Annotated in this window: 47 protein-coding genes (2 of these 47 cut by a window edge); 10 read left to right on the forward strand and 37 right to left on the reverse strand. The window is 54.8% G+C overall.

All coding sequences use genetic code 11. The features are described 5' to 3' along the window. A protein-coding gene (fusA, locus tag J1782_RS11625; protein WP_208952007.1) for an elongation factor G crosses the window boundary here: on the reverse strand, window positions 1-745 show its start. Its footprint begins 1,361 nt before the window's first position; the window shows 745 of its 2,106 coding nt (coding positions 1-745); it begins with the start codon at window positions 743-745; its stop codon lies off the left edge, out of view. A gap of 237 nt (window positions 746-982) precedes the next feature. On the opposite strand from fusA, the gene J1782_RS11630 reads away from it, so the two are divergent. Beyond that, window positions 983-1,336 (forward strand): helix-turn-helix transcriptional regulator, encoded by a 354-nt coding sequence (locus J1782_RS11630; protein WP_152327037.1) that lies wholly within the window; start codon window positions 983-985, stop codon window positions 1,334-1,336. Here J1782_RS11630 and J1782_RS11635 read toward each other — a convergent pair. Then, the gene (locus tag J1782_RS11635) at window positions 1,333-2,250 is read right to left on the reverse strand and encodes a LysR family transcriptional regulator (protein WP_195815358.1); all 918 of its coding nucleotides are present in this window, start codon (window positions 2,248-2,250) and stop codon (window positions 1,333-1,335) included. The genes J1782_RS11630 and J1782_RS11635 overlap by 4 nt on opposite strands. A gap of 123 nt (window positions 2,251-2,373) precedes the next feature. Between J1782_RS11635 and J1782_RS11640 the strand changes: the two genes are divergently transcribed. The 4 genes from J1782_RS11640 (at window position 2,374) to J1782_RS11655 (ending at window position 8,086) form a co-directional block, all read left to right on the forward strand. Beyond that, window positions 2,374-2,958: a chromate transporter gene (locus J1782_RS11640; protein WP_217153208.1), complete on the forward strand. Its 585-nt coding sequence runs from the start codon at window positions 2,374-2,376 to the stop codon at window positions 2,956-2,958. After that, a complete protein-coding gene (locus J1782_RS11645) occupies window positions 2,958-3,476 on the forward strand; it encodes a chromate transporter (protein WP_152327036.1) in 519 nt (172 codons plus the stop codon). Before J1782_RS11640 ends, J1782_RS11645 begins: the two co-directional genes overlap by 1 nt. Before the next feature lie 132 nt (window positions 3,477-3,608). Next, the gene (locus J1782_RS11650; protein ID WP_217153193.1) at window positions 3,609-5,570 is read left to right on the forward strand and encodes a glycoside hydrolase family 3 protein; all 1,962 of its coding nucleotides are present in this window, start codon (window positions 3,609-3,611) and stop codon (window positions 5,568-5,570) included. A 398-nt stretch (window positions 5,571-5,968) separates the two neighbouring features. Then, entirely contained in the window at window positions 5,969-8,086 is a 2,118-nt protein-coding gene (locus J1782_RS11655; protein ID WP_165057821.1) for a TonB-dependent siderophore receptor, read from the forward strand. A gap of 153 nt (window positions 8,087-8,239) precedes the next feature. On the opposite strand, the gene J1782_RS11660 is transcribed toward J1782_RS11655, so the two are convergent. Together J1782_RS11660 and J1782_RS11665 are read right to left on the reverse strand one after the other, a co-directional pair. Beyond that, a complete protein-coding gene (locus J1782_RS11660; RefSeq protein ID WP_152327033.1) occupies window positions 8,240-8,830 on the reverse strand; it encodes a TetR/AcrR family transcriptional regulator in 591 nt (196 codons plus the stop codon). 38 nt (window positions 8,831-8,868) lie between these two features. Next, window positions 8,869-9,993 (reverse strand): HlyD family secretion protein, encoded by a 1,125-nt coding sequence (locus J1782_RS11665; RefSeq protein WP_217153194.1) that lies wholly within the window; start codon window positions 9,991-9,993, stop codon window positions 8,869-8,871. A gap of 81 nt (window positions 9,994-10,074) precedes the next feature. On the opposite strand from J1782_RS11665, the gene J1782_RS11670 reads away from it, so the two are divergent. Together J1782_RS11670 and J1782_RS11675 are read left to right on the forward strand one after the other, a co-directional pair. Then, complete coding sequence (locus J1782_RS11670; RefSeq protein ID WP_217153195.1) at window positions 10,075-11,628, forward strand: DHA2 family efflux MFS transporter permease subunit; 1,554 nt, start codon at window positions 10,075-10,077, stop codon at window positions 11,626-11,628. Window positions 11,629-11,893: 265 nt separating this feature from the next. Beyond that, window positions 11,894-12,814, forward strand: a complete 921-nt coding sequence (locus J1782_RS11675) for a L,D-transpeptidase family protein (RefSeq protein ID WP_152327030.1) — start codon at window positions 11,894-11,896, stop codon at window positions 12,812-12,814. Between the two features lie 338 nt (window positions 12,815-13,152). On the opposite strand, the gene J1782_RS11680 is transcribed toward J1782_RS11675, so the two are convergent. From J1782_RS11680 to J1782_RS11730, 11 genes are all read right to left on the reverse strand, one after another. Next, a complete protein-coding gene (locus J1782_RS11680) occupies window positions 13,153-14,049 on the reverse strand; it encodes a LysR family transcriptional regulator (RefSeq protein WP_165057825.1) in 897 nt (298 codons plus the stop codon). Beyond that, window positions 14,050-14,871, reverse strand: a complete 822-nt coding sequence (locus J1782_RS11685; protein WP_152327028.1) for a M55 family metallopeptidase — start codon at window positions 14,869-14,871, stop codon at window positions 14,050-14,052. A gap of 71 nt (window positions 14,872-14,942) precedes the next feature. Beyond that, the gene (locus J1782_RS11690) at window positions 14,943-16,007 is read right to left on the reverse strand and encodes a P1 family peptidase (protein ID WP_217153196.1); all 1,065 of its coding nucleotides are present in this window, start codon (window positions 16,005-16,007) and stop codon (window positions 14,943-14,945) included. Between the two features lie 36 nt (window positions 16,008-16,043). After that, window positions 16,044-16,955, reverse strand: a complete 912-nt coding sequence (locus J1782_RS11695) for an ABC transporter permease subunit (protein WP_165057829.1) — start codon at window positions 16,953-16,955, stop codon at window positions 16,044-16,046. A gap of 9 nt (window positions 16,956-16,964) precedes the next feature. After that, a complete protein-coding gene (locus tag J1782_RS11700) occupies window positions 16,965-17,885 on the reverse strand; it encodes an ABC transporter permease subunit (RefSeq protein WP_152327025.1) in 921 nt (306 codons plus the stop codon). A 67-nt stretch (window positions 17,886-17,952) separates the two neighbouring features. After that, entirely contained in the window at window positions 17,953-19,497 is a 1,545-nt protein-coding gene (locus J1782_RS11705) for a glutathione ABC transporter substrate-binding protein (RefSeq protein WP_165057831.1), read from the reverse strand. Window positions 19,498-19,536: 39 nt separating this feature from the next. Continuing rightward, window positions 19,537-21,414 carry an ABC transporter ATP-binding protein gene (locus J1782_RS11710; protein ID WP_217153197.1) on the reverse strand — a complete coding sequence of 626 codons (1,878 nt, stop codon included), beginning with the start codon at window positions 21,412-21,414 and terminating at the stop codon, window positions 19,537-19,539. A 28-nt stretch (window positions 21,415-21,442) separates the two neighbouring features. Further along, window positions 21,443-22,408, reverse strand: coding sequence for an N-acetyl-D-Glu racemase DgcA (dgcA, locus tag J1782_RS11715; protein WP_152327023.1), 966 nt, complete (start codon window positions 22,406-22,408; stop codon window positions 21,443-21,445). Next, entirely contained in the window at window positions 22,408-23,418 is a 1,011-nt protein-coding gene (gene dgcN / locus J1782_RS11720; RefSeq protein WP_152327022.1) for an N-acetyltransferase DgcN, read from the reverse strand. The genes dgcA and dgcN overlap by 1 nt, the downstream gene beginning before the upstream one ends. A 295-nt stretch (window positions 23,419-23,713) precedes the next feature. Further along, window positions 23,714-24,793: a porin gene (locus J1782_RS11725; protein WP_152327021.1), complete on the reverse strand. Its 1,080-nt coding sequence runs from the start codon at window positions 24,791-24,793 to the stop codon at window positions 23,714-23,716. Window positions 24,794-25,562: 769 nt separating this feature from the next. Next, window positions 25,563-27,275, reverse strand: a complete 1,713-nt coding sequence (locus J1782_RS11730; RefSeq protein ID WP_208952010.1) for an ABC transporter ATP-binding protein — start codon at window positions 27,273-27,275, stop codon at window positions 25,563-25,565. 205 nt (window positions 27,276-27,480) lie between these two features. On the opposite strand from J1782_RS11730, the gene J1782_RS11735 reads away from it, so the two are divergent. Continuing rightward, window positions 27,481-28,185 (forward strand): DUF2461 domain-containing protein, encoded by a 705-nt coding sequence (locus tag J1782_RS11735; RefSeq protein ID WP_152327020.1) that lies wholly within the window; start codon window positions 27,481-27,483, stop codon window positions 28,183-28,185. 443 nt (window positions 28,186-28,628) lie between these two features. Here J1782_RS11735 and J1782_RS11740 read toward each other — a convergent pair whose 3' ends face one another. The 6 genes from J1782_RS11740 to J1782_RS11765 form a co-directional block, all read right to left on the reverse strand. Further along, window positions 28,629-29,501 carry a D-amino-acid transaminase gene (locus tag J1782_RS11740; protein WP_217153198.1) on the reverse strand — a complete coding sequence of 291 codons (873 nt, stop codon included), beginning with the start codon at window positions 29,499-29,501 and terminating at the stop codon, window positions 28,629-28,631. A 169-nt stretch (window positions 29,502-29,670) separates the two neighbouring features. Then, window positions 29,671-29,910 carry a hypothetical protein gene (locus J1782_RS11745; protein WP_152327018.1) on the reverse strand — a complete coding sequence of 80 codons (240 nt, stop codon included), beginning with the start codon at window positions 29,908-29,910 and terminating at the stop codon, window positions 29,671-29,673. Window positions 29,911-30,005: 95 nt separating this feature from the next. Continuing rightward, a complete protein-coding gene (gene narI, locus J1782_RS11750; RefSeq protein WP_217153199.1) occupies window positions 30,006-30,686 on the reverse strand; it encodes a respiratory nitrate reductase subunit gamma in 681 nt (226 codons plus the stop codon). Then, complete coding sequence (narJ, locus tag J1782_RS11755) at window positions 30,683-31,405, reverse strand: nitrate reductase molybdenum cofactor assembly chaperone (protein ID WP_165057839.1); 723 nt, start codon at window positions 31,403-31,405, stop codon at window positions 30,683-30,685. The genes narI and narJ overlap by 4 nt, the downstream gene beginning before the upstream one ends. Then, window positions 31,405-32,940 carry a nitrate reductase subunit beta gene (narH, locus tag J1782_RS11760; protein ID WP_152327015.1) on the reverse strand — a complete coding sequence of 512 codons (1,536 nt, stop codon included), beginning with the start codon at window positions 32,938-32,940 and terminating at the stop codon, window positions 31,405-31,407. The genes narJ and narH overlap by 1 nt, the downstream gene beginning before the upstream one ends. Continuing rightward, on the reverse strand, window positions 32,937-36,701 hold the full coding sequence (locus tag J1782_RS11765) for a nitrate reductase subunit alpha (protein WP_217153200.1): 3,765 nt from the start codon (window positions 36,699-36,701) through the stop codon (window positions 32,937-32,939). The genes narH and J1782_RS11765 overlap by 4 nt, the downstream gene beginning before the upstream one ends. 384 nt (window positions 36,702-37,085) lie before the next feature. Here J1782_RS11765 and J1782_RS11770 point away from each other — a divergent pair, with 384 nt between their 5' ends. Further along, window positions 37,086-38,105, forward strand: coding sequence for a transporter (locus J1782_RS11770; protein WP_208951997.1), 1,020 nt, complete (start codon window positions 37,086-37,088; stop codon window positions 38,103-38,105). 12 nt (window positions 38,106-38,117) lie between these two features. Here J1782_RS11770 and J1782_RS11775 read toward each other — a convergent pair whose 3' ends face one another. The 11 genes from J1782_RS11775 to chaB form a co-directional block, all read right to left on the reverse strand. Beyond that, window positions 38,118-39,821 carry a chloride channel protein gene (locus J1782_RS11775; protein ID WP_217153201.1) on the reverse strand — a complete coding sequence of 568 codons (1,704 nt, stop codon included), beginning with the start codon at window positions 39,819-39,821 and terminating at the stop codon, window positions 38,118-38,120. Window positions 39,822-39,893: 72 nt separating this feature from the next. Continuing rightward, the gene (locus J1782_RS11780) at window positions 39,894-40,541 is read right to left on the reverse strand and encodes a DUF998 domain-containing protein (RefSeq protein ID WP_217153202.1); all 648 of its coding nucleotides are present in this window, start codon (window positions 40,539-40,541) and stop codon (window positions 39,894-39,896) included. Window positions 40,542-40,722: 181 nt separating this feature from the next. Next, window positions 40,723-42,300 carry an ABC transporter substrate-binding protein gene (locus J1782_RS11785; RefSeq protein ID WP_217153203.1) on the reverse strand — a complete coding sequence of 526 codons (1,578 nt, stop codon included), beginning with the start codon at window positions 42,298-42,300 and terminating at the stop codon, window positions 40,723-40,725. Window positions 42,301-42,593: 293 nt separating this feature from the next. After that, window positions 42,594-43,271 (reverse strand): ABC transporter ATP-binding protein, encoded by a 678-nt coding sequence (locus J1782_RS11790; RefSeq protein ID WP_217153204.1) that lies wholly within the window; start codon window positions 43,269-43,271, stop codon window positions 42,594-42,596. Then, window positions 43,264-44,169: an ABC transporter ATP-binding protein gene (locus J1782_RS11795; protein WP_235937314.1), complete on the reverse strand. Its 906-nt coding sequence runs from the start codon at window positions 44,167-44,169 to the stop codon at window positions 43,264-43,266. Before J1782_RS11795 ends, J1782_RS11790 begins: the two co-directional genes overlap by 8 nt. Beyond that, window positions 44,159-45,022, reverse strand: a complete 864-nt coding sequence (locus tag J1782_RS11800; RefSeq protein WP_371819775.1) for an ABC transporter permease — start codon at window positions 45,020-45,022, stop codon at window positions 44,159-44,161. Before J1782_RS11800 ends, J1782_RS11795 begins: the two co-directional genes overlap by 11 nt. A 21-nt stretch (window positions 45,023-45,043) precedes the next feature. Then, window positions 45,044-46,096: an ABC transporter permease gene (locus J1782_RS11805; RefSeq protein ID WP_152327007.1), complete on the reverse strand. Its 1,053-nt coding sequence runs from the start codon at window positions 46,094-46,096 to the stop codon at window positions 45,044-45,046. Continuing rightward, complete coding sequence (locus tag J1782_RS11810; protein WP_217153205.1) at window positions 46,096-47,664, reverse strand: ABC transporter substrate-binding protein; 1,569 nt, start codon at window positions 47,662-47,664, stop codon at window positions 46,096-46,098. The genes J1782_RS11805 and J1782_RS11810 overlap by 1 nt, the downstream gene beginning before the upstream one ends. 222 nt (window positions 47,665-47,886) lie before the next feature. Continuing rightward, window positions 47,887-50,133, reverse strand: a complete 2,247-nt coding sequence (locus J1782_RS11815) for a TonB-dependent siderophore receptor (RefSeq protein ID WP_152327005.1) — start codon at window positions 50,131-50,133, stop codon at window positions 47,887-47,889. A 266-nt stretch (window positions 50,134-50,399) separates the two neighbouring features. Continuing rightward, a complete protein-coding gene (locus J1782_RS11820) occupies window positions 50,400-51,089 on the reverse strand; it encodes a gamma-glutamylcyclotransferase (RefSeq protein WP_152327004.1) in 690 nt (229 codons plus the stop codon). A gap of 351 nt (window positions 51,090-51,440) precedes the next feature. After that, the gene (chaB, locus tag J1782_RS11825; RefSeq protein ID WP_165057850.1) at window positions 51,441-51,674 is read right to left on the reverse strand and encodes a putative cation transport regulator ChaB; all 234 of its coding nucleotides are present in this window, start codon (window positions 51,672-51,674) and stop codon (window positions 51,441-51,443) included. 479 nt (window positions 51,675-52,153) lie between these two features. Between chaB and chaA the strand changes: the two genes are divergently transcribed. Continuing rightward, window positions 52,154-53,254, forward strand: a complete 1,101-nt coding sequence (chaA, locus tag J1782_RS11830) for a sodium-potassium/proton antiporter ChaA (protein ID WP_152327002.1) — start codon at window positions 52,154-52,156, stop codon at window positions 53,252-53,254. A 101-nt stretch (window positions 53,255-53,355) separates the two neighbouring features. On the opposite strand, the gene phoH is transcribed toward chaA, so the two are convergent. The 5 genes from phoH to efeB form a co-directional block, all read right to left on the reverse strand. Beyond that, complete coding sequence (gene phoH / locus J1782_RS11835) at window positions 53,356-54,144, reverse strand: phosphate starvation-inducible protein PhoH (protein ID WP_152327001.1); 789 nt, start codon at window positions 54,142-54,144, stop codon at window positions 53,356-53,358. A 63-nt stretch (window positions 54,145-54,207) separates the two neighbouring features. Further along, a complete protein-coding gene (locus tag J1782_RS11840) occupies window positions 54,208-54,654 on the reverse strand; it encodes a hypothetical protein (RefSeq protein ID WP_152327000.1) in 447 nt (148 codons plus the stop codon). A gap of 192 nt (window positions 54,655-54,846) precedes the next feature. Further along, window positions 54,847-56,109, reverse strand: a complete 1,263-nt coding sequence (locus J1782_RS11845; RefSeq protein ID WP_254303059.1) for a chloride channel protein — start codon at window positions 56,107-56,109, stop codon at window positions 54,847-54,849. A gap of 73 nt (window positions 56,110-56,182) precedes the next feature. Beyond that, window positions 56,183-57,343: an N-acetylmuramoyl-L-alanine amidase gene (locus J1782_RS11850; protein WP_217153206.1), complete on the reverse strand. Its 1,161-nt coding sequence runs from the start codon at window positions 57,341-57,343 to the stop codon at window positions 56,183-56,185. Window positions 57,344-57,515: 172 nt separating this feature from the next. After that, window positions 57,516-57,671: the final stretch of an iron uptake transporter deferrochelatase/peroxidase subunit gene (efeB, locus tag J1782_RS11855; RefSeq protein ID WP_152326998.1), read on the reverse strand. 1,152 nt of this gene lie beyond the right edge of the window; 156 of the gene's 1,308 nt are visible here — the last part of the coding sequence; the start codon falls outside the window, past its right edge; the stop codon is at window positions 57,516-57,518.

Raw genomic sequence — 57,671 nt, forward strand, 5'->3', positions numbered from 1 at the left:
TAATTTCATCCTCCGTCAGCGTGCCTTCTTCAAGATATTTATCCATCAGCGCGTCGTTGGCTTCCGCAGCAGCCGAGACCATTTTCTCGCGCCACTCTTCCGCCAGCGCCTGCAACTCTGCCGGGATCGCTTCATAGGTAAAGGTCATACCTTGTGTCGCGTCGTCCCACAAAATGGCGCGCATTTTGCGCAAATCCACCACGCCGGTGAAATGCTCTTCTTTACCAATCGGAATAACAATCGGTACCGGATTGGCTTTCAGGCGGTCCACCATCATCTGGCGGACACGAAAGAAATCTGCGCCCTGGCGGTCCATTTTGTTGACGAACGCCAGACGCGGCACTTTGTATTTGTTGGCCTGACGCCAGACAGTTTCAGACTGCGGTTGCACGCCGCCCACGGCGTCATACACCATGACCGCACCGTCGAGAACGCGCATGGAACGTTCCACTTCAATAGTGAAATCCACGTGCCCCGGCGTGTCGATAATATTAATGCGATGCTCATCGAACGAGTGATCCATCCCGCGCCAGAAACAGGTGACAGCAGCAGACGTGATGGTAATACCGCGCTCCTGCTCCTGAGCCATCCAGTCTGTGGTCGCACCGCCGTCATGCACTTCTCCCAGCTTATGGTTCATGCCGGTATAGAAAAGAATACGCTCGGTGGTGGTGGTTTTACCTGCGTCGATGTGTGCTGAGATACCGATATTGCGGTAGCGCTCGATTGGCGTTTTGCGAGCCATATAACGTCCTTACTGGTTGATGGCTAAGTTGGCGGAGAGTGGTTTTCACGTCCCGTCACAAAGTAATGAGTACTAAACTTCTTAGTGCGGAGAGTATACTACAATTGTACGTGTATATTCGTACAATTAATTTATTCTATCGATGAAATTGGTCAGAGGCCGTCGCGTTGTACAGCAGCAGAGGGATAGGCTATATTGCGCGGCCGCGTTAACACACGTCTAAGTAAGGAAAGTCCGATGATAGCCAACCACCCTGAACGCGAGCAGATCCGTCTCGAAAATGTGCTGACTGCGCTGGGAAATCCGCTACGTCTGGCGGTGATCCGCACCTTAGCGAAAGGCGGTGAACACCCGTGCGGCACCCTTTTGCAGGGCTTATCGAAATCGACGCTGACTCACCACTGGCGCGTGTTGCGTGACAGCGGCGTGATCTGGCAGCGCCCGGACGGACGCGCTAACTTACTTTCCCTGCGCCGTGAGGATCTGGACGCCCGCTTCCCCGGCCTGCTCGATTGTCTGCTCAGCGCCATCGAATCCGACGGCATTACCGTCGAATCCACGCAAAAACACATCTCCGAGCAACACCTTTAATCTCCGGCCAGCTGCTTTCTGACCAGCTGACAAAACGTACTTATTATAGACGATGCATGGCTGTCTTCCCGCCGTGCGAGATATAACGGCGCGCTGAGCCGCGTACTGGCATCCAGCGGCAAAAACACCACGCCGTCGCCACCGAGCCGCGTCATGGACGCCGGAACAATCGAAATCCCCAGCCCCGCGCCGACCAGACTCAGGCACGACGTCAGCCGTGGCGCTTCCTGCACAATATGCGGGCTGAATCCGGCGCGGACATACGCCGCAAGTATCGCATCGTACAACCCCTGCCCGGCGCGGCGACGGTAAAGCACAAAGGGTTCGTTGCTCAGTTCTTCGAGTTTCAGCGGCTGACCGGAAACCCGCGCAGCCAGCCGGTGTCCGGCGGGAACAGCGACCCACATTGGCTCCTCCAGCACCTTTTCCATCTCCAGCTCCGGCATGTCTTTGACCGGCATGCGCACAAACGCCACGTCAAGTTGCCCGGCCACCACGGCTTCCAGCAACTCGCCGCTGCCGCTTTCCTCAAGCTGCGTGCTGACAGACGGATAAATCTCGCGATACCGGCGTAACAGCGCGGGCACAAACGTATGTAATGCCGCCGAGCTGGTGAACCCAATCCGGATGCGCCCCTGTTCGCCCTGTGCCGCGCGGCGCATCGCTGCATTCAGTTGCTCCGCCCGCGCCAGTACGGCGCGCGCTTCCTGCAACAACACCTCACCGGCTTCGGTCGGGATCACCCCGCGCGGCAAACGCTGCAATAAAGGCACGCCGAAATCCTGCTCCAGCCCCTGCAACAGGCGCGTCAATGGCGGCTGCTGAATAAACAATAGTTCGGCAGCGCGGGTAATACTGCCGGCTTCCACCACGGTGACAAAGGCGTTAAGCCGTTTCAGTTCGATCATTGCCATACTCACAGGGTATCTATCCGCGTTATTAAAGGCATTAGACATCATGTCACGACTGCGCGCATGATCCGTAACGAAATTTACGCCTCTGGCGGCTTTGAATTACATTTGAGGGAGAGTGTCGAGATGGCCGATTACACGCAGGAAAAAATCATGCTCATTACCGAAGACCAGACTGCGCCCGCACCCGATTGCGGACAACTTTTCATGGGCTTTTTCATTTTGGGTCTGACGGGCTTTGGTGGCGTACTGCCGATGGCACGGCACATGCTGGTGGATAAACGCCGCTGGCTGACCGCTGCACAATTCACCGAATTGCTCGGGCTGTGCCAGTTTTTGCCCGGCGGTAATATCATCAATTTGTCGGTCGCATTGGGGATGGAATTTCGCGGGCTGCGCGGTGCGCTTTCCGCCATTCTCGGACTTATTCTCGCGCCGACGATTTGCGTCGTGCTGCTGGGTCTGGTCTATGCGCGTTATCAGAATGAGCCGCTGGTAGAACATCTGTTCGCCGGTATGGCCGCGGCGGCGGCGGGATTACTGTTATCCACGGGACTCAAAATGCTCGCGCCGCTGTGGGGAAAATGGCTGCAACTGGCGCTGGTCGCCGCGGGCGTCATCGCCATCGCCGCGTTCCGTATCCCGATGCTGCCGGTCATGCTGGTGCTGGCACCGGTCAGTATTTTTATCTGCGCAAGGAGTAAATACTGATGGCCGTTTTACTCTCACTCGCCCTGCTGTTTACCGAGCTTTCGCTGCTGGCGTTTGGTGGCGGAAATACCATTCTCCCCGAGATGCAGCGCGCGGTTGTGGATATCCATCACTGGATGAGCGCGCAGGAATTCAGCGCCCTGTTTGCCCTGGCGCAGGCCGCGCCGGGCCCGAATATGATGATCGTGCCCCTGATTGGCTGGCAGGTTGCCGGGTGGTCCGGGCTGCTGGTTTCTTCGCTGGCAAAATTCGGCCCGTCTTCCATCGTGACAATTATCGTCATGGGCGGCTGGAAGCGTTACAAAGATAAACCGTGGCGTCAGCTTATTCAGCGCGGGCTGGTGCCGGTCACCGTCGGGCTGGTAGTCTCCAGCGGATTGTTAATCGCCAAAGCCTCCGCCACCACAATGACCCTCGCCGGTGTGATTGCGCTGTGTACCCTGATGGCGCTTAACAAACGCATTCACCCGCTGTGGGTACTGGCGGTGGGCGCGGTATTGGGGATGGTGCTGGGCTGAATTATTTTACGGGGCGCAATGCCCCTATCACCTGAGGATTTTTATTTGCGAACCCGGTCGCAATATCCAGCCCGCAAATAGGTTATTGATCGATGATTGAGTATCTATATATATCAATCATTAAGGATGATAATGAAGATCAAACCTCTGAGCCTGGCTGTTTCTGCCTTGCTACTTTCCTCCCCGCCCGTTTTCGCCAGTGAGACTCAGCCCGAACTCAGCCAGCGTGAAACCACGTTACTGACCGTTGACGGCCTGAAATTCAAAGACCTCAGTCACACCGGCAAACTTGAACCCTATGAGGACTGGCGGCTGACGCCTGAAGAACGCGCAGCGGATCTGGTAAAACGCATGACGCTTGAAGAAAAAGCCGGTGTGATGATGCACGGTTCCGCGCCAACGGGTGACAGCCCCATCGGCGCCGGTACGCATTATGATATGAAGGCGGCGGAAAAGATGATTTCCGGGGCAAAGGTCAACAGCCTGATCACCCGCCTTTCCGCTGAAGACCCGGCGCTGATGGCCGAAGAAAATAATAAATTGCAGCAGATTGCTGAAAAAACGCGGCTCGGTATTCCGGTGACTATCAGCAGTGACCCGCGTAACTCGTTTGAATATCTGACCGGCGCGAGCACGGCTTCCGGCAAATTTACCCAATGGCCGGAAACGCTCGGGCTGGCGGCCATTAATAATGAAAAAGTCACCCGCCGTTACGCCGATATTGTGCGTCAGGAGTACCTGGCCGTCGGTATTCGCGAAGCGCTTTCGCCGCAGGCGGATCTGGCAACCGAACCCCGCTGGGCGCGCATCAGCGGAACTTTTGGCGAAGACCCGGCGCGCGTGCATAACATGGTGCGCGGTTACATTGAAGGGATGCAAAACGGTGGCGATGGTCTCAATTCCGGCAGCGTCATTTCGGTGGTCAAACACTGGGTCGGTTACGGCGCAGCGGAAAACGGCTACGACAGCCACAATGTCTACGGCAAGAACGCCGTCTTCCCCGGCAATAATCTCAAAGAACATATCTACCCGTTCACCGGCGCGTTTGAAGCCAACGTCGCCAGCGTCATGCCCACCTATTCCATCCTGAAAAATGCCATGTTTGAAGGCAAACCGCTGGAACAGGTCGGTGCCGGATTCAGCCATCAGTTACTGACCGATATTCTGCGCGGGCAATACGGTTTTAAAGGCGTGATCCTCAGCGACTGGCTGATCACCAATGATTGCAGCGATGAATGCCTCAACGGTGCGCCGGAAGGAAAAGAACCGGTGCCGGGCGGCATGTCGTGGGGCGTGGAAAACCTGACGCCGCAAGAACGTTTTGTTAAAGCGGTGAAAGCCGGTGTCGATCAGTTCGGTGGCGTGACCGATTCGCAACTGCTGGTGAACGCGGTTAATGAGAAACAGCTGACAGAGCAACGTCTGGACGAATCCGTCACCCGCATTCTGGTACAGAAATTCCAGACCGGCCTGTTTGAAAATCCGTATGTGGACGCACAGAAAGCGGTGCAAACCGTGGGCCGCGAGAGCTGGCAGAAAGAAGCCGATGCGGCGCAACGTCACTCCCTGGTTTTGCTGCAAAATACCGGTGACCTGTTGCCGCTGAAAAAAGGTAAGAAAGTCTGGCTGTATGGCATTGACCCGAAAGCCGCACAGGCCGCAGGTTTCATCGTGGTGGATGCGCCCGAAAAGGCGGATATCGCGTTGATCCGCGCCCATGCGCCTTATGAGCAAACGCATAAACAGTGGTTCTTCGGCAAACGTCACCACGAAGGTTCGCTGGCCTTTACGGATGACAACGCCGATTATCAGGCCATCGTGAAAGCCAGCAAAGCAGTGCCGACCGTGGTGACGGTGTATCTCGACCGCCCGGCCATTCTCACTAACGTGAATGACAAAGCGAAAGCGGTTATCGGTAACTTCGGCGTCAGCGACGCGGTGCTGTTCAGCCGCCTCACCAGCGGTGAGGCTTACACCGGCAAGCTGCCGTTCGAGCTGCCTTCATCGATGGAAGCCGTTTTGAAACAGAAGTCGGATATGCCGCACGACAGCGAATCACCGTTGTTTGAGATTGGCTTTGGTCTCGCCCGGTAAACTGTCTTTCAACTTCCTGCCGTCCCGGCATCTGCCGGGATGGTGCTTTTGAAAACTGGCCCTGTTCCCTCCGGTTCTCCCGCACATTTGTAACAGACATCAGCCCGCAAAACTTTCCCTCTGCTCGTTAAACAAACAAAAAGGCCATTCATTTCATGCGGATAAAATGTCGCCACTTCACACTTTTTGCAGAAAGTTCACTTGAATTTGTAAAATAACAATGATAACAATTATCATTAAGTTTAACATTCGTCTCGTTTTAGTTAATCCCTGTCATTTTCTGTACAGGCGCTTTAGTACGGAACGTTGTTGGCTTTTGGGTTTACACACACGCATCAATACACTCGCATCAATTAATTACTCGATTATTTATCGGGTTATTTATAGGGACTATGAATATGTTGTTGGCTTTCCCCCTCAAACGCTCGGTGCTTCTGTGCGCTATGGCGCTGTCCGTTCCGGCAGCTTCTCTTGCAGCCGAAGATACCGTCGTTGTCAAAGCCGCGCCTGCTGATACCGCAGATGCTCCGACGCAGGGTTACAGTGCGAAAACCAGTAAAAGCGCGACCAAAACGGATCAGCCGTTAATCACTACCGGTCAGGCGGTTTCTGTGGTCACGCGTCAGCAAATGACTGACCAGAACGCCACGACCGTCAATGCGGCCCTGAACTATACGCCGGGCGTTTTCACCAACTTTGCCGGTGGTGCAACGCGTTATGACACCATCTCCCTGCGCGGTTTCCACGGCGGTGACGTCAACAACACTTTCCTTGATGGCCTGCGTATTCTGAGCGACGGCGCGACCTACAACTCCATTCAGGTTGATCCGTGGTTCCTTGAGCGTATTGATGTGGTCAAAGGCCCGTCTTCTGCGCTTTACGGCCAGAGCATCCCCGGCGGTGTGGTGATGGAAACCACCAAACGTCCGCAATTTGCTGAAGAAGGTCACTTCCAGCTTTCCGGCGGGACACAAAACACCAAAGGCGGCGCGTTCGATTACACCAATGCGCTCAGCGATACGCTGGCATTCCGTCTGACCGGTATGACCCGCAGCAGCGACACGCAGTACGATCATCAGCGCGAAGAACGTTATGCGATCTCCCCGCAACTGCTGTGGACGCCGGATGAAAACACTTCCCTGTTGCTGCGCGCGTATCTGCAAAAAGATCCGTCCGGCGGTTATCACGCCGCCGTTCCGGCCGACGGCAGCCTGTATGGCCAGAAACTGAGCCGTGGCTTCTTTGACGGCGAAAGCACCTACAACCAGTTCAAACGCTGGGAACAAATTTACAGCTACGAATTCCAGCACACATTTAACGATGTCTGGTCATTCCGCCAGAACACCAACTACACCCATTCCAATACCGAACTGGATCAGGTGTATCAGGCAGGCTGGAACGCGGATCGCACGCTGATGAACCGTTACTATTCCGGTGAGAAATCGTCCCTCGATACGTTTGCTATCGATAACCAGCTGGAAGCTGATTTCGCCACCGGCGAAGTCGCGCACAAAGTGGTGCTCGGCTTTGACTATTCTCACTTCATAAACGACGTGAAATCTGACGGCGCTTACGCCGAAACGCTTAACCCGTACACCGGCGTTGGCGGTGATGCACTGGATTATTACAGCCACTCACGCGGCAAAAACCGTTACGAGCAGATGGGCACTTATCTGCAAGATGAGATGAGCTGGAACAAGTGGTATCTGACCCTGTCAGGCCGTTACGACACCCTGAAAACGTCGAGCCGCAGCTACGAAAGTATTTACGCGCAAACCTCCAACAGCGAACGTAAAGACGAACACTTCAGCAGCCGCGCTTCCCTGCTTTATGCGTTCGACAACGGGATTTCTCCGTACGTCAGCTACAGCCAGGCAATGACGCCGTCTGCCCTGCCGGGCGCAGATGGCACGCTGCTGAAACCGATGCAGAGTGAGCAATACGAAGCGGGGATCAAATACCAGCCGGTGGGTACGTCCGATATGTACACCGCCGCGCTGTATGACCTGACGCAAAAAGACGTGGGTAACCGCGTGGTTGTGGGCAGCTACTACGAGCCGGCGGGTAAAATCCGTTCACAGGGTCTGGAACTGGAAGCCAAGAAACAGGTCACCGAGCGTTTCAACGTGATGGCGGGTTATACCTACAATAAAGTCCGTATCCGCGACGCGGCGGAAAACAACGGCAACACGCCGTACGTGACGCCAAAACAGATGGCTTCCATCTGGGGTCAGTACAACACGCCAATCGGTGTGGATCTGGGCGCTGGCGTTCGTTACATCGGCACACAATGGGCGGATAACGAAAACACCCGTCACATGCCTTCCGCAACCCTGGTTGATGCGTCACTGCGTATGAATCTGGTGCAGTTCAATCCGCAGCTGAAAGGCGCGTATGTGCAGCTGAACGCCAACAATCTGTTCGACAAGAAATACGTCGCGGCCTGTTACGGCACCAGCTATTGCTACTGGGGTCAGGAACGTACCGTGGTCGCCACTGTCGGTTATGATTTCTGATAGCTTTTTCAGCTCCTCCCCCTGCGAAGGGGGAGACTGGGAGGGGGTTTTAAGGGCTAACACCTTGTTTAAGAAAACCTTAACTTTTTGATTTAGAAATTAATACCCCACCCCAACCTTCCCCTTCGCAGGGGAGGGAGCGATTCTGAGAGTTTATTCTTCCGGCAAATTTAGCCGCGCCATCAGCGCTTTCTTCGCACTTTCCAGCAACGCATCCGACGCCTCGCGATCGGGTTCGCATCGCGCCAGCGATAAACTGCCCATCAGCTCCGAACTGACTGACACCGCCGTCGTCTGCGGATCTTCCACGCCCATTTCAGTCAGCTGGCGGATAATCATGCCGCGGATTCTTTCAATCCCGCGTGCAAATTCAGCCTGACAAGGTGCCGACATGCGGGGCGTTTCTGACGCCAGCGCGGAAACCGGACAACCCTGCGCGCGGTTGTCGCGATGCCACGGGGAAAGGTAGAAATCGATATAGCCCGCCAGTTGTTGCTGCGCGGTCAGTCCCTGATTATTTTTCTCCCAGCGCAGCATCACCTGATTAAACATCTGCTGAATGGCGGCTTCGATCAGGGCGTCTTTCGAGGCAAAGTGCGCGTAAAACCCGCCATGTGTCAGCCCGGCTTTGCTCATCACGCCCGCCACGCTGACCTGCAACGGCCCTTTGGCGCGGATGGCTTTCGCAGCTTCCTTCACAATCCGCTCGCGGATTTTAGGCTTATGTTCACTTTCGTAGCGCATAGTAAGACCCTGATAATCGAATAAATTGCCGCCTCAGTTTACCTGACCGGTTCCGTTAACGAAACGCGCGCATCGACAGACAGACCCGGCCTCAGTGCGCTGGCTTCCGGCTGACCGGGATCCAGACGAATACGCACCGGCACGCGCTGGACAATTTTGGTAAAATTGCCGGTGCCGGGCTCAAACGGCAGCAGGGCAAACGTTGATCCGGAACCGGGCGCAAGGCTGTCCACTTCCCCGCGGAACGTCACGCCGGGCAACGCATCTACCTGCACATCGGCTTTCTGGCCGGGCTGCATTCTGCCGGTCTGTGTCTCTTTAAAATTGGCGGTGACGTAAATCCCTTCATCGGGCACCAGCGCCATCAGCCGCTGGCCGGGTGTCACATAATCGCCGACCTGCACCTGACGGTTTCCGACCACGCCATCCACCGCCGCAAAAATTGTCGTATGGTTGAGATCCTGCTGCGCCAGATCTTCTGCCGCCTGCGCTTTCACCACCGCCGCATTTGCCAGCGCCAGCGCCGCTTCAATTTCAGCGCGCTGCGCGTGCGTCACCGCCGCCTGATTTTGCGCGACATTCAGCATGGCAGCCGCGTGTGCCGAGGTCTGTTCCGCCGTCACCGCCACGGTTTTATAGCGATCCGCATCATTACGGGACGTCGCGCCACTGACCGCCAGCGACTGATACCTTTGCTGCTCGGCCTCGGCGTGCTGTTGTTCGGCTTTCGAGGAGCGGATGGCGGTTCGCGCCGCATCGATTTGCGTCAGCGCCAGCTGTTCCTGCGCCTGCTGGCTGAGCAGCGCCGCCTGCTGCTGCGCGACCTGCGCACGGGCATCATCCAGATCGCCCCGCGCGGCGGCCAGACGCGCCGTAAATTCTTCGCTGTCGATAAGCACCAGTTTATCGCCGGCATGAACCTGCTGGTTATGCCGCACCAGCACTTGCGACACAAAACCTTTCACTTTTGGCGCAACGGTGGTCGCGTCGGCCGTCAGATACGCATCGTCGGTGGATTCTGAAGAAGGCGCCGCCATCAGCCAGGCCGCCCCGCCGAGCGCCACAGCCAGCGCAACCGCACTGACCACCCAGATACGTTTTGATCGCTTATTCACTTTTGACTGCGGGGGGACAACCTCACCACTCACTATTGCTTCGCTCATTTTTTCTCGCACCTCATTGCATGATGGATATCATATTAATATGATGATCATCATATAAACAAGTCCCGGGATCTCACAAATATGTCAGCCACCCTGAATCACCCCGCCGCGATCTCGCCAGCGGATTACCCGACATCACGCAAGTTTCTGATTTTCAGCATAATGGCGTTCGGCATGTTTCTGGCGTTGATCGACATTCAGATCGTCGCCGCTTCGCTTAATGATGTCCAGGCCGGGCTTTCCGCCGGGCCGGATGAAATCAGCTGGGTGCAAACCTCATACCTGATCGCCGAACTGGTGATGATCCCGTTCTCGGCATTTCTGGCGCAGGCGCTTTCGACCCGCTGGCTGTTCAGCGCGTCCGCCGCCCTGTTTACGCTCAGCAGCATCGGCTGCGGATTGTCTTGGAATATTGAGTCGATGATCTTCTTCCGCGCGTTGCAGGGCTTTACCGGCGGCGCGATGGTGCCGACGGTTTTCGCAACCGGCTTCGCCATGTTTCAGGGCAAACAGCAGGCGATCATTCCGGCGATCCTCGGGATGGTCAGCGTGCTGGCACCGACGCTTGGGCCGACCGTGGGCGGCGTGGTGACGCAGGTTCTCGACTGGCGCTGGATCTTCTTCATCAACATATTACCCGGCGTGCTGGTGGCGACCGGCGCGGTGATGTTCATCCACGTCGATAAAGCCGATTTTTCGATGCTCAAACGTATCGACTGGGTGCATTTATTTTCGATGGCCGTCGCTCTCGGCTGCCTGGAGTACGTGCTCGAAGAAGGCCCGCGTATAAACTGGTTCAGCGATCCGCAGATCCAAATTTCAGCCTGGTTTTCGCTGGTGGCCTTTGTTCTGTTTCTCGAACGTTCCTTCTATTCCAAAAACCCGATTGTACGCCTGACGCCCTTTCGCGATCCGACCTTTACCTTCGCCTGTTTATTCAATCTGGTCGTGGGTTTTGGTTTGTACGCCTCGACCTACCTGACACCGGTTTTCCTCGGCCGTATCCGTGATTTCAACAGCCTGGAAATTGGCACGACGGTCTTTGTCGTTGGCGTCGGGCAGTTTTTCAGTACCCTGATCGCCGCGAGATTAATCAACCGCGTCGATCGCCGGATATTAATCACTGTGGGATTATCCGGTTTCGCGCTGAGCTTATGGCTGACGACCGCCGTCACACCTTATTGGGGCGCGGAACAGTTTTTCTGGCCGCAGGTCGTGCGCGGATTATTCATTATGTTGTGCATCGTGCCGAGCGTGAATATGGCGCTGACTGCCTTTCAGGGGCCGGAACTGCGCTATGCCTCAGGCTTGTTTAACCTGATGCGAAATCTGGGCGGCGCTGTCGGTATTGCGACGGTGAATACCTGGTTGCAGGACTGGACGCGCGTTCACGCGGCGCGTTTCGGTGAAAGTCTTGGGCAATACGGCGACCACGCGCAGGACGTGATTGGATCGCTGTCGCAAAAAATCGGCCACCTGACGCCGGACACCGCACACGCGTTGCTGATGGCTAAAGGTCTGTTCGGCGCAAAAGTGGCGGCGCAATCCCTGACGCTGGCTTTCAACGATATCTTCCAGGTCATGGCGTGGATGTTCATTGCTGCGCTGGTGATGGTGCCGTTTTGCCGTAAATGAGGGTGGAAATGTGAAGCAATTGTGCAGGCAGCCGCAAAAAATGCGGTTGCCGGAGGGAACTTTTCGAACAGGGTGAGAAAGCTTTGGCCTGTTTGAAATAAATCCTTATAATTGGCGGCCCTGAAATGCGATTCGTTACAGTTACTGAGTCCCTTTCAAGAGCTATGTGCAAGTACACTATTCCTCCGGGCGGAAACTTCCGCATCGGGGGGAAATCAACATCCTGACAACAACTGCCAGTGTGGCATTAACGACCAACGAAAATATGAAAATGAGCATTCGCGCAATCCTTACCCTGGTTTTGGCAGTTGCTGCATATAGCCAGGCGTCTTTTGCTGTGGTCTATCCTCTTCCGGCGAACAATGGTCGTCTGGTCGGTGAAAACATTACGGTAACCGTTCCGCAGGGCAGCAGCCTGCCGCTGGAACATTTTGCAGCGCAATACCAGATGGGTTTGAGCAACATGCTCGAAGCCAACCCTGGCGTTGACCCGTTCCTGCCAACGCCGGGCACCGTGCTGACCATTCCTCAGCAACTGATCCTGCCGGAAACGCCACATGAAGGCATCGTCATCAACAGTGCTGAAATGCGTCTGTATTACTACCCGAAAGGCACCAATACCGTTGTCGTTCTGCCAATCGGTATCGGCGAACTGGGCAAAGACACCCCGATGAACTGGGTGACGACTGTACAGCGTAAAAAAGCGGGCCCGACCTGGACCCCGACTGCAAAAATGCATCAGGAATATGCCGCCCGTGGTGAGTTCCTGCCAGCAGTCTTCCCTGCCGGCCCGGACAACCCGATGGGGCTGTACGCGCTGTACGTTGGCCGTCTGTATGCGGTTCACGGTACCAATGCCAACTTCGGTATCGGCCTGCGCGTAAGCCACGGTTGTGTGCGTCTGCGTGACGCAGATATCAAATGGCTGTACGACAATGTGCCGCAAGATACCCGCGTTCAGTTCATCAACGAGCCGGTGAAAGCCACCGTTGAGCCGGACGGCAAACGTTATATTGAGATCCACAACCCGCTGTCTTCCAACCAGGAAGAGTTTGATTCCCAGCAGCCGATTCCGATTACGCTGACCGGCAGCGCAAACACCGTTGCATCGTCTCCGTCTGTTAACCAGACTGTAGTTCAGCGCGCAATCGAGATGCGTGCAGGTATGCCGGTGCAAATCAACTAACATTGATTGGTTGCTGACTTAGAAAGCCCTGAAACTGTTTCGGGGCTTTTTTTTGGGATTTTTTTAGGGGTTACCCTAAGACCCGTTTTCATAAGCTTGATTGAGAAGGTTTTGGTTTTTCACTGGCAGTGAGGCGCTTTAGAAGGATCGAGAAAATTTCGGTTTTTTAGTGGCAGTGATCGCTCAGCGGCGGCGTTTGCGGCACTAGCCGGAGGTGCTGAAACATGGCCAGCGAGCGATAGCGGGCAGTAAAAGAGCCGGAGATTCTTAAGAGGCGCGGCGACAGGCGCCTCTTAAGGCCAGTTTGGGTGGCAACCCAAGGTGTTGAACTCAGGAATTCAAAAGCCCCCTTTTTCCTCCCCAAGCTCCCACAATTTCCGCCGAATCAGCTGTTTCAACCTTAACGCGGCCTGTGAAGCCGGCTGATCTCTCCTGCTCAGCAGGATCACCTCAAACGGCAATGCTTCCACGACGGGCACAATCTTCAGCTGATCGACGTATCGCCGGGCGGTAAACGTATCGACGACGCCAACACCGCCGCCTGCCAGCACCATGTCGGCAATCACGGAATAGGTTTTGATGAACAACGCGGAATGCGGCATCAGGCCGTTCTCGCGCAGGACGCGGTTGAGCACCTGCCCGAGCGGATCCTGCTGCTGGAGCATCAGTAAGTCGTTTTCACACAGCCACGCCAGCGATACCGGGCCTTCGACCTCAGCATCTTTCGGTAATAGCGCCACCATGTTGGCCTGATAAATCGACTCGGCCACCAGTTCCTGCGTGGCCTGCTCGCCGAACGCCAGCGCAAAATCCATTTTGTATTGCAGCAGATCCTGACTCAGCGTGTTGAAATGCCCGGTCACCAGTTCGACGCTACCGCCGGGCGTCTGGCGGCGAAAATCCACCAGCACCGGTGCCATCACGCTGTGCCCCAGCGCGTGCGCAGAGCCGATGCGCACATGCTGGCCCTCGCCCTGACGCAGCTGCTCTGCCAGTTCGCCAATCGCCTGAATATGGCTGAACAACGCCTCGACTTCCGGCATCAGACGGCGGCCTTCGGGCGTGACGATCAGTCCCTGAGGCGTGCGGTCAAAAAGCGTGAAACCCAGCTGCTGCTCGGCGTGGTTCAACACGCGGCTGACGTTGGGCTGCGAAACGTTGAGCAGGCGCGCCGCGCCGCTGACGCTGCCCGCCTGTAAGACCGCCTGAAAGACTTCAATGTGGCGTAAGCGCATTTATTTCTGCGTCGTCGCAAGGTAAGAAAATGCGCTTAACAGGCTGATAATATTGGCAACGTTCGGGCTGTGATAGCCGACGGTGACGGCGTCGATGCGCTCAACGCCTGGGATCAGACTGAACAAGTCGGCCAGAACCGGTTTGGCGGCCATCAGCTCCAGATGGTACGGCCCGCTGAATCTTCCGGCGGTGAGCGGCGCGGGTTTGCTGACGGCAATCGTCGCCTGCTTACGGATTTTGGCGCAGGCAATTGACGGGCTGTCGGATTCGGCGGCATTGGCGGAAATCGCGCGTTTTACGCAGACGTACTGGGATTCCGGGTAATGGCGGCGGATCCAGGTTTCGAGATGATCGTCGCCGGTCACCAGCCATAGCGGAACATTCAGTTCGGCACCGGCGGCGGCATACAAATCACTTTCACCGACCACGTTGCCGTTGAGTTTGACGCGATAGAAGGCGCGGCCATTAATCGTATGCGCCAGTACGCCGTTTTCTCCGGCGGCGGTGTGATAGCCGACAAACATCAGGCCGTCGTATTGCTGCTGTTGCAGGCCTTCAACCATCGATAATCCGCGCGGTTTGCCCTGTACCAGACGGGCGCGCGGATCGATTTTGTCCGCACGCAGGTTCTGCATCATGGCGTGGCTGTCAGCGACCGTGACTTCGGTTGCACCACCGGCAAATGCGCCGTCAATGGCGGCATTCACTTCGCCTTCCATCAGCGCCCGCGCGGCCTCGTAATCCGCATTGCCCGGGCTGCATTGCTCCGGACGCATCACACCCGCAATACCTTCGATGTCAGCAGAGATAAAGATTTTCATAATGGGTTCCCTTTCAGTTTATTTGCTCCTCTCCCTGTAAAGGTGAGGTCGGGAGGGGGTTTTGCAAACGACTACTTTGCCAGATTATCAAGGAGATAACTCAGCCCCAGCCGGTAATGTCCGTCGAATCCGCAGACGGTTTCTGCATTCAGTAAGGCATCAATAATAGCGTGTTCTGTAGCATCTGCCGCGCACGCCAGCAGTGGTTCTAATTTTGCATCCGTCAACGTGACACCGTCACGTTTTGTTGAAAATGCCAGCGCGATATCACCCGAACCGTGGCCCCAGTAGCTGCCCAGACGCCCTAACCCGGCACCGGCGCGTTTAGCGATCCGTCCGAGCTGGCGGCTGTCGAGATAACGGTCGCAAGCCATGATGATAATGATGGAACCGGCGTCTACCTGCGGAGCAAGTTGTGGATGGATATGCGCGATGGCGTCCCCGACGCGCACGCCGTCGAGGGTCAGTTCGGACAACTTGCCAAAATTCGCCAGCACCAGTACGCCGAGCGTTGCGTTAAGCTCTTCACACCAGCGCGACGCCGAGCCAATCCCGCCCTTCAGGCCGAAACTGCTCATGCCACGCCCTGCTCCCACGCTGCCACGGGCGAATGCTTTTGTCGCGCCGTCGAGTGCGGTCAGCGCGTCGTCTTCACTGACCGCCATCGCCTGAATATCGTTAAGATAGAAGTCATTACATTCGAGGATCACCGGATTAATGGTCGCCTCCGGTCGGCCAATTTGCGGAAACTTTTCGCAACTGCGTTTCACCAGCGCGTTGAACAGGGTGCCGGTGGCGAAGGTATTGCTGAGCAGAACCGGTGTTTGCAGTTCGCCCAGTTCCATTATCTGGATCAGCCCCATCGGTTTGGCAAAACCATTCAACACCGCCGCACCGCACGGCAACGGGTATTCATAAAGATTATCGCCCGGTGGCACAATCGCGGTGACGCCGGTCTGGATATCCCCTGCCGCCAGCGTGCTGTGGCCGACGGTCACGCCCGCGACGTCGGTGATGGAATTGGCCGGCCCGCAGGGAAAACGCGGGTGGAAGATCTGACGCGTTTTGCGCCAGCGTTGCAGCAAGGCCGCCAGCGCCTGCTGCGTGAATTCATCTTCATTATCTTGCGGGTGCATCAGTCTTCCGTTTCATGTCATGAGTTCAGTCAGAAATTACTTCTTCAGTTTAGGATCGAGCGTGTCACGCAGCGCGTCGCCGAGCAAATTAAACGCCAGAACCGTGAGGAATATCGCCAGACCGGGGAAAACGCTGACATTCCATTTGCCCGCCATCATCATGTTACGGCTCATCGCAAGAATGTTCCCCCACTCCGGCACGTCCGGCTCAGGTCCCAGACCGATAAAACTCAGGCTGGCGGCGGTGAGAATGCTGGTGCCGATACGCATTGTAAAATAGACAATCACATTCGACAGCGTGCCCGGCAGAATGTGGCGCAAAATCACCACGCGGTCAGGCGCACCGACGCAGCGCACCGCTTCTACGTATGCACTTTGTTTGATGGATAATGTTGCCGCGCGCACGATGCGGGCGAAAACCGGTACGCTGAACACCGCCACGGCGATAATCACGTTATTCAGGCCGGGGCCGAGAATGGCGACAACGGCTATCGCCAGCAACATACCGGGAAACGCAAACAGAACGTCGGATCCGCGCATGATCAGCATGTCGGCCCAGCGGCCATAATAGCCTGCCAGTAACCCGAGCAAAACACCGGCAATCATGCCCAGCGTGACCGAGAAAATGCCGACGTAGAGGGAAATCCGTGCGCCATAAATAATGCGGCTGAGCACATCGCGGCCTAAATCATCGGTGCCAAACCAGTGTTCCGGCGTCGGGCCGACGCCCAGCGCCATCCAGTCAGGCGTCATCGGATCATAAGGCGCGAGCCACGGCGCAAAAATGGCCACCAGGATCAGCAGCAGAATAAATCCGCCGGACACCAGCGCCATCGGATGACGGATAAACGTCTGAAAAAAGTCGTACCATGGCGAGCGGATATCATCACTGTGCGGGGCAACCGCTGCCGGTTGGTTTTCTCCAGGCACTGAGACAGGTTCGGTCATTTACAGCTCCTAGCGCAGACGAATCGCCGGGTTAACCACCGCATAAAGCAGGTCCACCAGCAGATTAATCAGAATAAATTCAAACACAAACAGCATCACCAGCGCCTGAATAACCGGCTGATCCTGCGTTTTGATGGATTCGATCAGTAACCAGCCCAGCCCCGGCCAGCTGAAGACGCTTTCGACAATAATTGAACCGCCCAGCAGGAAGCCAAACTGCAAGCCGAGCATGGTGAGTATCGGGATCAGCGCATTGCGCATGATGTGTTTCCAGGTCACCCGCCGCGCCCGTAAGCCTTTGGCGTTGGCAGTACGTACGTAATCTTCCTGCGCGACATCGAGAAACGCCGAACGGGTGAAACGCGCCATGACCGCTGCGACCGAAGAACCAAGCGTAATCGCCGGTAAAATGATGTCAGTTGGCTGGTTAAAACCACTGACGGCAAACAGCCCAAACGGCATGGCAACAAACTGAATCAGCAGCAATCCGAGCCAGAACGGCGGCATGGAAATCCCGCCGACCGCCATACTCATCAGCGCCCAGTCCTGCCATTTGCCGCGTTTCAGCGCCGAGACCACGCCAATCACCAGCCCCAAAACTACCGACCAGGCGAAACCCGCCAGCGCCAGCAGCAGCGTGGGCATAAATCCGCTTTCAATCACGCTTAACACCGGCTGACGCGTGCGGTATGTCGTGCCCAGATCGCCATGTATCATGCCGTTCAGCCAGTGCCAGTACTGCGCAGGCAACGGATCGTTCAGACCAAGCAGTTGCCGCGCTGACTCAACCGCCTCAATCGGCGCATCCTGACCGGCGTAAATACGCGCAGGATCCCCCGGCAGCAGCTTGATAAAGCCGAAAACCAGTAACGACACCACCAGTAAAACGGGGATCATTTCCAATATCCGGCGGAGAAAATAGGTCAGCATAAAAGGGATCCCCTGAATTCAGTAAACTCCCTCCCGATAAAAAGGAGGGAGTAAAACAGCACCTCTGTTACTTAAACTGTGCCTGATTGAAAATCAGAGAACCGTCGGCCAGCATGTAGACGCCGGACAACGCTTTGCTCTTACCGACCAGATTGTCCGGTACGCCCAGATACGCCATCGGCGCATCGGCCCACAGCAGTTTCTGCGCATCGGCATAGGCCGCTTTACGTTTTTCAACGTCGGCGGTTTGCAGCCCGGCGGTGATCGCCGCATCGACCTGTTTATTGCTGTAGTACGACACGTTGTACGCCGACGGGATCCACGATTCGGTCGCGAACAGCGGACGCAGCGCCCAGTCAGCATCACCCGTCGAGGCCGACCATGCGCCGTAATACATTTCAACTTTCGCATCTGCCGGTTTCGGCGTACTCCACAGACGCTGTGTCAGGGTTCCGGCGTCCATCGGCACCAGTTTCACACGCACGCCAATCAGTGAGAGTTGCTGTTTCAGGAACTGCGCACTGCGGATACGGTCGGTCTTGTTGGAACTCCACATTTCCACGTCGAAGCCCTTTTCATACCCGGCTTCTTTCATCAGCTCTTTTGCTTTGGCGATGTTGTAGCTGTAATCCGGCGTAGTTTGCTTCTGGTAGAACTGAACGTTTTTCGGCAGCGGCGACGTGGACGGCGAACCTAAACCGGCGAAGCCTACTTTCAGCCAGAGATTACGGTCGATGGCGTAGTTAATCGCCTGACGGACGCGCACGTCAGAGAACTCTTTTTTCTGCGTGTTGAAGGCGATGTAATACAGGTAGATGCCCGGATCCTGTGCGATATCGAGTTTAGGATCACTTTTCACGGTTTCCACCAGATCAGACGGCAGCGGATACACCGCATCCACGCCGCCCGATTTCAGTTTTGCTACCTGCGTGGAATCTTCCGGCGTCGGGTAAAGCGTCACGGAATCGACTTTCGGCCAGCCTTTCTGCCAGTAGTTATCGTATTTCACCAGTTTGACGTCTTTGCCCTGCTGCCATTCGACAAATTTAAACGGACCGGTACCGACCGGATGCACGCTCAGATCCTGCTCATTCGGATACTGTTTCAGCGATGCCGGGCTGTGCATCACCGCAGACGGGTGCGCCAGCGTGTTGATCATCGCGCCGAACGGTTTATTCAGCGTGATTTTGACCTGATACGGACTGACCACATCTACCGATTTAATCATGCTGAACAGAGAGTTACGCTTAAGATGATTGGCCGGATTCGCCAGGCGATCGAGGTTTGCTTTCACCGCATCGGCGTTAAACGGCGTGCCATCCTGGAAGGTCACGTCGTGACGCAGGTTAATAGTAAATTCTGTGGCGTCGCTGTTACTGGTGTAATCGGTCGCCAGCACCGGCACGACGGCCATTTTGTTATCGAACTGGAACAGACGTTCAAAAATGCCGCTCTGAATGGAATAACTCAGCGTATCCGTGGTGTCGTGCGGGTCAAAACCGGTCACGTCGGCATACATGGAAATGCGCAGATCTTTCGCCTGAGCAGAGGCGGCAAAACACAGCGCCAGCCCTGCGGCCAGCAGGCTTTTACGTAGGAACGTTGAGTGCATGAACTTCTCCTGTGTATTCCAAAAAAGAAAAAATTAACGTTATGCCTGTTGTTCAGCCACCCAGTGGTGCGGCGAAACCTGGCTGTACCTGAGTTTTTCTATCTGTACACCGGCCGGATGCACCGGCGATTTCACTTCCACATCATCAAAATTGCGCAATGCACGCAGCGTCGGATCCGCCACCGGCACCGAACTGAGCAGGCGACGGGTGTATGAATGTTGAGGATTGCTAAACACAGCATCTCGCGGACCAATCTCCACAATCTGCCCGCTGTACATCACCGCAACCCGGTTGGCGATGCGTTCCACCACTGCCATATCGTGCGAGATAAACAGCCACGCCACGCCGGTGTCGCGCTGTAAATCCATCATCAGATTCACCACCTGCGCCTGAATAGAAACATCCAGCGCCGACACCGCTTCGTCAGCAATAATTACCTGCGGCTGCAACGCCATCGCGCGCGCGATGGCAATACGCTGCCGCTGGCCGCCGGAGAATTCATGGGGATAGCGGCGCGCAAAAGAGGGATCCAGCCCGACGCTTTTCAGCAGCTGATTTACCACCGGCGTGGCATCTGCCAGTGATTTTTTCAGGCCGTGCAGTAATAAAGGCTCCGCAATAGAAAAACCGACGGTCAGACGCGGGTTCAGCGAGGCATAGGGATCCTGAAACACCATCTGGATCTGACGGCGGACGGCCTGAAACGGCGTGTCGCGCATCAGCGTGATTTCTTTGCCTTCCAGATGAATGCTTTCAGATTCGCTGCCGACCAGACGCAAAATCGCTCGCCCGGTGGTGGATTTTCCACAGCCACTTTCGCCGACCAGCGCCAGCGTTTCGCCCGGCCAGATTGAAAAATCAATTTGCTCAACGGCGTGAACTTCTTTGGTCACACGCGACAGCACGCCGGAACGGATCGGATAGCAGACCCGCAGCCCGCGCACATCCAGCAGCGGCGGCGCGTCGTAATTCGCGGTTTTCTGATCGCCGTCGGCGACTGAAACGTGAGCTCCATCACCTGCAATCGATTGCTTATTTGCCTCATTTTTAGGCGCGCTGAGCAGCGGAAAACGGCGAGGCCATTTGAGCCCGCGCATGTCGCCCAGTTTCGGCACGGCAGCCAGCAGCGCGCGGGTATAAGGGTGCTGCGCATGGGCAAAAATTTCGATCACGCTGCCCTGTTCCACCACGTTGCCCTGATACATCACTACCACGCGGTCGGCAATTTCGGCGACAACGCCCATATCATGCGTAATAAAGAGGACAGACATGTCGGTGCCCTGTTGCAGGTCACGCAGAATTTGCAGAATGCGCGCCTGCACGGTGACATCCAGCGCAGTGGTGGGTTCGTCGGCAATCAGCAATGCCGGATCGCAGGCCAGCGCCTGCGCAATCATGACGCGCTGACGCATACCGCCGGAAAGTTCGTGGGGATAACATTTGAGAATGCGTTCAACGTCGGGGATACGCACCTGTTTAAGCAGTTCGCGGGCTTTGGTCAGTGCATTGGCTTTGGTCGCCATCCCGTGGTCAATCAGCCCTTCCGTGAGCTGATCGCCGACCCGTAATACCGGGTTGAGCGACGTCATCGGTTCCTGAAAGATCATCGACATTTCGCGGCCACGCAGTTTGCGCCGCGATTCTGCCGAAAGGGAATTGAGCGCGTGGCGTGTGCCGTCGCGCCCGAAAAAATTCACGCTGCCGCCGTTGATATGGGCGGAATCCGGCAACAGGCCCATCACGCTGAGCGACGTGACAGATTTACCGGAGCCGCTTTCGCCGACCACGGCGACGACTTCACCTTTATTAATAGAAAAGGAAACGCCCTTCAGCGCCGGAGTTTTGCCCTGACGGCCGGAAAACGTGACCGACAAATCGTTAATCTGCAAGATTGGCGATGGCTGTTCATTAATCAAAAAACGTCTCCTTTAAATAAGGGCAAAATTACAACCAGACTTCGCCGTTCTCGTAGCGCAATGCCGGTTCAGCGTCCTGCGCCAGCCAGATCGGGCCATCCAGATCGACACGTTCGGCCTGAACCGCCACCGGCAGCGCGGCTTCCATGGCAATAGAAGAACCGAGCATGCAGCCGACCATAATCCGCAATCCCAGACGGCGGGCTTCTTCGGTCATCGCCAGCGCTTCGGTCAGCCCGCCGCACTTATCGAGTTTGATGTTGATCATCTCGTAACGGTCGTGCAGACCGGCGATATCCGAACGTTCGTGACAGCTTTCGTCGGCGCAGACAGGAATGGGATGCAAACAACGCACCAGATCTTTGTCATTGCCTGCCGGAAGCGGTTGTTCAATCATCGCCACGTTAAATTCGTGCAGTGCCTGAAACAGGCTGCCGAGATCTAAACCCTGCCAGGCTTCGTTGGCATCCACGACCAGCGTCGCCAGCGGTGCTGCGGCGCGGATAGCCGCCACTTTCTCGATAATCTGCTCACGATCGAGTTTGATTTTCAGCAACTGCGCGCCACCGGCCACGGCAATCCCGGCCGCTTTCGCCATGTTTTCCAGAGAATCCAGGCTCAGCGTTTCTGCCGTAATCACCGAAACAGGCTTCGGCATATCAAGCAGTTGCCACAAGGTTTTGCCCTGTTTTGCCGCATCCAGACGCCACATTGCACAGTCGAGGGCATTGCGCGCCGAGCCGATCGGCATCACTTCCTGCAACGCTTCACGGGTCAGCCCCTCTTCAACCCGCGGACGGATCAAATCCAGCTGTTCGCAAACGCTTTGCGGGGATTCCTGATAATGCGCGGTGGGCGTGCATTCGCCGGTTGCGGTAAATTCACCGTCCGTCAGGGTCACACGTACTACCGTCACCGCGGTGCGGGTGCCGCGTGAAATCGCAAAAGGCTTAGCCAGCGGCAGTTCGGCTGACAGGAAAGTCATCTGAGTCATCAGCCGTTATCCCTGATCCATTGTGCGATGTTTTTGATGCCGAAACGCACCGGATCGGTCGCCGGAACGCCGAATTCTTCACTGATTTCGGCCAGCGCGATTTTGGCTTCTTCTTCACTCACGGCAGACGTGTTCAGCGAGAAACCGGCAATTCTGACGTCCGGGCTGGTGAGGCTGGCCGCCGCCAGATTGGTGTCCAGGCACTGGCGCAGCGTCGGCATAAACTGATGCGGCAGATGGCGCATGTGCGGGCGGCCAAGTTCATGACACATCACCAGCAAATGCGCCTGCGCGCCGTGGATCAGGCCCATGCTGACGCCTGCAAATGACGGATGATAAAGCGAACCCTGCCCTTCAATGATGTCCCAGTGATCGTCGTCATTGGCGGGTGCCAGCGCTTCAACCGCACCGGAAATAAAGTCAGCAATCACAGCATCAATCGCAATACCCGCACCGGCCACCAGCACGCCGGTCTGGCCGGTTGCGCGGAAATCGGCTTTCAAATCCAGTTCACGCATGGCAGATTCGAGCGCCAGCGAGGTATACATTTTGCCGACGGAACAGTCCGTGCCGACGGTCAGAATACGTTTACCGCTGCGCTTCTTACCGGTACCGGTATCCAGCTCAGGCTGCATATGGCGAACATCGAACAGCTGCACGTTATGCTCAGCGGCCAGTTCCACCAGCTCAGGAATATCGTTCAGTCCCTGATGCAAACCGTTCGCCACGTTCAGCCCGGCGCGGATCGCCGTTTTAATGGAATCAATCCAGTGCGCCGGTAATTTTCCGCCCGAATTCGCCGTACCCAGCACCATGGTTTTTGCGCCCTGCGCCACCGCTGTGTCGATATCCAGATCCGGCAGCCCGAGGGAGACAGAGTCAGTCGCCAGACGAATTTGCCCGACGCACGCTTCAGGGCGCCAGACGTGTATCCCGCGCGCCGTTTTCGCCGCCAGCGGATCCATCACATCGCCCAGGAATAACAGATAAGGCTTGGGTATTTGCTGCATGTCAGTTTCTCCGGAAATGAATTTTAGAATGTTTTTAAGTCAGGCCGGAGGTCACTATTCCACGGGCGACACAACCCGGCGAATACTTGTTTAGCGCTGGGGTATAACCTCAGGCTATAGGGCTCAGTTTATTGAATTTATGGGGTTATTTATGACGTAAAGGGAGAGAGGAAAAATAAACTGAGTACGGGGAATTCACGGAAAAACAGCAATAAAAAAAGGCAGAGCCAATGAACTCTGCCTTTGCGATTACCTTTTTCAGACACAGAATGGGGTAATAATTTTGTTCACTAACTTAGAAGCGGTAAGTCAGTGCAACAGCAACGATGTCGTCAGAGCTTACGCCCAGTTTGTTGTTGTCATCGATCTGGTTGATCATGTAGTCAACATAGGTGTACATGTTTTTGTTGAAGTAGTAAGTCGCACCGATTTCGAAGTATTTGACCAGGTCAGCATCGCCCACGCCTTCAACATCTTTCGCTTTAGACTGAACGTAACCGATTGACGGACGCAGACCGTTTTCGAACTGGTACTGTGCAACTAACTCATAACCCTGAGTTTTGTTTGCATAGCCGGCAGTGCCGTTAACAGTGATCGGCGCCTGGTTGCGGGTTTCGTTATACATTGCTGCCAGGTAAACCTGGTTTGCATCGTATTTCAGGCCAGTCGCCCATGCAGAAGCTTTATCGCCGCCACCGATTTGAGAGTTAGTCTGGCCATTGGTACGGTCAGAAGAAGAACCTGCGATAACAGCACCGATACCGGAACCTGCGATATCTTCATAATCGATAGATGCGCCGTAACCGTCGCCGTTGCCTTTGTTGTTAGCACGGCCATCGTTTTCGTTCTTCGCCTGATATTGCAGGGCCACGTTCAGGCCAGTCACCAGACCGAAGAAGTCCTGGTTACGGTAAGTTGCGAGGCTGTTAGCACGGCCAACCATGAAGTTGTCGGAGTTAGCAGTATCACCACCAAACTCTGGCAGCATATCGGTGAAGCCCAGTGCGTCATAAACCACACCGTAGTTACGGCCGAAGTCGATAGAACCGAAATCTTTAACTTTCAGACCTGCAAAGCCCAGACGGGTTTTAGTACCGGTCGTGCCCTGGCTTTCAGCGTGGTTAGCCTGAACGTTATATTCCCACTGGCCATAACCGGTCAGTGTGTCATTAATTTGTGTTTCGCCTTTAAAGCCCAGACGAACATAAGTCATGTCGCCATCAGAACCAGCGTCATCAGAGAAATAATGCTTAGCGGTTACGCGACCGTAAAGGTCCAGTTTATTACCATCTTTGTTATAGATTTCGGTTGCGTTTGCGGTAGTTCCCACTGCAATTAAAGAGACCGCTAAGGCCAACACACTGCGCTTCATCATTATTTAAGATTCCTTGATTTTTTATAAAGGATTTCTCATACCCGCTTTATTTAAATATCTGAATATCGGGCTCTGAGTATTTGTACATGTTTTTAAATGCGTCTGTCTGTAAAACGATTTGAACCTTAACACTGAGCACAAAAAGTTAAAATGGAAAAGTTCGCCACACTAAGTCTTTTTTGAGTAAAGATATGTAACTAAATATTTCTATTATAAGTCTCTAACCCCCTGATTATATGCGGTTTTCGCATAACATTTTGCACCGTTATAGTGCGACGCCTTATTTTGGTGCATTTAAGGTTTACTTTTGTAAAGCAGTTGCAAGCGGGATCACCTTTCTCAAAAGGTTTTTTACTGTTAACAATCGTTAATGAATTCACAATAGGAAAATGAGTAGTGCATTTAAATAGTGCATAGCATGGTAATTATTTTATTGATAAGTTCATTAGCAAATAAATAGAAAATGCGACCATAAAATTTTTGTACTACGCAATTTCATCTGCATTCGAACTTTTAATAAATGACCTGAGAGAAATAAAGCCAAATTGAATCTAAAAATAATTTCGCGGGTGATTGAATTGAACAAAAATGTGTATTCCTTCGTGACCGTATTGTGCTTTTTTTATTCAAAACGGGCTTTGTAAATTGTGATTACTGTTTTGCTGCGAAGGGAAGTCGTCTCAAGGGAGGAGGAATTTGCAGGTTTGTACAACAAAGGATGAGTAATACCTCTTTGCCCCCTCCTCTCTATAAAGGAGGGGGCCGCTAATTAACGAAACTGCGCGGCGTGAAGTTGTGCATAGCGCCCCCGGAGGGACAGCAGAGATTCGTGTGTGCCCTGCTCGACGATGCCTTCTTTGTCAACCACGATAATGCGGTCGGCATTCTGGATCGTCGCCAGGCGGTGCGCGATGACCAGCGTGGTTCGCCCTTCGGAAAGCTCGGCCAGCGATTGCTGAATGGCCTGTTCAGTTGCGGTATCCAGCGCGGAGGTCGCTTCATCCAGGATCAGGATCGGCGGATTCTTGAGGAAGATGCGGGCAATGGAAAGCCGCTGTTTCTGGCCGCCTGACAGTTTAACACCCCGCTCACCGATCACCGTGTCCATCCCCAGCGGCAGCGCGTCAATCACATCATCAAGGCGCGCACGGCTGGCGGCCAGACGGATTTCTTCTTCGCTGGCATCCAGCTTGCCATAAGCAATATTCTCACGGATTGTGCCGCCAAACAGGAAGACGTCCTGCTGCACAATGCCGATGTTGTGGCGCAGCGAGGTTTGCGTCATATCACGGATGTCGATGCCATCGATCGTGATGCTGCCGCTGTCAATTTCATAGAAACGAGGGAGCAGCGAGCACAGCGTGGTTTTCCCTGCACCGGACGGCCCGACAAACGCCAGCGTTTCACCGGCATTAATCGACAGAGTGATCCCGTTCAGAATTTTGCTGGCAGGCGTATAACCGAACACCACATTGTCATAATGAATGTCGCCGCGCAGATGGCTGACGACCTGCGCGTCCGGACGATCAACGATATCCGGCGCCGTATCGATCAACTGCGTGAAGCGTTTAAAACCGGCAATGCCTTTCGGATAGCTTTCCAGAACTGAGCTGATTTTCGCCACCGGGCGGAAGAACACTTCCACCAGCAGCAGGAAACCCACGAAACCGCCGTAAGTCAGTTGGTCATTGATCACGTACCAGGTGCCCGCGACCATCACGATCAGCTGGACCAGACGCGTACTCAGATAACTCAGCGTCAGGCTGGCAGTCATGATCTGATAGGCTTTCAGCTTCGTCGTCCGGTATTTATCGTTGTCATGCGCGAACAGTTTTTGCTCATGTTCTTCGTTGGCGAAGGCTTTCACCACGCGGATACCGCCGATGCTTTCTTCTATACGGGCGTTGAAATTCCCCACCTGCCCGAACAGCCGCCGCCAGGTTTCTGTCATTTGCGCCCCGTAACGGCTGACCATCCAGGTCATCGCGGGCACAATAATGATGGTCATCAGCGCCAGTTGCATATGCACGGTAGCCATCAGAATAAAGGCACCAATGAAAGTCATCACCGCAATAAACACGTCTTCCGGCCCGTGGTGCGCGACTTCCCCGACCTCTTCCAGATCTTTGGTCACATGCGTAATGATATGGCCGGTTTTGGTATTGTCGTAATAACGGAAAGAGAGTTTCTGTAAATGGCTGAAAGCCTGACGGCGCATGTCAGTTTCAATCCCGACGCCCAGCGCGTGGCCCCAGTAGTTCACAATCGCCATCAGCGCGGTGTTAAACAGGTAGATCAGCAACAAGCCGACTGTCGCGCCGATGATCAGCACCCAATCATGAGCAGGCAGAAGCTTATCAATGAAAGTTTTGATCGCCATCGGAAAACCCAGTTCCAGCAATCCGGCGAGGATTGCGCATCCGAAGTCGAGGAAGAACAGTTTTTTATAAGGCGCGTAATAAGAGAAAAAACGGCGGAGCATCATGCATCCTCTAATTAAGATTACCAGCCTGTAAAGGCGAAGCGACCAGTCTAGATGAAAATTGTTATCAATCAGAGAATTTTATGTGCCTGCGTGTGAGACGCGTTCCAGGCAAACCGGCATTCTCTTTTGATCTGGTTAAAAAAATCGGGGATACTGTTTAAATACACAGTAAACAATCATTGCGAAAGAATAAGGGCACGTCATGGGAGAATTTACCGGTTTTACGCAGTCTGGCCTGAACTTCCTGCAGGCGCTTCGCCAGAACAACAATAAAGAGTGGTTTGACGAAAATCGTGATATTTATCAGGAACATCTTCTCGAACCGATGCGCAAGCTGGTCGAAGATTTGAGTCAGGATATGGTCATCATTGATGATTTGTTTGAAACGCGTCCGGCGATTGGCAAAACCATTTCCAGAATGCACCGCGATACGCGTTTTTCTCACGATAAGTCAGTCTACCGCTGCAATTTGTGGCTGACCTTCAAGCGTTCCCGCAAAAACTGGACCGATGCGCCGGTGTACTTCTTTGAATTCGGTCAGGACTGGTGGCGTTACGGGTTGGGTTATTACAGCGCGTCAAAAACCACGATGGACCTTTTCCGCCAGCAGCTTCTGAAAAAGCCCGCAGAGTTTCTGGAAATGGCGAAATGCATCGAGCCGAATTTCACCATCGAAGGCGACAGTTATAAACGCCCGCTGATTAAAGATCAGGATCCGGCGCTGGCGGCCTGGTACAACAAAAAATCCTTTGCGCTGATGAGTTCCCATAGGGATATGGAGCCGGTGTTGAGCAGTGAACTGGTGGGGATTTTAAGGGCTGATTTTCTGCGCATAGCGCCGTTGTATCAGATGCTGATCGGGATCGAGGGAATGAAGAGGAATCAACTGCCCTTGGGGGAAGAGTGATGTTCATGGGCCCGCCGCCCAAACGGGCCCAACGGAGTGAGAACGTTTCAGTTTTTCACTTGCGGTGAAGGCTTAATCGGGATCGAGAAAATTTCGGTTTCTCACGGGCGGTGATCACATGGCTTTTCGCGCCGGAACCGACCAGAGGCTTATTTAAATTCAAAATCAGGCTGGCCTTAATCTTTTAGAAAAGGCAATCTGGCGCGCTCAGAAATTTTGCTGACCGAGGGTTCGAGTCCGCAAGGCTCGAAGCCCGCAGGGAAGGCACCGCGCAGCGGCAAGATTTCGCGCCACACGCCGGAATAACAGAACACGTCCGTCGACCTGGCGATAGCACACAGTTAAAAAAGCGCAGAGTCCAGAGACCCGCGCGTTAACGGGTCTTTGGTCGGTGTGGGCCGACGCCGACGCCCACGACCTTGAAGTTGAAGTTGAAGTTGAAGTTAACGCCCAACTCCCCCGGTTACCTCAACCGCCATCCGAACATATATCTCCCGCAATTTCGCGGTAATATCCCCCGGTTTCCCATCTCCGATCGCCTTCCCGTTCAGGCTCACCACCGGCCAGATAAAGGTGGTGGCCGAACTGATGAAAATCTCCCGCGCAGACTGCGCCTCTTCCAGCGTGAACGGACGTTCTTCGAATCGCAGATCGTTTTGTTTGGCCAGTTCGAGCAGCGCCCGACGCGTGATCCCGTGCAGGATATGGGTGCTCAGCGGACGGGTGATGAGCGTGCCCCCGGCATCAACGATCCAGGCATTGCTGGAACTGGCTTCGGTGATCAGACCGTTTTCGACCAGCAGCGCGTCGTCCGCATCGTGTTTATGCGCGTACTCTTTGGCGAGGCACGGAGCTAACAAACCGACGGTTTTAATGTCGCGACGCTGCCAGCGGATGTCATCCACGGAAACCATACGGATGCCGGTTTGGGATTTCGGGTGATGAATCAGCGGACGGGCCTGCGTGAACATCAGGAAAGTCGGGCTGACAGTTTCGCCGGGAAAATCAAAGTCACGGTCGCCGCTGTTGCCACGGCTTATTTGCAGATAAACCGCCCCTTCGCGCAAATTATTTTCGGCGATAAGCCGGTTTTGCAGGATTTCGATTTCTCCTGGTGCGCAAGGTAGCCGCAGATCTAGCGCCTGACACGAACGCGCCAGCCGGGCGAGATGCGCGGCGTTATCCAGCAACCGGCCATTCAGGACGGCGCTCACTTCATACACCGCATCCGCAAATAAGAAACCGCGATCAAAGACAGACACCTTCGCATCCTGCTCGGCAACAAACTCCCCGTTGAGGTATACCGTTCTGGTCATGTTATTTTTCCTGGCCAAATTGAAATAGGATTTTTATTAGCTTACCTGAGTCACAGGAATAAACTGCGTGAAAACTGAGCAGGCGATGTTGACGTAACGCAGGTTTCTGGTGTCCGGCGCATAAAAAAAGCGCTCCGTTGAGCGCTTTTCAGAAAGTCACCCGAAGGTGTCACATTTCGCCTTTCTTCTTTTTATTGCGGATCACAAGCCAGCTGATCAGCGCCATCACCACACCAATAAAGATGAACCAGATGCCGAGCATCAGCTGCGGTGCCATTTCACCCGGCGGGGTTTCAGGGCTGCCCACAATCAGGCCGTGAAGCGTGGCGACAACGCCGATTACCAGTAAAATCAGGCTGTTGCGTAATAAACGACGGGCGACAGTCATAGGTTGTCTTGGAGTGGCCATCAGTGCGTCCTTGAGCAAAAAAATAATGATAAGGGCGCATAATAGCGCCCCTGATTTTTATGTCAAAACAGACTGCTCACAACTTCAGCCGGTTTTCAGCGGCGGTTGCGAACCAGCTGGTAGCGACGGGTAAGATATTCCACCGGCGCGCTCCAGATATGCACCAGACGGCAGAACGGAAACAGCAGGAATAAGGTCATCCCAAGCACCAGATGCACGCGGAAGATTAACGCCACGCCATCCAGATGGGCTGCCGCACCGCCGTGGAAAGTCACCACAGACTGCGCCCAGCCGACCAGTTTCATCATTTCGCTGCCGTCCATATGCTGCGCAGAGAACGGAATAGTACTCAATCCCAGGGCACACTGGATAACCAGCAGCGCGATAATCATGATGTCACCAAAGCTGGACGAGGCACGCACGCGCTCGTTGCTCAGACGACGCCACAGCAACATACCGCCACCGACCAGCGTCATCACCCCGCAGGCACCCCCGGCAATCATCGCCATTTGCTGTTTTACCGGCACCGGCAGGAAGGATTCGTACATCCAGTGCGGTGTCAGCATCCCGAAGGCATGACCGGCGATAATGCCGAGAATACCGACGTGGAACAGCGGCGAAGCGATGCGCAGGATCTTTTTCTCAAGGATCTGACTGGAACCGGCGCGCCAGCTGTACTGGCCGTAGTCGTAACGCAGCCAGCTGCCGACCAGAAATACCGTGCCGCACAGGTACGGGTAAATATTGAAAAAGAAGTTGTTGAGGAAGTCGGTCATTTGCGTGGTTCCCCCGCAGGCATTTCATCAAGGTTCAGATACTGTGGTGCAACCGCACCGGCAAAGCGTTTCTGATGCGCGGCTTCTTCACCCGACGCACAACTTTGCTCACCGAGGAATTTGATTTGTTCCTCTTCCCAGACCGCGTCCAGCGCAGCCGGTGTGTCATCACGGGCTTCCTGTTTGATCCCTTCGCGCACGGTTTCGGTGGCGATATCACTGCCGGACAGCGCCAGCAGTAAATCAAACAGTTCGGCGTAATGGCTGTCGCGTTCCTGCAAACGGGCACTGAGCAAGGCCAGAATAGGCGCGATATCCCGCAACCCTTCGCGCGCCTGAGCTTCATCACGCGTGGTGAGGTATTCCAGATACAGCGGCAGGTAATCCGGCAGCTCGCGGCTGTCAATTTCCAGCCCGGCTTCACGGTATTGCTCCATCAGATCGACCATGGCCTGCCCGCGGTCACGGGATTCGCCGTGAACGTGTTCAAACAACAGCAGCGATGTCGCGCGGCCACGGTCAAACAAACCGGTGTACGCCGACTGCGCGTCGAGTAAATCTTTCTGGCAGAAATCCGTGATGTACAGCGCCAGATCCAGACGCTGCTCTGAGTTCAGTTCTGCTGACTGTGTGACCGCCTCGAGAAGCTCCATCTTATGGTTCCAGAGATCTTCAGAAGGATAATCGAGCAGCAGGCCGATGATGCGTAAACTGTTCATTAGCCTTTCCTTTCTGTTTTCGCGCCGATGTCGATGGCATCAATGCGTTTGCTGTTGAAAAGGTTGAATTTGGTATCGCTGCCGTGACAACCGTCTCCGAAGCTGAAACCACAGCCTTTGGCTTCCGGAAACGCTTCCCGGGCCTGTTCACGGTGGCTGGAAGGCACCACGAAACGGTCTTCGTAGTTGGCAATCGCCAGATAGCGGTACATTTCTTCGGCCTGCGCCGCAGACAACCCGACCTGTTCCAGCGCGCTGGTGTCCGTAACGCCTTCCACCGTTTCAGCACGTTTGAAGTGACGCATCGCCAGCATACGTTTCAGCGCACGCAGCACCGGCGCGGTGTCGCCCGCGGTCAGCAGGTTCGCCAGATATTGCACCGGAATGCGCAGGCTCTCGACATCCGGCAACACGCCGCTGTGCGGCAAAGCACCGGCGTCGGCTGCGGACTGAATCGGAGACAGCGGCGGCACGTACCAGACCATTGGCAGCGTGCGGTATTCAGGATGCAGCGGCAGCGCCAGCTTCCATTCAATCGCCATTTTGTAAACCGGCGACTGACGCGCAGCGTCCATCACAGAAAGCGGAATGCCGTCCTTTTCAGCCTGCGCGATCACTTCCGGGTCGTTCGGATCGAGGAAGATGCTCATCTGGCTTTCGTACAAGTCTTTATCGTTTTCGACTGATGCCGCTTCGGCGATACGGTCGGCGTCATACAACACCACGCCGAGATAGCGGATACGACCCACGCAGGTTTCGGAACAGACCGTTGGCTGGCCGGCTTCGATGCGCGGATAGCAGAAAATACATTTTTCTGACTTGCCGCTTTTCCAGTTGAAGTAGATTTTCTTGTACGGACAACCGGTCAGGCACATACGCCAGCCGCGGCATTTGTCCTGGTCGATCAGTACGATGCCGTCTTCGCCGCGTTTATAAATCGCACCGCTCGGACAGGTCGCCACACACGCCGGATTCAGGCAGTGTTCGCACAGACGCGGCAGGTATGCCATGAAAGTGTTTTCAAACTCGCCGTACATCTCTTTTTGCATATTGGCGAAGTTCTGATCGGCAGAACGTTTGCTGAACTCCGTGCCCAGATCGTCTTCCCAGTTCGGGCCACCGGTAATTTTCTTCATGCGCTTGCCGGTCAGCAGCGAGCGCGGACGGGCTACCGGCTGATGTTTGCCGTCTTTCGCGGTGTGCAGATGCTGATAATCAAAATCAAACGGTTCGTAGTAATCATCGATTTCCGGCATGTGCGGGTTAGCGAAGATTTTATGCAGCAGATTGGCTTTGTTACCCATGCGCGGCTGCAGTTTGCCGTTGATTTTGCGGATCCAGCCGCCCTTCCATTTTTCCTGATTTTCCCAGTCGTGCGGATAACCCAGACCCGGTTTGGTTTCCACGTTATTGAACCACGCGTATTCCATCCCTTCGCGGCTGGTCCAGACGTTTTTACAGGTCACGGAACAGGTGTGGCAGCCAATGCATTTGTCGAGATTCAGCACCATGCCGACTTGTGAACGAATTTTCATTTGGCTTTCTCCTGTGACGCCACGCCCTGCACGTAGTCGTTACCTTCATCATCTAACCAGTCGATGCGGTTCATTTTGCGGACAATCACGAACTCATCACGGTTAGAACCGACGGTGCCGTAATAGTTGAAACCGTAAGACAGCTGCGCGTAACCGCCGATCATGTGGGTCGGTTTCGGGCAAACGCGGGTCACCGAGTTGTGAATACCGCCGCGCTGCTGGCTGATTTCTGAGCCCGGAATATTCACGATGCGTTCCTGCGCGTGATACATCATGGTCATCCCCGCCGGTACGCGCTGGCTGACCACCGCACGGGCGCTCAGCGAGCCGTTGGCGTTGAAAGCTTCGATCCAGTCGTTATCTTCGATGCCCAGTTTTGTGGCATCGTCTTCACTGAGCCAGACAATCGGGCCGCCGCGGCCTAAGGTCAGCATCAGCAGGTTGTCGCTGTAGGTGGAGTGAATGCCCCATTTCTGGTGTGGCGTCAGGAAGTTCAGCGCCATCTCCGGGTTGCCGTTTGGCTTCGCATTCAGCAACGGCTGCGCCGCGCGGGTGTCGATTGGCGGACGGTACACCAGCAGGCTTTCACCGAAAGCACGCATCCACGCGTGATCCTGATAAAGCTGCTGACGGCCAGACAGCGTGCGCCACGGGATCAGCTCATGCACGTTGGTGTAACAGGCGTTGTAAGAAACGTGTTCGTCTTCCAGACCTGACCAGGTCGGGCTGGAGATGATTTTGCGCGGCTGAGCCTGAATATCGCGGAAACGGATTTTCTCGTCTTCTTTATTGAGCGCCAGATGCGTATGGTCGCGGCCGGTATTTTCACTCAGCGCCGCCCAGGCTTTCACCGCCACCTGACCGTTGGTTTCCGGTGCCAGCGTCAGGATGACTTCCGCCGCATCAATCGCGGAGTTGATCATCGGCTGGCCTTTAGCGGTGCCATCCGGCTTGGTGTAGTTCAGCTTTTTCAGTAAATCGACTTCGCTGTCAGTGTTCCAGCTGATGCCTTTACCGCCGTTACCGAGTTTTTCCAGCAATGGCCCGACTGAGGTGAAACGTTCATAGGTATTCGGATAATCACGTTCAACGGTCATCAGATGCGGCGCGGTGCGTCCCGGGATCAGGTCGCATTCGCCCTTTTTCCAGTCTTCCACGCCCAGCGGCTGCGCCAGTTCGGCGGCAGAATCGTGCTGGATTGGCAACGTCACCACATCGGTTTCCACGCCAAGATGCCCGACGCAAACCCGTGAGAATTCTCTGGCAATGCCTTTGTAGATTTCCCAGTCGCTTTTCGAATCCCACGCCGGATCCACAGCGGCAGACAGCGGATGAATAAACGGATGCATATCCGAGGTATTCATGTCGTCTTTTTCATACCAGGTCGCGGTCGGCAGAACGATGTCGGAATACAGACAGGTGCTGGACATACGGAAATCAAGCGTCACCACCAGATCCAGTTTGCCTTCACCGCCCTGCGCCTGCCATTCGACTTCTTCCGGCATCACGCCGCCCTGAATGCCCAAATCTTCTCCCTGAATACCGTGTTCGGTGCCCAGCAGATATTTCAGCATGTACTCGTGGCCTTTACCGGAAGAACCCAGCAGGTTGGAGCGCCAGACGAACAGGTTACGCGGGAAGTTCTGCGGGTTGTCCGGTTGTTCCGCGGCGAAACGCACGCTGCCGTCTTTCAGGGCTGCGACGGTGAAATCTGCCGGAGACTGACCGGCGGCTTTCGCCTGTTCCGCGATGTGCAGCGGGTTAATGTTGAGCTGCGGCGCAGACGGCAACCAGCCCATACGTTCGGCGCGCACGTTGAAATCAATCATGCTGCCGGTGAATTTGGATTTATCCGCCAGCGGGGATAACAGTTCCTGCGGCGCGACGGTTTCATAACGCCACTGGCTGGAATGGTTATAGAAGAACGAGGTGCTGTTCATGTGGCGTGGCGGACGCTGCCAGTCAAGGCCAAACGCCAGCGGCTGCCAGCCGGTTTGCGGACGCAGTTTTTCCTGTCCGACGTAGTGAGCCCAGCCACCACCGCTCTGCCCCACACAGCCGCAGAAGATCAGCATGTTGATCAGGCCGCGGTAGTTCATGTCGAGGTGATACCAGTGGTTCATCCCGGCGCCGACGATGATCATCGAACGGCCATGCGTTTTGTTGGCGTTATCAGCAAATTCATGCGCGATACGCACGATGTTTTGCTGCGAAACGCCGGTGATTTTCTCGGCCCAGGCTGGCGTATAGGCTTTAATTTCGTCAAAGCTTTGCGCGCAGTTTTCATCATTCAGGCCGCGTTCAATGCCGTAGTTCGCCAGCGTAAGGTCGTAAACACTGGCGACCAGACCGGTGCTGCCGTCGGCCAGTTGCAGGCGTTTCACCGGCAGTTTGTGCATCAGGATTTCATCCAGCGCCACGCTGTTGAAATGCTCGCTGACCGCGCCGCCGAAGTACGGATAACCGACATTGACCACTTCATCGTGATTATCAAGCAGGCTCAGCTTCAGGCTGACGTCTTTGTGTTCTTTCCCTTCGCGGGACTCCAGATTCCACTGGCCCTTTTCGCCCCAGCGGTAACCGATGGAACCTAACGGAGACACCAGCTCGCCAGTGTTTTCGTCAAAGGCGATGGTTTTCCACTGCGGGTTATTTTCCTGACCGAGGTTGTCCACCAGATCAGACGCACGCAGCATTCGGCCTGCGGCATACGAACCGTCTTCACGCGGTTCAAGCATCACCAGCATCGGCATATCGGTGTAACGACGCACGTAGTCGGTGAAGTACTGGCTCGGATTATCGATATGGAAGGATTTGAGGATCACATGGCCCATTGCCAGCGCCAGCGCGCTGTCGGTGCCTTGTTTCGGTGCCAGCCACTGGTCGCAAATCTTGGCGATTTCGGCGTAATCCGGCGTTATGGCGACCGTTTTGGTGCCTTTGTAGCGCACTTCGGTAAAGAAATGGGCGTCCGGCGTACGGGTCTGCGGAACGTTCGAACCCCAGGCGATAATATAAGAAGAGTTGTACCAGTCGGCCGATTCCGGCACGTCGGTCTGCTCACCCCAGGTTTGCGGAGAAGCCGGTGGCAAATCGCAATACCAGTCGTAAAAGCTCAGACACACGCCGCCGATCAGCGACAGATAACGTGCGCCGGACGCGTAGGACACCATCGACATCGCCGGAATGGGCGAGAAACCGATAATACGGTCTGGCCCGAAAGTCTTGGCGGTATAAACGTTAGAGGCCGCAATCAGTTCATTCACTTCCTGCCAGCTCGAACGGACAAAACCGCCGCGACCACGTGCGGCTTTATATTCTTTGGCTTTCTCCGGCTGATTAATAATCGAACCCCAGGCATCGACCGGATCGCTGTGTTTCAGTTTGGCTTCACGCCATAACTGGATCAGCTTTTTGCGCATCAGCGGATATTTCAGGCGGTTTGCGCTGTAGAGATACCAGGAATAACTGGCACCACGCGGGCAACCACGCGGCTCGTGGTTCGGCAAGTCCGGACGGGTGCGCGGATAGTCGGTCTGCTGGGTTTCCCAGGTAACCAGACCGTTTTTGACGTAAATCTTCCAGCTGCATGAACCGGTGCAGTTAACACCGTGCGTGGAACGGACCACTTTGTCGTGCTGCCAGCGGCTGCGGTAGCCGTCTTCCCAGTCACGATTGGTATTCAGCGTCTGGCCATGGCCGTCAGCGAAAGGTTCAGCTAGCTGTTTGAAATAGCGAAACCGGTCAAGAAACTTGCTCATCCGGGACTCTCCTGTGCAAAGGCCTGTGGCGCTTTGTCATTATGTGAATGGCGGGGAATACAACTTCATTGCTCACGTTGGCCTCAGGGTATGCACCCCACACGCGCGCCTACTTGATTGCGATCAACGCCTTCGCGTCATGTATTTATTTACATAACGCCAGATACTCCCAAAGAGGTATAAAATTAATTGCATATAACCTTATGATTAATAAACAATAATTTCATAAGGAGAACAAAAATGAGAGGAAGAAGCCCTCAGGAGGAAAATTGGGGGTAAGGGAGTCTGAATGTGACAGTATTGTGAAATCACGCAGGAGGATATTGTATTTACGCCGATGTCTGGCGTAATGGAGCGACCCGTTTTGGCTACCAGAAACCCTTAATGCAGACAGAAAAACCCGCCGTTCTTAATTTCAACGATGAAGTCACCGGAATGATTTACGGCTTCGTTTTTCGCCCACACCGCCCCGCTGAACGCGTTTCCTCGCAGCAGGTTCAGGAAGCTTATCAGCAGATCTGCCACGATCAGGGATTCGTCTGGATCCACGTTAATCTTAATCACGCCATGTCCGAAAAATGGCTGAAGAAGCATTTCGGCGTCGGTGAGGTTTTCTTTGAAGAAATCCGTGAAGGTTCGCGCAGTACGCGCATCGAAAGGCTCGATGACACGTTACTGGCGGTGCTCAACGACGTCATTTTTCGCCCGGATGAAGCCAGTGATGAAGTCTCGACGCTGTGGCTGAGTTGTCATCAGCAACTGGTGGTTACCGCGCGCCACAAACCGGTGCGGCTGATCGAGCAGTTATTCAAACGCCTGGAGCATCTGAACATCACCACGCCGACGGCGCTGCTGGTGCATCTGCTGCAAGAACAGGAGGATTTGCTTGAGCAGATTGTCCGTCGCGCCAATCAGTACGTGGACACCATCGAAGAGCGCCTGCTGAGCCATCACGTCAAAAAGAACCGCGCCAATCTGGGGCGTTTACGGCGTATGCTTTTGCGTTTCCAGCGTTTACTCGCCCCGGAACCGACGGCGCTTTTCCGCCTGCTCAATCGCCCTCCGGCCTGGATTGCGCCAGGCGTGGTGCAGGATTTACGCCAGTTTGCCGAAGAGTTTTCCGTTGTGCTCAATGACCTGATTGCGCTGACCGAACGTATCCGCCTGCTTCAGGAAGAGATCACTTCGCGCCAGATGGAGCAAAGCAACCGCACGCTGTACGTGCTGACCGTCATTACCGTGCTGGCGTTGCCCATCAACATTGTGGCGGGCTTTTTCGGCATGAACGTGGGAGGAATTCCGCTCGCCGGCAATCACCACGGTTTTATCCTGCTGGTGGTGATTGTCGGGTTATTCACCCTTCTGGCGGGCTGGTACGCGTTTAAACGCCGCGACGACGGCTAGTGGATTGCGCGGTTACAGAAAGTCTTTGGCTTTACTGAGCAAAGCCGCTTTGGTGATCACGCCCAGCAAACGGCGTGATTCGGCGTTTTCCAGCACCGGCAGGCGTTCGAGCGGTGAATTGCTGAACATTGCCCAGGCCTGTTCGTAGCTGGCGTGCTGAAAGAGTGTGGTAAATTCCTGTTCGATAAACGGGTCAATCGCGCTGCCGGCTTTCAGGCTGCCGTCAATAATCCCGCTGGCGACCACGTTGGTCGGCACCACCCCGAGAAAGCGTTCCTCCCTGTCCACCACGTACACATACCGCGTGCGCTGTTTCAGCCCTTCACTCACCACTTCCGAAAGCGTGGCGTCAACGTACATTTTTGAGCACGGCGTAATCAGCGAGGCCACCGTGCTGTATTCAAACGCATTTTTTGCGGCAAAGCGCGCGTTGTGCCGCGCCAGCACTGGATAGGTTCCACCCACTTTCAGCCGCGAGGCGACCACATACGAAATCGCCGTCGCCAGCATCAGCGGGAATAACAGCGAACTGTTGAGCGTCATTTCGAACGCCATCATGATCGACATCAGCGGCGCATGGCTGGTCGCCGCCAGCAGCGCGCTCATGCCGATGGCGGCATACAGCCCGACCGGACCGGGATCAAACCCCAGCCATTGCAGAAAAGTACACACCAGCGCCCCGCCCGCCGCGCCGATCAGCAGCGAGGGCGTAAACAAACCGCCGACCGCACCGGAACCGATGGTGATCGCCGTGGCAACAATTTTCAGGATCAGCAGCACCAGCAGTGGCGTCTGTAAATCGCCGTTATTGAGTATTAAATCAATCACTTCAAAACCGTTGCCGAGCACCAGCGGCGAGATCATCGCCACCAGCCCGACGCCCAGGCCACCCAGCCCGAGGCGCAGCGCCGGATGCGAAATGGGTTTCATCCACTGACGGACTTTATCGATAGACGAGATGAATAATGGCCCGAGAATGCCCGTCGCCACACCGATAAACAGCACGGTGAAAATCGCCCCCAAAGACGGACTGAAAGAAACAGAGGAATAGAGATAGAGCGGCGCGTAATCCGTCAGTGATCTGACCGTGAGCACCGCAACTGACGCCGAAATAAACAGCGGGATCAGCCGCTGAACGGCAGTCACGCCAAAGGCGATTTCCGCCACAAACAGCGCACCGGCAAACGGCGCGTGATAGACCGCCGCCAGCCCGCCCGCCGCGGCCATCGCGATAATATCTGACTGATGAACGCCCTGAAAACGCGAGAGCCGCCCGAGCAGGCTGCCGCTCAGGGCAGAAAGCTGCACCATCGCGCCTTCCCGCCCGATAGAACCGCCGCTGGCGATACTGGCCAGCGACGACAGCCCGCGCAGCACGGTACTCACCACCGGAATACCCGGTAAACGCTGATCGATAACGTCCAGATAATCCGGCATCTTGCCGTGCCTGCTTTCGTGGCGCAGCGCCCACAGCAAAATGAATCCGGCAAGCACCCCGCCCGCCGTGGTGATCACCGGCCAGACTATTCGCGGGTATTCGCTGAACGCTTTGGTGATATCGCTGCCGTCGGTGAACATCAGACCGTTGATGCCGGAAATCGCCCCACGAAACGCAATAGTCACCAGCGCGGCGACGATCCCGGCGGGTATGGCAATCAGCAAATTAATCAGGTCGCTCTTTTGCAGGGATTCAGGATTGAGGGCTTTCAGGCTCATAGGGTCTCAGTGGTCTGAACATTGGCGGGGTAAGAGTATCAATTTACAACGAAACGGTGAAATTTTTGGTTTTCACGCACTTTGCTTTCTGGACGTCATGATCCAGAACCCGGTGAGTATCTGCCAAAACGTGATGGGATAAACGGACATCCGCTCGATAAGACCGGTAGGCAGAATGCCGGACGAGATTGTCACCATACTGACCAGCCCGGTACAGCCCAGCGCCAGGCTGAAAAGTGAAAATGCCCGCCATCCTGTGCGGCGACGTTTCATCCAGCCCGCCGACAGCAAACACACATTGCCGCCCGCAATCGCCAGCACCGCGCCGGCCTGATGAACCGTCACACCGCCCGTACTGCCACCGCTGTGGAACAGCGCAATCAGCACACCGCCGATAGCATGCAGCAAACCGGATAAGAGAAATACGTTGCGACCCGGACCGCTGAATAACGGGCGTAGCAGCCAGCAGGCTATAAAGAACAGAATGCCTTCGGCCGCGAAACCCGCGTTCATCACGTTATGCAGCGGTGAGCGAATGTCGCGGCCGTCCGGCGTCATGCCACACGAGGTAATACCCAAATCGCTGATGTAATTATGCAGATATGAATAGGAAGGATCCCGCCAGCCCGTGGAACTGATTTTTTCCGCCAGTAAATACAGAACACCGCCGAGGGCGAAGCACACCGCACCGGTTTTTTGCCGAGTAGATTGAGTCTGCATGGAGGTCTTAGTGATGGGATGTGAGGTAATAGTAGGACAAAAAAAGTCGGGCGTGGAGGGATCCAAAGGAGGAAAAGCACTTTCCTCCTTTGGGCAGTTTCGGCCATTGTTGCGGAGTAATCACCGTTCGTGCGAAACCTAAATTTTCACAATACTCAGGAATACGGGTTCATAAAGCCCCTTATTCCTTCGTCACCGTATCCAGATACAACTGGCTGCCCGCCACGTTCTGGCTTGCACCTTTCACGTTATCGCGTATTGCCACCAGCAATTTGCTTTGCAGCGCCACCACAAACGGCGAGTTTTTTTGCAGTTCGCGTTGTAAATCGGCGTACAGCGCTTTACGTTTGGTCGGATCAGATTCCGCCGCGGCTGCGCGCGTTTGTTTACTGATTTCCGGGATCACCCACTGAATGCGTTGCGCCAGCGTTTTCGGGCCGTTTGGCACGTTATAGGCGAAGGTGCTGGCGTTAGTGTTCGGGTCGAGGTAATCCGCGCCCCAGTAAGTGAAGATCGACTGGAATTTGTGCGCGCGCATGCGGGTAAGCACGTCGCTTTCCACCAGCGGATGTACCACTAAATTGATATCCGCTTTGGCGAAACTGGCCTGCAATGCCTGCGCAATATCAGAATACGGTGGCTGGTTGATCACGATTAAATCGATTTTGGTGCCCGGCGCAATCCCGCCTTTGCTCAGAATCGCTTTGGCTTTGGCGACATCGTATTTATAGGGCTGATCGTCAATCGCGCCCGCCAGACCGTCCGGCAGGAAGGTCTGATGAATACCGTACTGGCCTTTCAGCAGGTCGGTAGAAATCCCCTGATAATCGACCAGCCAGCGCGCTGCTTCCCACAGCGCAGGGTTTGCCAGCGCCGGTTGCGTGGTATCGCCAACGTTAAACGCCAGATAGAACACTTTGGCCGCCGGGAATTGCGCAACGTGAACCCCCTTCTCTTTTTGCAGCGAGCTGAACTGGTCAGCACCCAAATCGTAAGCCACGTCCGCATCGCCGTTCAGCACCAGCAGACGGCGCGTTGACGGGTCGCCCACGTTTTTAAACAGCACATTCTCAATCTTCGCCAGCGGTTTAGCGTTCGGGTTACGTTTGAAAATCAGCGCTTCGTGCGGCACATAGTTACGCACTTCAAACGCGCCGCTGCCCGCAGAGCGTGAACGCAGCCAGCTGTTGCCGAAATCATTCTGATCGACATGCTCTTTCAGCAATTTGCTGTCCACAATCCCGGCGACCGGCGCGGACAGAATGCTCAGCACCAGCCCGCTGCCGATATCGGCCGGCCAGCTAAGCTGCACTTTGTCGTCAGCAATTTTTTTCAGATTGCCGTCCACGTTATCCGGCGTCCAGCCCAGTTCACCGAGAATAAACGACGGGCTTTTATTGAGTTTCACCACGCGGGTAAACGAATAAATCACATCGTCGGCCGTCACCGGATTGCCGCTGGAAAATTTCTGGCCAGGCTTGAGGGTGAAGATCAGACTGTGCGCGTCCGGCCCCGGCTGCCAGCTGGCAGCGGCGTCCGGGTCGAGCTTATCGGGATGCTGCCGGTCGGATTGCACCAGTTGCTGATAAAGGTTTACCAGATTGCCGGAACTGACGGTTTCAAAACTTTCCGCCGGATCCAGACTGATAATGCCTTCGAGCGAACCTGCGACGACCAGTGTATCTTTTGGCGTCGCCGCATCCACGCGGGTCACGGCCATCAGCAGCAGGAATAACAGGGAAGGAACACGTACTTTCATTGAGGTCGATCTCCACAGGTGAAAAGACAGTTTTTCCGAGTGTAGAGGTGCAGCGGCAAGGCCAGAACAATGAAATAAAGCTATGTATTTTAATAAAATAGATTAAGGAATGAAAAAGACTCGCTTTTTATAAAGCCACTATGGCGCGATCAAAATCTTGCTGAACGGAGCGTACCGGGGACCTGCGGGACGGCGGCGATATGCCGCCCCCAAGTCGCTGAGGGCCGACGCCCACGGTTTTGAATTTGACCGTGAATATGGCCTTGAATTTGAACTTAAAACCCTCAACAGCTTCAGCTCAGCACATACCCCTTGGCCATATGCACCGCCCGATCACACATATGATCAATCACATCCGCATCGTGGCTCACCAGAATCATGGTCAGATCGCTGGTCGCTTTCAGGTCATTCAGAAGATTGAGGATTTCCGCCTGTACCGACATATCCAGCGCGGAGGTCGGTTCATCGAGCAGCAGCAGTTTGGGTTTAAGCAACAGTGCACGCACAATCGCCACGCGCTGACGCTGGCCGCCGGAAAGCTGGTGCGGATAGCGGTTCATCAGCACCGGATCCAGCCCGACCTGACGGAAACCTTCGGCAATTTTCTGTTCGATATCCTGCTCTTTGAGGATTTTCAGCGGCTCCGCCAGCGTGCGCAGCAGCTTGTGTTTCGGGTGCAGCGAGGCATACGGATCCTGAAATACCATCTGCACATCGCGGCGCAGGCTGCCGGTAAACGGTTTGCCCGGTTTCACTTTATGATCCAGCAGCGTCAGGCTGCCGTCCCAGTTGCCGTTCAGCCCGGCGAGTACCCACAGCAAAGAGGATTTACCGCAGCCGGACGGCCCGACCAGACCGAAACATTCGCCTTTGTTAATCGTCAGGCTGACGTTATGCACCACGGTACGCACTTCGTAACCCTGACGGTGCGAAACGCTCAGCTTATCCAGTTCCGCAACGATTTCAGTCATGGCGAGATTCCTTTTTCAGTGACGCCAGCAGTGCGCGATCCAGCACCGGCAGGCGTTCTCCGTGCGTAAATTTGCTCGGACGGCATGACCACAGCGTATGCGTATACGGATGCGTGGCCTGCGCCAGCTGGTCTGCCGGCAGTTCATCCAGCAATTCGCCCTTGTACATCACCAGCACGCGCTCGCAGTGGTGCGCAACCTGTTGCAGGTCGTGGCTGATCAGAATCAGCCCCATGTTGCGCTGTTCCACCAGCCGTTCAATCAGTCCGAGAACCTGTTCGCGCATGTCGAAATCCAGCGCAGACGTCGGTTCATCAGCAATCAGCCATTGCGGATCGTTGATCAGCGCAATCGCCAGCATCACGCGCTGGCCCATCCCGCCGGAAAGCTGATGCGGATATTGTTGTTGCAGGAAGGCCGGATTCGGCAGGCCGACGGCGTTAAGCATATCGGCGACTTTTTCCTGCCGCTCTTTGCGGCCAAGACGCGTATGCAGGCGCAGCGGTTCTTCCACCTGTTTGCCGATTTTCTGCGTCGGATTCAGCGCATGTTTCGGATCCTGCATCACCATCGACACACGGTTCCCGCGAAGACGGCTCCACTCGCGTTCTTTCAGCGTGGTCAGATCATTGTCACCGAGCGTCAGCTCGGAAGCGCGCAGCTTGCACGGGTGCGGCAGTAATCCCATCAGGGCGCGCGCGGTCAGGGATTTACCGGAACCCGATTCCCCCACCAGCGCCACACGTTCCTGCCCGACGCTGAAAGAGAGCGATTTCACCAGTTCCAGCGGGCGTTCGCCCGGCAGATAAATGGTGAGATCTTTCGCCGTCAGCCGGTCGGTGTGCTGCGTCTTCTGGTGATTGTGTTGCTGATGAAGCGTTTGAGCATCAGTTGCCATGTCGTGGATCCATTTTGTCACGCAGGCCGTCGCCCAGCAGGTTGAAAGCCAGACTGGCAAACAGAATTGCACCACCCGGCGCAGCCGCTACCCACCACTGGTCGAAAATCACTTTACTGCCTTCGGCAACCATCGAGCCCCATTCGGCGGTCGGTGGCTGAATGCCCATACCCAGGAACCCCAGACCGGCAGACGCCAGAATAATGCCGCCCAGACTGAGTGCCGCACGCACGACCGCGCTGGGCAGACACAACGGCAGAATATGGCCGAACATCAGACGCAAACCGCCGATGCCCTGCATTCTCGCCGCCGCCAGATAATCACTGCGCCGCAGCGCCAGCGTTTCCGCCCGCGCCTGACGCGCAAACGGCGGCCAACTGGTGAAGGCCAGCGCCAGTGCGCCATTCATCAGCCCCGGCCCCATAATAGCGACAAGTGCCAGTGCCATGACCAGACTCGGCAATGACATCACGATGTCGGTCAGGCGCATCAGAATGCGCTCAAACCAGCCACCGATATACCCGGCGCTGATGCCGATTAACAGCCCCACCGGGATGGTCAGGATCAGGATAAGCGACACCAGCAGCAGTGTCGGACGTGCGCCGTAAATCACGCGGGAAAGCAGATCGCGGCCAAAGCCGTCAGTGCCCAGCCAGTGCGCGCCGGACGGCGGCAGCAGGCGTAATTCGATGTGCTGAATATTGGGGTCAAAAGGCGCAAGCAGCGGTGCGAGCAGCGCGGTCAGCACCAGAATTGCCACCAGTACCAGGCCGACCGAGAGCGCAGTGATACGGCGCGCGGGCTTCCAGACGTTAGCCCCGGCGTCAGCCTGCGCCGGTTGTTCAGGGATCATTTGTTGAGTCATAAGCGAAAACTACCGGGTCCGCGGATCGAGCAAATAAGTAAGGGCGTCAGCCAGCGCATTGAGCAGCACGAAACAGGTGCCGATCAGCAATGTTGCGCCGAGAATGGCCGGGGTATCCGCTGCAAACAGCGCAGTGGTCAGGTAACGTCCGACGCCAGGCCAGGCAAACACGGTTTCCGTCAGTACCGCCCCTTCCAGCAGGCTGGCATAAGAAAGGGTGAGCACGGTAATCAGCGTGCCCAGCACGTTCGGGAAGACGTGGCACAGCAACACGCGCACCCTGCCCGCGCCTTTTGAGCGCGCCAGGATCACGTATTCTTTGTTCATTTCGCCCAGCATGGACGCACGCAAAAGGCGCGTAATCCCTGCCATCGACAGCATCGCCAGCACCGTCACCGGTAACCATAAATGGCTGATCGCGTTGTAGAACATGTCACGGTCGCCGGAAAGCCAGGTATCAATCAGCACAAAACCGGTGCGCGGCGTCATGGTGTACATGTACAAATCGTCGAGCCGTCCGGGGCCGCCCGCCCAGTGCAGTACGGCGTAAAACAGCAGCAGGCCGAGCAGACTTAACCAGAAAATCGGCACGGAATAACCGAGCAGCGAAACAAACCGGGCGATGTTATCCAGCCAGCTTCCGGGTTTCCACACGGCCAGCAGCGCCAGCAAAATCCCCAGCGTTCCGCCCAGCAAAATGGAACAGGTTGCCAGTTCTACCGTCGCCGGAAAGGTGCGCATCAGATCGCTGGCGACCGGCTGCGCGGTGATGCGGGAAATCCCCATATCGCCATGCGCGAGGTGATCCAGATATTTGGCGAACTGCACGGGAACCGACTGGTCCAGCCCCAGATCGCGACGTACCTGCGCGTAGGTGGCCTCACTGGCGTGATCGCCCGCGACCTGCAACGTCGGGTCAATCGGGGCAAGATGGGAAAGCGTAAAGGTGAACGCCAGCAAGCCGAGCAATGTCAGCGCCAGCGAAATCACGCCGGTCAGCAAACGGCCTGACCAGCGCCAGCCCTGCCGGACGAATCCGGCGGGCGTTGAACTGTCTGTCATTACTTAGTGACCTTGCTGTAGAAGACCATGTCCGGGTTGATGCCCTGAACATATCCTTTAATGTTGTCACGCACGGCAATCAGGCTTTTGGCCTGCAAACCAACGACAAACGGTGAGTTTTTCTGCACTTCAAGTTGCAGCTGACGATAATCCGCCACGCGTTTTGCCTGATCGGGCTCTGCAATAGCGGCCAGCGTCAGTTTGTTCAGGGCAGGAATTGACCAGTTAGCACGCCATGCCAGCGTTTTGCTGCCATCTTCCGGGTTGAACGCAAACGCAGAGGCATTGGTATTCGGGTCAAAGTAATCCGGGCCCCACGAAGACATGTACGCGTCGTAATCGTGTGATTTCACTTTGGTGGAGATCTGCTGGCTTAAGCCCGGATCCAGTTTCACGGTCACGCCGCCCTGCGCGAAGCTGGCCTGCAAGGCCTGCGCGATGTCCAGATACGGTGGCTGGTTTGACGTGGAGAGCGTGAAGCTCACATTCGTGAGACCTGCTTTGGCCAGAATCGCTTTGGCTTTGGCCGGATCATAGGTGTACGGCGTGTCATTTACCGCGCCGAGATAGCCTTCCGGCAGGAATGCCTGATGCACCTGGAACTGATTTTTCATCAGATCATGCGCGATGTGGTTGTAGTCAAACAGGTAACGTGCCGCTTCCCAGAAAGCCGGATTGCCCAGCGCCGGAGAAGCTTTGGCATTAAATTGCAGGAAATACAGGGAAGCATAAGGGATCGCCAGCGGCTTCACGCCCTTCTTGCCTTCCAGCGCAGCCATCTGGTCGGAGCCGAGGTTACGCGCCATATCGGCATCACCCTGTTCAATCAGCAGGCGGCGTGCAGCCGGATCCGGCACGTTTTTAATCAGAATGGTTTTCAGCTTCGGCGCGCCTTCGGGTGAGGTCGGGTTCGCGGAAAGAATGACCACTTCATGCGGAATATAGTTACGGATCTGGTACGGGCCGGAACCGGCGGAGTGGTTGCTCAGCCACTGGTGACCGAGATCGTCAGCGGCAACATTGGTTTTCACCAGTTTGCTGTCAACGATGGAAGACACCGGCGCAGACAGAAGGCTCAGCACGAATGACGGGCTGACGTCGGCGATCCAGCTGATTTTGACGTGATGGTCATCGAGTTTAGTCAGGAAGGTATCGACGTTTTTGTCGGTCCAGCCCAGTTGCGTCAGGATGAATGAGGGCTCAAGATTCAGCTTCACCACGCGCGACAGCGAGAAAATAACGTCATCGGCGGTCAGCGGATTACCACTGGCGAACACCGCTTTTGGCGACAGTGTAAACGTCAGGCTGCGGTTGTCTTTCGCGGCTTCCCATGAAGTCGCCAGCGTCGGTTTTAAATCGATTGGATTTTTCGGGTCTGACTGCACCAGACGCTGGTAAATGTTGTTGAAAGCCTGAACCGTCGTCAGCTCAAAACCCTGAGCCGGGTCAAAACTGGAGGTGTCATCAATGGATTGGGCGATAACCAGTGTGTCCGGCGGCGTGGCAGCCTGAACAGAGAAGCTGGCCGCAATAGCCGTAAACAGGACGGACGGTAATAAAGCTTTCATCAAGAAACACTCTCCAATGTAGCGAAATTGCTAACGTCTTATTAGTGTAAAGTTTCTTCAACCTACCAGAAAGTCTGATAAATACTATCGTTATGCATATTTTGCATAACGTTATCTGATTGGTTATTAATGAGTCAGGACGGGCGTTTGCCGGGGATTGTTACTGTACAAAATACGTGAAAAAACTCCCTTCCCCGGCGCAGGAAAGGGAGTGCCTTAAAATCAGAAGTCGTAGGTCGCGGAGAGCTTAAATTCACGCGGGTCACCTTGCGTCAGATAACCGCCCGTCGCTGATGCCCAGTATTTTTCGTTGGTGACGTTTTCCAGACTGGCACGCCATGTCAGCGTGTTTTGGCCGACCGGCATCACGTAACGCAAACCAAGATCCAGACGCGTCCAGCCGTCCACTTTCAGGCTGTTTTCTTCATCAGCATATTGCGAACCGGAGCGGATCACTTTGCCGAGCGCCGTCACACCGCTGCCGCCGGGAATATCCCATTCGCCACCAAGCACCCACTGGTAACGCGGAATACCCACCGCATCTTTGCCATTGTAAGCACCGTCCTGCGTTTGGGTCATTTCCGGGTTCATCCAGGTCACGCTGCCGTTCAGACGCACACCCAGCACCGGTTCGCCAAACACGTTCAGCTCTACGCCACGGTTACGGACTTCACCGTATGTGCCATATTCATAGGTGTCGCCGGTGGCGCGATACATACCGACCGGTTTCTTAATCTGATAAAGAGACAATGTGCCCGCAATACGGCCAAAGTCAGTTTTCACGCCGACCTCATCCTGTTTGGAGGTTTCAATGCCGGAAGCCTGACCACCGTTGGTGACGACTTTTCCGTTGTACGTGGTGCCTGACACTTCACCGGCCTGCAAGGCTTCGATGTGATTCGCGTAGAAGGAAACGTGTTCCCACGGTTTCACGACGAGGCCGAAGGCTGGCGTGACTTTCATCTGCTCAAAGGAGTCAGTTTCGGTTCCGGTGTAGCTGTAATCCTTCACGATGACGTTCTGGCGGCGCAGACCGGCAATCAGTTGCAGACGGTCGTCGAGCATCGATAAGGTATCGGAAACCGACACGCCGACGTTCTGGACACGGTTACGCAGCGCCGGATCGCCCATGCTACCGCCCGCATACAAAGTGGCCGGAGAGCTGGCGTCAACCGGATCATAAATATTGGTATTGATCGACGATGCCGACATGGTGTACGCAGTTTTGTATTTGCGGTACACGCTCGACATGCCCAGATTCACGCTGTGGCTGATAAAGCCGGTGTCGAATTTACCGCGGACACCCGCCTGCGTGGCAACGCTGTCAGAGACGTAAGGCACGGTGAGACGGCCCATGGTGGCGTTGCCGTTGTCATCTTTCAGCGTCGGAGAGCTGTAGTTACCGTATTCACGGTCATGGTTCATACCCACCGCGCCGTAAACGGTCCAGTCGTCTGCCACGTCGTATTCGGCTTTCAGCATACCGAATTCATTTTCCAGATTACTGGAAGCAAAATCCTGCCCGTAGTTTTTGGTCGCTGAAGGCGCATCCGGCACTTTGGTCGCATTGCCCAGATAGACAACCGGACGACCACCGTGAACAGTCTGTTTGGTCACGCCAAAATCAAAGGAAGAGCGGAAACGATCGCCGCGATAATCGAGGCCAACGGAGCCCATGGTCAGGCGGCGGTGTTCGTCATTAACAGCCGTTTCGCCTTCACGGTTCACGGCGTTGACGCGCACGCCCCACTGGTTGTTATCACCAAAACGACGACCGACATCCACCGCGCCGCCCACCTGAGAAGATGAGGTGTAATCAACAGTCACGCGGTTGACTGGCGTATCCGTGGCGCGTTTGGGTTCAATGTTGACGTTACCGCCCACGCCCGTGCCGCCCGGCGGTACGCCGTTAAGAAAGGCGCTGGAGCCTTTAAGCAGCTCCACGCGCTCTGCCAGTTCCATCGGCACCAGCTGCCGCGGCAATACGCCGTACAGGCCGCCGTAGGAAATGTCTTCGCCGTCTAACGCAAACCCGCGAATGTTGAAAGTTTCCGCGTAATTTCCGTAGCCGTAACCGGTCTGAACGCTGGCGTCGTTATTAAGCACATCACCAAGCGTGCGGCTTTGCTGATCCTGAATCAGTTTGTTGGTGAAACTGATGACGTTGAACGGCACATTCATGGCGTCCTGCTGACCCAGAACGCCGAGACGCCCGCCGTTGGCCACGTCGCCGTCAAGATATGCCGGCACCGGTGTCTCGCCGCCCGCTTTAAAATCGGTCTGTGCGGCAGTGACAGTAATGGTGTCGCCGGTTTTAGACGACGCCGTATCAACAGCGTCAGTCGCGGGTGTTGTGGTGGTGGCCGCATGTGCAGGCAGCGTAACCGCGGCCAGTGCGGCAGAGATCACCACTGGCAGCAATTTACGGGCGAAAACAGGCGTGTGAAAAATTTCACGTTGAGCGCGCATTGAGGATTCCCTGAAAAGTTCAATCGATAATGAGAATAATTATTAAAACCATTCGGATTATGCTCAGGCGTTTTGCAATTGCAACTGACTTTTCGTTAAAAAATCATAGTAAACAGGATGTTAATGGGGGTTTTAAGTATCAAACGGAAATCATAACGGCAGGAAACTAAGGCTAATCGCTTGAATTCAGAAAGATAAAAACGACTGCGGAGAAAGGAAACGCTGCGCAGGGAGCCCGCGCAGCGGAAAAACGTGTTTCAGGAAAATCAGCTCAGGCCGGGAACATCAAAACCGGGTGAAACAGACAGAAGCATTCTCACCTGTTTCACCAGCTCGCTCATGCAGTCATCCCGCATGCCGTAATTATTCAGCTCTTTTTCCAGCGCAAACAGATATTGCGCGTTGGTGCCCAGCGGTCCGCTGGCCTGCGCAATCAGCGGTGCGATAACCTGATAGTCAGTGTCAGCTTCATACTGCGGATGCGACGGATCCATGATAAAAACCAGCGCAGTGACTTTGCGCCCGTCGTCGAGCTCAAGCTCACACCACGTCGGACGGTAGCAGCCGGTCACCATTTCGCGTTTCCACAGCAGTTCAAGCTCTTCATGCAGTTTGTCTTCCGGCAGACGGAACGCCAGACCGGTGGTTTTTCCGCCGTCGCGCAGCGCCAGCATACGGCCCGGCTGGGCATGGGTTCCTCGCCCGGAAGTCAGACGTAAACAGAATGCACGGTGATAACCATGCAGGGTGGCAGGACGCGCCTCTTCGGAATCAAAGACCGGGTTCCACATCAGTGAACCGTAGCCAAAAATCCACACCGGGCTGTTGTCGGGGCGACGCGCCAGAGCACAACCTAATGAGGCGGCGCGTTGTTCAGGGGTCAGTAGCATCGATTCGTCGATATTGCCGAATGCTGTTTTACAATCTGCGTTACGCAGGAAATCTCGAGTTAACATTCATTCCCCCCTTCTGTACCACTTACTTTTGAACATGCCATGCTGTTAACGCTGTGTTCTCCGCTGTCGTGGGTGCGAGTGATATCTGTTATTGGACAAGCCCGGCATTTAACTGAGGCCGCCGTTTAAATTTTAGGAAGTTTAGTATTCCCGTGTTTGTTGAAACCTTATTCGTTTCTGTCGTTGCAATCAAGGTTGCGGGGGATCACAAAACGAAAATAAAGTGATTATTTTGTGAACATTGTAAGAATATTGACTTTTAAGCAGGGGATCAGAAAAAACGGGCGTGAGAAATAGTGTTTGGGAGGAGGAGTCCGGCAGGCCCGGCGTCCGGGTGCCTGCCGGGGGATATCAGGATTTCCTGGGGTGCCACTTGTCGTCATCCCCTTTTTCATAGCCATGTTTTACCGCAGCCCAGGCCACTTTATGCGCAGTTTCCTCACGCGAATCATCACCCTGCCGGTCTTTGGCTTTTGCATATTCGTCCCAGGCGCTGTTGAAGGCCTCTTTATAGATGTCCTGCGCGTGAGCAGGAAGGACATTTCGCACGGAATCGGGTAGCGCTGAGCGATTCTGATAAGGCATGATTATTCTCCTTTTTCATTACGTTCATCTTCATCACATTCATTGTGTGCTCAGTCTGTGCACAATAATAAGTCTAGCTGCTACCCTCAATGGATCCTGCCAGATTAGTCTGCGTTTCTGTTCTTTCGGGAAAAAAAAGCTGTTTTTTGCGCAGTAACCTTATGGGTATAGTAATCATTTACATAAATTGACGCATCACCAGCATTAAACACATAACAAAAACTAACTAACTGTTATTTATAACTTTAATTTATTAACAATAAAATTTAAGTAAAGAAAAAAGCACAGTTAATGCAAATTATCCACCAACAAATACTGACTAACTGATATTTCAATGACTAACATCAACTTTTTTCTGTTAACAGATTAATTTATCTACTATACTTAATGAGTTACATCTTTATGCTGCTATGCATTTTACTGACAACCGGGGACAGGCGGTTGTTACTTCGTGAGTGTTTATAAGGAGAATAATCATCATGGTGTCGTCACAGGAACATCCAAAAATCAAAACCCGCCATCAGGAATACTCCCTGATTTTCCCTATTGCCGCCCTGATTGTTCTCGTCCTATGGGGCAACAGCAGTAACTTCGCCTCCGTCGTGGGCATCAATTTAATTGCGCTGGTCGGTATTCTCGCCAGCGCATTCAGCGTTGTCCGTCACGCCGACGTCCTGGCTCACCGCTTAGGTGAACCCTACGGCTCGCTCATCCTCAGCCTTTCAGTGGTCATCCTCGAAGTCAGTCTGATTTCGGCCCTGATGGCAACCGGTGACGCCGCGCCCGCGCTGATGCGTGACACATTATTTTCCATCATCATGATCGTGACCGCCGGGCTGGTGGGTGTCGCCCTGCTGCTGGGTGGCCGTAAATTTGCGACGCAATACGTCAATCTCGGCGGCATTAAACAGTATCTGATGGCGATTTTCCCGCTGGCGGTGATCGTACTTGTTCTGCCCGCAGCCTTACCGGGCGGTAATTTCAGCACGCCGCAGGCGCTGTTTGTTGCGGTGATTTCCGCCGCCATGTACGGCGTATTCCTGCTGATTCAGACCAAAACGCACCAGAGCCTGTTTATCTATGAACATGAAGATGAAGGCGAAGAAGACGGCCACGGAAAGCCTTCTTCAAAAAGCAATCTGACGCACACACTGTGGCTGCTGGTGCATCTGGTGCTGGTCATTGCCGTCACCAAATTCAACGCCAATCCGCTGGAAAGCCTGCTGACTGAACTGAACGCGCCTGCGCAGTTCACCGGTTTCCTGGTGGCGCTGCTGATTCTTTCCCCGGAAGGTTTGGGTGCGTTAAAAGCGGTGCTGAAAAATCAGGTACAGCGCGCCATGAATCTGTTCTTCGGTTCGGTGCTGGCGACCATCTCTCTGACCGTTCCGGCGGTGACCGTTATCGCCACCCTGACCGGCCAGAACTTAATTTTCGGGCTGGACCCGGCGAACATCGTGGTCATGCTGTCGGTGCTGATTTTGTGCCAGATTTCCTTCTCGACAGGCCGTACCAATGTCCTGAACGGCACGGCGCATCTGGCATTATTCTGCGCCTATATGATGATTATTATGCTTTAACATTGGCTTATCCCTGCGAAGGGGTGAAGCATTATAAGAAAGGCCGCTCACAGGAGCGGCCTTTTTCATTATGTGATGCATTGTGGTGAGAATAAGGTTAATTACGAATAAGCATTCAGCGTTCTCTGGCACAATTCAGAGCGGACGCAGTCCTGTTTATCAAACTTAATGATGCCGACCATCTCGTCTTCTTCGAAGCGGGAAAGTGCATCGCTGAGCCCCGATACAACTCCACGTGGTAAATCACACTGGGTAATATCACCGTTAACTATAACCGTCACGTTTTCACCGAGACGCGTCAGGAACATTTTCATCTGACTGGCCGTGACATTCTGGGCTTCATCCAGAATAACCACCGCATTTTCGAAAGTACGCCCGCGCATATAAGCGAATGGCGCAATTTCAACCTTCCCTATTTCCGGCCGCAAACAATATTGCAGGAAGGAAGACCCCAGACGACGTAACAGAATGTCGTAGACCGGACGGAAATAAGGTGCAAATTTCTCTGATATATCGCCGGGCAGGAAACCGAGATCTTCATCGGCCTGGAGAACCGGACGGGTAACAATAATCCTGTCGATTTCTTTGTGAATTAATGCCTCTGCCGCTTTCGCAGCGCTGATAAATGTTTTGCCGCAGCCTGCTTCGCCGGTAGCAAAAATTAACTGCTTATTCTCTATGGCTGATAAGTAATGACCCTGAGCTTCAGTACGCGCTTCGATGACGGACGTATCGCGAGTGTCGCGAGCCATGCCAATCGATTCCAAACCGCCCATCTGTACCAATGACGTCACAGATTCTTCCTCGCGCTGGCGGTGACTGCGTGAATCATTACGAATTACACGTTTTGCTTCACGACGAGCTTTGATCACTGCTTTCTGTCTTCCCATAGTGGCACCTTACAGTTTGATTCACTTAACGCTAAGGCATAATGCCCGCACGGTTATGTTTCACTAACAAATGAGGTTTTGGTCTCCTTTTAGACCAAGTACAGCCATTGAATATCGTGAAGAGGAAAATAGACCAAAGCGATTATGAGATAATCTTTTGGCTGCTTTCTGTTCACAAGGAGGCATTGTCATATCCACCGAAAATAAAACTCTCAATGAAAGTAAAATCCTCGATAATGACAAACCGCTGACCCGCACAGTGAAATTGCCAGAATAAAAGCCAATGCGTTTCGCAGTTGTTTTAAAAGGGATGAAAGAGTCAGTTAAAGAACAGGGTTGATGGTGCGTGGATGATAACTTCTCTAAAAAGCGGTAGGAATATACTGAAAGTGTTTTGGTTAATATTGGAGAGTCGGAGGCCTTACCCTCGTTTGCTTTTACGCGACAACAACGAGTCAGTGGGTGAAGCATGTTATTTTCAATCAACAGCCCAAACATGGACTTTACCATTCGCGCTCCCCGCAGTGTTATTAACGGCAGTTGCCGGACACCTCGTGAAAACTTATCCCGTATATCCTGAAAACTACCGCGATATAATTTCAGTATAATGACAGCTGAAACATTTGCGTTACCAAAATGTAAAAAAATTTGTGACTGTCGTCAATAGGATCATGAGGATCTTTTTTACGATCCTCGCCCTGGTTATTTTTTATCCGTGATTTTACTGCATAAAGTAAAGCAGGCGACCGACCCGCTGACGGCAAAAAGGATCGGAATTAAGAAGTCATGATCCACCCGCGTGAACTCCATTATCAGCACAATAGCGGTGACGGGCATTTTCATTGAGGACGCCAGAAATGCCGCCGCGCCAATAATGGCAAATGCGCCCAGCGATGTTCCCGGCCAGAAAATATTCCACAGCGCGCCCAAAATACAGGCCAGCAATGCGCCATTGGATAATCCCGGCGTCAGTAATCCGCCCTGCGCCCCGGCGCGTAATGTGCTCCAGGTAATCACCAGTTTCCCCACCAGCACGGTTGCCGCTAACGCTACGGTAATCTGGTTATCAAAACTCAGCTGCGCCGGGCCTTTGCCGTTGCCCAGTAATTGCGGGAGCCAGCCCGCCAGAATGCCGATAAACGCAAAATTGAGCAGGTTATAGATAATCAGACGCGCATCGCGCGGGGCCTGCGCTTTCGCCCGGTTGGTCATCCGCGTAAACCCGTAAGCCGCAAGGCCAAATACCGGCCCCATGACCGCCGACCAGACCAGCAAGGCGGGTGTGGTGTTCAGCTGCATCAGGTGATATTGCGATTCGTTACCCAGCCCTGTCCACGCCACCAGCGCGGCAATAGAAGATGTTGCTATTGCAGGCAGCAACAGCGGCCAGCGGAACGCACCGAGCAGCACTTCCAGCACAAACACTGCGCCGCCAAGCGGAACGTTATACACCGCCGCCAGCCCCGCACCTGCACCGCAGGCAATCATGATTTGCGTTTCGCGCGCCGTCAGCCTGAAGCGCAGCGACAGCCAGTTTGCGCTGACCGCACCGATTTCGCGCGGCGCGACCTCACGTCCGAGCGGCGAACCGAGCGCGACGGTGATAATTTGCAGCAACGCATGAATCGTCGTGCTGACAAACGGCATACGCGGATTTTCTGATTTCACCGCCGCGGCAATGCTCACCAGCGGTTTTCCCCAGCGGTACAGCGCCCACCAGCCTGCGCCGGCAACCGCACCACAGATAATCAGCACGATCAGCCGCCGGCTGCGCGTGGCTTCGCTGACGCCCTGCAAAAAGCTTTCACTGCTGATGATAAAATCCGGACTGTAACCGAAGGCCAGATGCTGGATGTAGTGCAGGATCAGCGCCAGCATCATGCCACCGAGACCGGCCAGCACGCCGGTACACAATGTCGCGGCCGTCAGCCGCCATAACGGGCTGGAAATTTCGGAATTATTCAACGCAGGCACTCCGCATTTATATCTGATGTTTGGGTTCTCTAAACAGCTTACAAAACATCAGTTAAACCGCACGTCAGCTCAGCAAGTTATTTTTCTTTTCGTTGAGAAAATAACTGTTAATGCCCTCCGCCAGCGCCCTCGCCATCTTTTCCTGAAAGACCGGTTCGCCGAGCAGTTTTTCTTCCTGCTTGTTGGTGATGAAGGACGTCTCCACCAGCACCGACGGAATGCGCGGGGATTTCAGCACCGCGAAGCCCGCCTGTTCCGGATGCGGGCTGTGCATGTGATGCACTTTGACAATGTTCGCCGCCAGATGGCTGCCGAAATCCATGCTGCGGTGAATGGTTTCGTGCTGATCGAGGTCGAAAAGCGTCTCCTTCAGATACTCATCGTCGGTCTTAAAATCATTGTCATACAGCACGTCGACGCTGTTCTCGCTCTGCGAAAGATACCGCGCCATCGCGCTGCCCGCGCCGTGTTCTGACAGCGCAAAAACCGATGCGCCGGATACCTGATCGTTAGTAAATCCGTCGGCGTGAATAGAAATAAACAGGTCGGCTTCGTGCTGATGCGCCAGGCTGACGCGGTGATAAAGCGGAATAAAAACGTCATCCTGCCGCGTCAGCACCGCGTGAATACCGTGCTGCTGATCCAGCAAGGTTTGCAGCCGTTTGGCGATGTGCAGAACCACGTGTTTTTCATAGGTCCCTTCATTGCCAATCGCGCCGGGGTCCTTCCCGCCGTGGCCGGGATCAATCATCACCAGCAGGGGTTTTTCCGCCAGTGGCGCTTTGGTGGCTAAAGGCAAAGCCTGCGCTGCCGTTTGTGCAGCGAGGCCTTCCTCCGTGATGACAACCTTCATCACGCCGTTTTCTGTGGTGCGCGTGATCACCGGTTTACCCTTCACCGTCAGAACAATACGCGCCACGTCCGGGCTGAAATGGGCAATGCGCCCTTCCTCAATCCACGGGAATTTTTGGCGGACCACGGTCAGCGCATGTTCCAGTTCAGGCGGAAATGACGCCACCGGCATGTCGATCACCACCCGTTCCGGTGCGCCGAGCCTGAATACGCGGCTGCGTTTATCGGCGGCGGGCAGGGATACGGTAATCTGGCGCGCATCGGACATCATTGAAACGCGTACGGCCTTTTGTGCGGCGTACAGGCGCGGTGTCGCCAGCGACAGGCCAATGCCGAAAATCAGCAGTTTTCTGCGGGAATGGTTGATGGTCATAGCAGTCTCAGGGCAGGCATCGTGATAAAGCCGTTAACGATTTATCATCATGACATTACTGACGTTTTCAGGAGTGCGCGGGTGTATTAACAGGGCGTGAATTCGGTAACGAACGGTAAAAAAGATGACCGGTAATATTCCTCCCCCGCGGGGAACGGAGGAGGAAAACAAATCAGGCTTCGATCAGGGTTTGCCCCAGATAGTGATTTTCATCCGGGATGCCCGGCAGCGTAAAGAAGAAACCGCCGCCGACCGGCCGGATATATTCCTCAAGCGGTTCACCGTTCAGGCGTTTTTGTACCGTCAGGAAACCTTTCTCAAGATCGTG

Origin of the sequence: Rahnella sp. BCC 1045 (assembly GCF_019049615.1) — a bacterium.
GTDB lineage: Bacteria > Pseudomonadota > Gammaproteobacteria > Enterobacterales > Enterobacteriaceae > Rahnella > Rahnella contaminans.

Bases quoted from the DNA above. Each gene is read 5' to 3' on its own strand.
- J1782_RS11630 (WP_152327037.1), top strand. From the start codon at position 983: ATGATAGCCAACCACCCTGAACGCGAGCAGATCCGTCTCGAAAATGTG.
- J1782_RS11740 (WP_217153198.1), bottom strand. From the start codon at position 29,501: ATGACCAGAACGGTATACCTCAACGGGGAGTTTGTTGCCGAGCAGGAT.
- J1782_RS11635 (WP_195815358.1), bottom strand. From the start codon at position 2,250: ATGGCAATGATCGAACTGAAACGGCTTAACGCCTTTGTCACCGTGGTG.
- J1782_RS11640 (WP_217153208.1), top strand. From the start codon at position 2,374: ATGGCCGATTACACGCAGGAAAAAATCATGCTCATTACCGAAGACCAG.
- J1782_RS11815 (WP_152327005.1), bottom strand. From the start codon at position 50,133: ATGCGCGCTCAACGTGAAATTTTTCACACGCCTGTTTTCGCCCGTAAA.
- J1782_RS11660 (WP_152327033.1), bottom strand. From the start codon at position 8,830: ATGCGCTACGAAAGTGAACATAAGCCTAAAATCCGCGAGCGGATTGTG.
- J1782_RS11655 (WP_165057821.1), top strand. From the start codon at position 5,969: ATGTTGTTGGCTTTCCCCCTCAAACGCTCGGTGCTTCTGTGCGCTATG.
- J1782_RS11765 (WP_217153200.1), bottom strand. From the start codon at position 36,701: ATGAGCAAGTTTCTTGACCGGTTTCGCTATTTCAAACAGCTAGCTGAA.
- J1782_RS11670 (WP_217153195.1), top strand. From the start codon at position 10,075: ATGTCAGCCACCCTGAATCACCCCGCCGCGATCTCGCCAGCGGATTAC.
- J1782_RS11690 (WP_217153196.1), bottom strand. From the start codon at position 16,007: ATGCACCCGCAAGATAATGAAGATGAATTCACGCAGCAGGCGCTGGCG.
- J1782_RS11735 (WP_152327020.1), top strand. From the start codon at position 27,481: ATGGGAGAATTTACCGGTTTTACGCAGTCTGGCCTGAACTTCCTGCAG.
- narJ (WP_165057839.1), bottom strand. From the start codon at position 31,405: ATGAACAGTTTACGCATCATCGGCCTGCTGCTCGATTATCCTTCTGAA.
- J1782_RS11730 (WP_208952010.1), bottom strand. From the start codon at position 27,275: ATGCTCCGCCGTTTTTTCTCTTATTACGCGCCTTATAAAAAACTGTTC.
- J1782_RS11790 (WP_217153204.1), bottom strand. From the start codon at position 43,271: ATGACTGAAATCGTTGCGGAACTGGATAAGCTGAGCGTTTCGCACCGT.
- phoH (WP_152327001.1), bottom strand. From the start codon at position 54,144: ATGGGAAGACAGAAAGCAGTGATCAAAGCTCGTCGTGAAGCAAAACGT.
- narI (WP_217153199.1), bottom strand. From the start codon at position 30,686: ATGACCGACTTCCTCAACAACTTCTTTTTCAATATTTACCCGTACCTG.
- J1782_RS11650 (WP_217153193.1), top strand. From the start codon at position 3,609: ATGAAGATCAAACCTCTGAGCCTGGCTGTTTCTGCCTTGCTACTTTCC.
- narH (WP_152327015.1), bottom strand. From the start codon at position 32,940: ATGAAAATTCGTTCACAAGTCGGCATGGTGCTGAATCTCGACAAATGC.
- J1782_RS11780 (WP_217153202.1), bottom strand. From the start codon at position 40,541: ATGCAGACTCAATCTACTCGGCAAAAAACCGGTGCGGTGTGCTTCGCC.
- J1782_RS11850 (WP_217153206.1), bottom strand. From the start codon at position 57,343: ATGACCATCAACCATTCCCGCAGAAAACTGCTGATTTTCGGCATTGGC.
- J1782_RS11805 (WP_152327007.1), bottom strand. From the start codon at position 46,096: ATGACAGACAGTTCAACGCCCGCCGGATTCGTCCGGCAGGGCTGGCGC.
- J1782_RS11800 (WP_371819775.1), bottom strand. From the start codon at position 45,022: ATGATCCCTGAACAACCGGCGCAGGCTGACGCCGGGGCTAACGTCTGG.
- J1782_RS11785 (WP_217153203.1), bottom strand. From the start codon at position 42,300: ATGAAAGTACGTGTTCCTTCCCTGTTATTCCTGCTGCTGATGGCCGTG.
- J1782_RS11675 (WP_152327030.1), top strand. From the start codon at position 11,894: ATGAAAATGAGCATTCGCGCAATCCTTACCCTGGTTTTGGCAGTTGCT.
- J1782_RS11725 (WP_152327021.1), bottom strand. From the start codon at position 24,793: ATGATGAAGCGCAGTGTGTTGGCCTTAGCGGTCTCTTTAATTGCAGTG.
- dgcN (WP_152327022.1), bottom strand. From the start codon at position 23,418: ATGCAGCAAATACCCAAGCCTTATCTGTTATTCCTGGGCGATGTGATG.
- J1782_RS11770 (WP_208951997.1), top strand. From the start codon at position 37,086: ATGCAGACAGAAAAACCCGCCGTTCTTAATTTCAACGATGAAGTCACC.
- chaA (WP_152327002.1), top strand. From the start codon at position 52,154: ATGGTGTCGTCACAGGAACATCCAAAAATCAAAACCCGCCATCAGGAA.
- J1782_RS11820 (WP_152327004.1), bottom strand. From the start codon at position 51,089: ATGTTAACTCGAGATTTCCTGCGTAACGCAGATTGTAAAACAGCATTC.
- J1782_RS11795 (WP_235937314.1), bottom strand. From the start codon at position 44,169: ATGGCAACTGATGCTCAAACGCTTCATCAGCAACACAATCACCAGAAG.
- chaB (WP_165057850.1), bottom strand. From the start codon at position 51,674: ATGCCTTATCAGAATCGCTCAGCGCTACCCGATTCCGTGCGAAATGTC.
- J1782_RS11745 (WP_152327018.1), bottom strand. From the start codon at position 29,910: ATGGCCACTCCAAGACAACCTATGACTGTCGCCCGTCGTTTATTACGC.
- J1782_RS11685 (WP_152327028.1), bottom strand. From the start codon at position 14,871: ATGAAAATCTTTATCTCTGCTGACATCGAAGGTATTGCGGGTGTGATG.
- J1782_RS11705 (WP_165057831.1), bottom strand. From the start codon at position 19,497: ATGCACTCAACGTTCCTACGTAAAAGCCTGCTGGCCGCAGGGCTGGCG.
- J1782_RS11695 (WP_165057829.1), bottom strand. From the start codon at position 16,955: ATGACCGAACCTGTCTCAGTGCCTGGAGAAAACCAACCGGCAGCGGTT.
- J1782_RS11775 (WP_217153201.1), bottom strand. From the start codon at position 39,821: ATGAGCCTGAAAGCCCTCAATCCTGAATCCCTGCAAAAGAGCGACCTG.
- J1782_RS11700 (WP_152327025.1), bottom strand. From the start codon at position 17,885: ATGCTGACCTATTTTCTCCGCCGGATATTGGAAATGATCCCCGTTTTA.
- J1782_RS11665 (WP_217153194.1), bottom strand. From the start codon at position 9,993: ATGAGCGAAGCAATAGTGAGTGGTGAGGTTGTCCCCCCGCAGTCAAAA.
- J1782_RS11840 (WP_152327000.1), bottom strand. From the start codon at position 54,654: ATGGTAAAGTCCATGTTTGGGCTGTTGATTGAAAATAACATGCTTCAC.
- J1782_RS11645 (WP_152327036.1), top strand. From the start codon at position 2,958: ATGGCCGTTTTACTCTCACTCGCCCTGCTGTTTACCGAGCTTTCGCTG.
- dgcA (WP_152327023.1), bottom strand. From the start codon at position 22,408: ATGACTCAGATGACTTTCCTGTCAGCCGAACTGCCGCTGGCTAAGCCT.
- J1782_RS11680 (WP_165057825.1), bottom strand. From the start codon at position 14,049: ATGCGCTTACGCCACATTGAAGTCTTTCAGGCGGTCTTACAGGCGGGC.
- J1782_RS11810 (WP_217153205.1), bottom strand. From the start codon at position 47,664: ATGAAAGCTTTATTACCGTCCGTCCTGTTTACGGCTATTGCGGCCAGC.